Annotated in this window: 46 protein-coding genes and 1 tRNA gene (1 of these 47 cut by a window edge); 20 read left to right on the forward strand and 27 right to left on the reverse strand. The window is 62.1% G+C overall.

Annotated elements, in window-relative coordinates; all coding sequences use genetic code 11:
- Positions 1-381: the 5' end (the start) of an NmrA family NAD(P)-binding protein gene (locus RLEG4DRAFT_RS35105; RefSeq protein ID WP_003583969.1), read on the reverse strand. It extends 444 nt beyond the left edge of the window; 381 of the gene's 825 nt are visible here — the first part of the coding sequence; its start codon is at positions 379-381; its stop codon lies beyond the left edge, outside the window.
- A 100-nt stretch (positions 382-481) separates the two neighbouring features.
- On the opposite strand from RLEG4DRAFT_RS35105, the gene RLEG4DRAFT_RS35110 reads away from it, so the two are divergent.
- The 3 genes from RLEG4DRAFT_RS35110 to RLEG4DRAFT_RS35120 all read left to right on the forward strand — a co-directional run bounded on the left by RLEG4DRAFT_RS35110 (position 482) and on the right by RLEG4DRAFT_RS35120 (position 2890).
- Positions 482-1135 (forward strand): TetR family transcriptional regulator, encoded by a 654-nt coding sequence (locus tag RLEG4DRAFT_RS35110; protein ID WP_003583971.1) that lies wholly within the window; start codon positions 482-484, stop codon positions 1133-1135.
- A 76-nt stretch (positions 1136-1211) separates the two neighbouring features.
- Positions 1212-1901: an orotate phosphoribosyltransferase gene (locus RLEG4DRAFT_RS35115; protein WP_003583973.1), complete on the forward strand. Its 690-nt coding sequence runs from the start codon at positions 1212-1214 to the stop codon at positions 1899-1901.
- A 62-nt stretch (positions 1902-1963) separates the two neighbouring features.
- Complete coding sequence (locus RLEG4DRAFT_RS35120; protein ID WP_003583974.1) at positions 1964-2890, forward strand: carbohydrate kinase family protein; 927 nt, start codon at positions 1964-1966, stop codon at positions 2888-2890.
- 54 nt (positions 2891-2944) lie between these two features.
- Here the strand turns inward: RLEG4DRAFT_RS35120 and otsA are convergent, their stop codons facing one another.
- The 3 genes from otsA to RLEG4DRAFT_RS35135 form a co-directional block, all read right to left on the reverse strand.
- Entirely contained in the window at positions 2945-4336 is a 1392-nt protein-coding gene (otsA, locus tag RLEG4DRAFT_RS35125) for an alpha,alpha-trehalose-phosphate synthase (UDP-forming) (RefSeq protein ID WP_003583976.1), read from the reverse strand.
- Between the two features lie 690 nt (positions 4337-5026).
- On the reverse strand, positions 5027-6652 hold the full coding sequence (gene pgi, locus RLEG4DRAFT_RS35130) for a glucose-6-phosphate isomerase (protein ID WP_003583978.1): 1626 nt from the start codon (positions 6650-6652) through the stop codon (positions 5027-5029).
- A gap of 137 nt (positions 6653-6789) precedes the next feature.
- Positions 6790-8490, reverse strand: a complete 1701-nt coding sequence (locus tag RLEG4DRAFT_RS35135) for a long-chain fatty acid--CoA ligase (RefSeq protein WP_003583980.1) — start codon at positions 8488-8490, stop codon at positions 6790-6792.
- Positions 8491-8739: 249 nt separating this feature from the next.
- On the opposite strand from RLEG4DRAFT_RS35135, the gene RLEG4DRAFT_RS35140 reads away from it, so the two are divergent.
- On the forward strand, positions 8740-9132 hold the full coding sequence (locus RLEG4DRAFT_RS35140) for a PRC-barrel domain-containing protein (protein ID WP_003583982.1): 393 nt from the start codon (positions 8740-8742) through the stop codon (positions 9130-9132).
- 267 nt (positions 9133-9399) lie between these two features.
- Here the strand turns inward: RLEG4DRAFT_RS35140 and RLEG4DRAFT_RS35145 are convergent, their stop codons facing one another.
- From RLEG4DRAFT_RS35145 to osmF, 6 genes are all read right to left on the reverse strand, one after another.
- Positions 9400-11853 (reverse strand): glycoside hydrolase family 2 protein, encoded by a 2454-nt coding sequence (locus RLEG4DRAFT_RS35145; protein ID WP_003583983.1) that lies wholly within the window; start codon positions 11851-11853, stop codon positions 9400-9402.
- 64 nt (positions 11854-11917) lie between these two features.
- Positions 11918-12313: a VOC family protein gene (locus RLEG4DRAFT_RS35150; protein ID WP_003583984.1), complete on the reverse strand. Its 396-nt coding sequence runs from the start codon at positions 12311-12313 to the stop codon at positions 11918-11920.
- Positions 12314-12456: 143 nt separating this feature from the next.
- Positions 12457-13206 (reverse strand): ABC transporter permease, encoded by a 750-nt coding sequence (locus RLEG4DRAFT_RS35155; protein WP_003583986.1) that lies wholly within the window; start codon positions 13204-13206, stop codon positions 12457-12459.
- Positions 13203-14147: an ABC transporter ATP-binding protein gene (locus RLEG4DRAFT_RS35160; protein ID WP_003583988.1), complete on the reverse strand. Its 945-nt coding sequence runs from the start codon at positions 14145-14147 to the stop codon at positions 13203-13205. The genes RLEG4DRAFT_RS35155 and RLEG4DRAFT_RS35160 overlap by 4 nt, the downstream gene beginning before the upstream one ends.
- Positions 14144-15310 (reverse strand): ABC transporter permease, encoded by a 1167-nt coding sequence (locus tag RLEG4DRAFT_RS35165; protein WP_003583990.1) that lies wholly within the window; start codon positions 15308-15310, stop codon positions 14144-14146. The genes RLEG4DRAFT_RS35160 and RLEG4DRAFT_RS35165 overlap by 4 nt, the downstream gene beginning before the upstream one ends.
- 70 nt (positions 15311-15380) lie before the next feature.
- A complete protein-coding gene (gene osmF, locus RLEG4DRAFT_RS35170; RefSeq protein WP_003583992.1) occupies positions 15381-16289 on the reverse strand; it encodes a glycine betaine ABC transporter substrate-binding protein OsmF in 909 nt (302 codons plus the stop codon).
- 446 nt (positions 16290-16735) lie between these two features.
- On the opposite strand from osmF, the gene RLEG4DRAFT_RS35175 reads away from it, so the two are divergent.
- From RLEG4DRAFT_RS35175 to RLEG4DRAFT_RS35185, 3 genes are all read left to right on the forward strand, one after another.
- The gene (locus RLEG4DRAFT_RS35175) at positions 16736-17971 is read left to right on the forward strand and encodes a LysR family transcriptional regulator (RefSeq protein WP_003583994.1); all 1236 of its coding nucleotides are present in this window, start codon (positions 16736-16738) and stop codon (positions 17969-17971) included.
- Positions 17968-18696, forward strand: a complete 729-nt coding sequence (locus tag RLEG4DRAFT_RS35180; RefSeq protein WP_003583995.1) for a copper homeostasis protein CutC — start codon at positions 17968-17970, stop codon at positions 18694-18696. Before RLEG4DRAFT_RS35175 ends, RLEG4DRAFT_RS35180 begins: the two co-directional genes overlap by 4 nt.
- A gap of 301 nt (positions 18697-18997) precedes the next feature.
- Positions 18998-19282 (forward strand): GIY-YIG nuclease family protein, encoded by a 285-nt coding sequence (locus tag RLEG4DRAFT_RS35185; protein ID WP_003583996.1) that lies wholly within the window; start codon positions 18998-19000, stop codon positions 19280-19282.
- 287 nt (positions 19283-19569) lie between these two features.
- On the opposite strand, the gene RLEG4DRAFT_RS35190 is transcribed toward RLEG4DRAFT_RS35185, so the two are convergent.
- The 7 genes from RLEG4DRAFT_RS35190 to RLEG4DRAFT_RS35220 form a co-directional block, all read right to left on the reverse strand.
- Positions 19570-20589 (reverse strand): zinc-binding alcohol dehydrogenase family protein, encoded by a 1020-nt coding sequence (locus RLEG4DRAFT_RS35190; protein ID WP_003583997.1) that lies wholly within the window; start codon positions 20587-20589, stop codon positions 19570-19572.
- A 64-nt stretch (positions 20590-20653) separates the two neighbouring features.
- A complete protein-coding gene (locus RLEG4DRAFT_RS35195; protein ID WP_003583999.1) occupies positions 20654-21628 on the reverse strand; it encodes an ABC transporter permease in 975 nt (324 codons plus the stop codon).
- A 123-nt stretch (positions 21629-21751) separates the two neighbouring features.
- The gene (locus RLEG4DRAFT_RS35200; RefSeq protein ID WP_003584000.1) at positions 21752-23305 is read right to left on the reverse strand and encodes a sugar ABC transporter ATP-binding protein; all 1554 of its coding nucleotides are present in this window, start codon (positions 23303-23305) and stop codon (positions 21752-21754) included.
- Between the two features lie 130 nt (positions 23306-23435).
- Entirely contained in the window at positions 23436-24425 is a 990-nt protein-coding gene (locus tag RLEG4DRAFT_RS35205; RefSeq protein ID WP_003584002.1) for an ABC transporter substrate-binding protein, read from the reverse strand.
- Between the two features lie 208 nt (positions 24426-24633).
- Positions 24634-25080, reverse strand: coding sequence for an RbsD/FucU family protein (locus RLEG4DRAFT_RS35210; RefSeq protein ID WP_003584004.1), 447 nt, complete (start codon positions 25078-25080; stop codon positions 24634-24636).
- Positions 25081-25089: 9 nt separating this feature from the next.
- Entirely contained in the window at positions 25090-26109 is a 1020-nt protein-coding gene (locus RLEG4DRAFT_RS35215) for an aldo/keto reductase (protein WP_003584006.1), read from the reverse strand.
- 82 nt (positions 26110-26191) lie between these two features.
- Positions 26192-27694, reverse strand: coding sequence for a UxaA family hydrolase (locus RLEG4DRAFT_RS35220; RefSeq protein WP_003584008.1), 1503 nt, complete (start codon positions 27692-27694; stop codon positions 26192-26194).
- Between the two features lie 226 nt (positions 27695-27920).
- On the opposite strand from RLEG4DRAFT_RS35220, the gene RLEG4DRAFT_RS35225 reads away from it, so the two are divergent.
- The gene (locus tag RLEG4DRAFT_RS35225) at positions 27921-28820 is read left to right on the forward strand and encodes a GntR family transcriptional regulator (protein WP_003584010.1); all 900 of its coding nucleotides are present in this window, start codon (positions 27921-27923) and stop codon (positions 28818-28820) included.
- An 85-nt stretch (positions 28821-28905) separates the two neighbouring features.
- On the opposite strand, the gene RLEG4DRAFT_RS35230 is transcribed toward RLEG4DRAFT_RS35225, so the two are convergent.
- From RLEG4DRAFT_RS35230 to RLEG4DRAFT_RS35240, 3 genes are all read right to left on the reverse strand, one after another.
- On the reverse strand, positions 28906-29574 hold the full coding sequence (locus RLEG4DRAFT_RS35230) for a VOC family protein (protein ID WP_003584011.1): 669 nt from the start codon (positions 29572-29574) through the stop codon (positions 28906-28908).
- Between the two features lie 116 nt (positions 29575-29690).
- Positions 29691-31028 carry an epoxide hydrolase family protein gene (locus RLEG4DRAFT_RS35235; protein ID WP_003584013.1) on the reverse strand — a complete coding sequence of 446 codons (1338 nt, stop codon included), beginning with the start codon at positions 31026-31028 and terminating at the stop codon, positions 29691-29693.
- Positions 31029-31070: 42 nt separating this feature from the next.
- Entirely contained in the window at positions 31071-31697 is a 627-nt protein-coding gene (locus RLEG4DRAFT_RS35240) for an isochorismatase family cysteine hydrolase (RefSeq protein ID WP_003584015.1), read from the reverse strand.
- A gap of 85 nt (positions 31698-31782) precedes the next feature.
- On the opposite strand from RLEG4DRAFT_RS35240, the gene RLEG4DRAFT_RS35245 reads away from it, so the two are divergent.
- The 3 genes from RLEG4DRAFT_RS35245 (at position 31783) to RLEG4DRAFT_RS39575 (ending at position 34835) form a co-directional block, all read left to right on the forward strand.
- Complete coding sequence (locus tag RLEG4DRAFT_RS35245) at positions 31783-32301, forward strand: winged helix-turn-helix transcriptional regulator (RefSeq protein WP_003584017.1); 519 nt, start codon at positions 31783-31785, stop codon at positions 32299-32301.
- A gap of 130 nt (positions 32302-32431) precedes the next feature.
- Entirely contained in the window at positions 32432-34438 is a 2007-nt protein-coding gene (locus tag RLEG4DRAFT_RS35250; protein WP_037095017.1) for an ABC transporter ATP-binding protein/permease, read from the forward strand.
- A 175-nt stretch (positions 34439-34613) separates the two neighbouring features.
- A complete protein-coding gene (locus RLEG4DRAFT_RS39575) occupies positions 34614-34835 on the forward strand; it encodes a hypothetical protein (protein ID WP_245278004.1) in 222 nt (73 codons plus the stop codon).
- Positions 34836-34855: 20 nt separating this feature from the next.
- On the opposite strand, the gene RLEG4DRAFT_RS35255 is transcribed toward RLEG4DRAFT_RS39575, so the two are convergent.
- The 5 genes from RLEG4DRAFT_RS35255 to RLEG4DRAFT_RS35275 all read right to left on the reverse strand — a co-directional run bounded on the left by RLEG4DRAFT_RS35255 (position 34856) and on the right by RLEG4DRAFT_RS35275 (position 38427).
- Complete coding sequence (locus RLEG4DRAFT_RS35255) at positions 34856-35356, reverse strand: AAA family ATPase (protein WP_003584021.1); 501 nt, start codon at positions 35354-35356, stop codon at positions 34856-34858.
- A gap of 49 nt (positions 35357-35405) precedes the next feature.
- Positions 35406-36896: an MDR family MFS transporter gene (locus RLEG4DRAFT_RS35260; RefSeq protein WP_003584023.1), complete on the reverse strand. Its 1491-nt coding sequence runs from the start codon at positions 36894-36896 to the stop codon at positions 35406-35408.
- Between the two features lie 233 nt (positions 36897-37129).
- Positions 37130-37495: a hypothetical protein gene (locus RLEG4DRAFT_RS35265; protein WP_037094531.1), complete on the reverse strand. Its 366-nt coding sequence runs from the start codon at positions 37493-37495 to the stop codon at positions 37130-37132.
- A 184-nt stretch (positions 37496-37679) separates the two neighbouring features.
- Positions 37680-38153: a hypothetical protein gene (locus RLEG4DRAFT_RS35270; protein ID WP_003584027.1), complete on the reverse strand. Its 474-nt coding sequence runs from the start codon at positions 38151-38153 to the stop codon at positions 37680-37682.
- A 198-nt stretch (positions 38154-38351) separates the two neighbouring features.
- Positions 38352-38427 (reverse strand) — tRNA-Thr (locus RLEG4DRAFT_RS35275).
- 284 nt (positions 38428-38711) lie between these two features.
- Here RLEG4DRAFT_RS35275 and aac(6') point away from each other — a divergent pair.
- Positions 38712-39164, forward strand: coding sequence for an aminoglycoside 6'-N-acetyltransferase (gene aac(6'), locus RLEG4DRAFT_RS35280; RefSeq protein ID WP_003584029.1), 453 nt, complete (start codon positions 38712-38714; stop codon positions 39162-39164).
- 6 nt (positions 39165-39170) lie between these two features.
- On the opposite strand, the gene RLEG4DRAFT_RS35285 is transcribed toward aac(6'), so the two are convergent.
- The gene (locus tag RLEG4DRAFT_RS35285; RefSeq protein ID WP_003584031.1) at positions 39171-40130 is read right to left on the reverse strand and encodes an NAD(P)H-dependent flavin oxidoreductase; all 960 of its coding nucleotides are present in this window, start codon (positions 40128-40130) and stop codon (positions 39171-39173) included.
- A gap of 286 nt (positions 40131-40416) precedes the next feature.
- Here RLEG4DRAFT_RS35285 and RLEG4DRAFT_RS35290 point away from each other — a divergent pair, with 286 nt between their 5' ends.
- Positions 40417-41616, forward strand: a complete 1200-nt coding sequence (locus tag RLEG4DRAFT_RS35290; RefSeq protein WP_003584033.1) for a hypothetical protein — start codon at positions 40417-40419, stop codon at positions 41614-41616.
- 82 nt (positions 41617-41698) lie between these two features.
- Here RLEG4DRAFT_RS35290 and ppk2 read toward each other — a convergent pair whose 3' ends face one another.
- Positions 41699-42580, reverse strand: a complete 882-nt coding sequence (ppk2, locus tag RLEG4DRAFT_RS35295; RefSeq protein ID WP_003584035.1) for a polyphosphate kinase 2 — start codon at positions 42578-42580, stop codon at positions 41699-41701.
- A 242-nt stretch (positions 42581-42822) separates the two neighbouring features.
- On the opposite strand from ppk2, the gene phoR reads away from it, so the two are divergent.
- From phoR to phoB, 7 genes are all read left to right on the forward strand, one after another.
- Positions 42823-44046, forward strand: coding sequence for a phosphate regulon sensor histidine kinase PhoR (gene phoR, locus RLEG4DRAFT_RS35300; RefSeq protein ID WP_003584037.1), 1224 nt, complete (start codon positions 42823-42825; stop codon positions 44044-44046).
- Positions 44047-44600: 554 nt separating this feature from the next.
- A complete protein-coding gene (locus RLEG4DRAFT_RS35305; protein WP_003584038.1) occupies positions 44601-45635 on the forward strand; it encodes a substrate-binding domain-containing protein in 1035 nt (344 codons plus the stop codon).
- A gap of 168 nt (positions 45636-45803) precedes the next feature.
- A complete protein-coding gene (pstC, locus tag RLEG4DRAFT_RS35310) occupies positions 45804-47285 on the forward strand; it encodes a phosphate ABC transporter permease subunit PstC (RefSeq protein ID WP_003584039.1) in 1482 nt (493 codons plus the stop codon).
- Positions 47282-48604 carry a phosphate ABC transporter permease PstA gene (gene pstA / locus RLEG4DRAFT_RS35315; RefSeq protein WP_003584040.1) on the forward strand — a complete coding sequence of 441 codons (1323 nt, stop codon included), beginning with the start codon at positions 47282-47284 and terminating at the stop codon, positions 48602-48604. The genes pstC and pstA overlap by 4 nt, the downstream gene beginning before the upstream one ends.
- A 14-nt stretch (positions 48605-48618) precedes the next feature.
- Complete coding sequence (gene pstB / locus RLEG4DRAFT_RS35320; RefSeq protein ID WP_003584041.1) at positions 48619-49434, forward strand: phosphate ABC transporter ATP-binding protein PstB; 816 nt, start codon at positions 48619-48621, stop codon at positions 49432-49434.
- Between the two features lie 43 nt (positions 49435-49477).
- The gene (phoU, locus tag RLEG4DRAFT_RS35325) at positions 49478-50191 is read left to right on the forward strand and encodes a phosphate signaling complex protein PhoU (RefSeq protein WP_003584042.1); all 714 of its coding nucleotides are present in this window, start codon (positions 49478-49480) and stop codon (positions 50189-50191) included.
- A 136-nt stretch (positions 50192-50327) separates the two neighbouring features.
- Positions 50328-51011 carry a phosphate regulon transcriptional regulator PhoB gene (gene phoB / locus RLEG4DRAFT_RS35330; protein ID WP_003570612.1) on the forward strand — a complete coding sequence of 228 codons (684 nt, stop codon included), beginning with the start codon at positions 50328-50330 and terminating at the stop codon, positions 51009-51011.
- The last annotated feature ends 208 nt before the right edge of the window (positions 51012-51219 follow it).

Here is a 51219-nt window from a genome sequence, read left to right on the forward strand (position 1 = left end):
GTTCTGGCAGAACCACGAGGCGCGCAGAATGGTGGTGCCGATGCCGGAGGCTTTCAGCGCCGCTTCGCTCCGTAGCGCGCCTTCCTCTCCACGGCCGGAGAGCAGCACGATATGGTCAAGGCCGCATTCGACCGCGATCCTTGCAAGCACTTCGATCGCCTCGGCCGCCCAGGCGACGGAAAGATCCGGCTGGAAGGCGACATAGGCGCTCGATGCTCCCTCTAGTGCCCCGCGCCATGTCGACCTGTCCTCCCAGTCGAACGGACGGGCGCTCGAGCGCGATGCCGCGCGCACATTCAGGCCGCGCGCTTCCAGGCGTTTGAAAATGCGGCCGCCGGTCTTTCCCGATCCACCGACGAGGACGATTTCGGAATTCAGCATGTCGAAAGCTCCTTCCCTGATTAAAACAAGAGAAACTCTCTTATTTGCAAAAAGAGATAATCTCTCTTATTTTATTTGTCAACCGCCAGAGGAGAGACGCATGTCGGATCAGCCGGTCGCAACGCGCAGGCGCAATCAGCAGCATAGCGGCCAGCCGCGGCGGATCCCCAGCCAGCAGCGCGGCCGCGAGCGCTTCGAAAAGATCCTCGCTGTGGCCGCCGAGCTGATCGAAAGCCATGGCAGCGACGGCTTGAAGATGAGCGAGATCGTCGAAAAGGCTGGTCTCTCCTTCGGCGCGCTCTACCAATATTTCCCCGACAAGAGCTCGATCATCCGGACATTGGCCGAGCGCTTCAACGAGGAGGGCAGGCGCTGCGTGGAAGCGGAGCTGGCGAAGGTGACCGACGCTGCGGCGCTCACCGGCGCACTCGCCACCATTGCCGACGAATATTATGCCTTCTTCCGCCGCGAGCCTGTCATGCGCGACATCTGGCATGCGACCCATACCGACAAGCTGCTGCAGCAGATCGATGCCGAGGACATGGAATTCCATGCCCAGGCATTTCTCGCCGTGCTCCTCCGCCTGTGGCCGGATCGTGACCGCAAGGAGCTTCTGGCAATCGCCCGGCTGACGATGCAGCTGCTCGCCGCCGCGGTGCGTTATGCCGTTTCGCTGGATGCGGAGGAGGGCGATGCCGCCATTGCCCTGTTCAAGAAGATGCAGGGACCCGATATCGGTCGCTTGTTGCAGTGATAGGCCGGTCTTCTGTCTGGAAACTGCGGGCTCTTGCTGCTATTGCCGCAGAGACGCAAAGCCGAAGGAGAGCCGCATGATCCAGACCACGTTTCCCGACCGCGCCGTGATGGCCGAACTGGTGGCCAAGATGCTCTGGGAAATCAAGGCGGTGCATTTCAACGCTGCCCAGCCCTATAAGCTTGCCTCCGGCATGGCGAGCCCGGTCTATATCGATTGCCGCAAGCTGCTCTCCTTCCCGCGCATCCGCTCGACGGTGATGGATTTCGCCGCCAGCACCTTGCTGCGCGATGCCGGTTTCGAGCAGTTCGATTGCATCGCCGGCGGCGAGACTGCCGGCATCCCCTTCGCCGCCCTGCTTGCCGACCGCCTTGGCCTGCCGATGATCTATGTCCGCAAGCAGCCGAAGGGCCATGGCCGCAATGCCCAGATCGAAGGCAACATGCCGGAAGGCTCGCGTGTGCTGGTCATCGAGGATCTGACGACGGCCGGCGGCAGCATGTTCAAGTTCATCGATGCCGTCCGTGCCGCTGGCGGCATCGTCGACCACGGCATCGCGCTGTTCTTTTACGGCATCTTCGGCAACCAGCGTTTTGCCGAGGGCAAGGTCCGGCTGCACCACATCGCCACCTGGCGCAATGTGCTGGCGGTCGCCAAGGAGCAGAAGCTGTTCGACGACAAGACGCTCGCCGAGGTCGAGGCCTTCCTCGATGCGCCGCTCGCCTGGTCGGGTAGGAATGGTGGGGTCAGTGAGCTTTCGCTCTAGCCAGTTGACAAAAGCTCGCCAAATCGATTGATGAACATAGACGTCCTGTTGGGAGGAATCCGATGATTTTGTGCTGCGGCGAAGCCCTGATCGACATGCTGCCGAGGGATACGACCCTTGGCGAAAAGGGCTTTGCGCCCTATGCCGGCGGCGCGATCTTCAATACCGCCATCGCGCTCGGCCGGCTCGGCATTCCCACCGCCTTTTTCACCGGCATTGCCGATGACATGATGGGCGAAATCCTGCTGGCGACGCTGAAAGCGAGCAATGTCGATTACAGCCCATGCGCCATCACCCAGCGCCCCTCGACGATCGCCTTCGTCAAGCTGGTCAACGGCCAGGCGACCTATGCCTTCTACGACGAGGGAACGGCCGGCCGGATGATCACCGAGGCCGACCTGCCGACGCTTGGCGATGATTGCGAAGCGCTGCATTTCGGCGCCATCAGCCTGATCCCGAGCCCCTGCGGCGAAACCTACGAAGCGCTGCTCGACCGCGAAGCAGAAAAGCGTGTCATCTCGCTCGACCCGAATATTCGCCCCGGTTTCATTAAGGACAAGCAGGCGCATATGGCTCGCATCAAGCGCATGGCGGCTAAATCCGACATCGTCAAATTCTCCGACGAGGACCTCGACTGGTTCGGTCTTTCGGGCGACCATGATGCGCTCGCCGCCCACTGGCTCGCCCAAGGCGCCAAGCTCGTCGTCATCACCAAGGGCGCGGAAGGCGCCTCCGGTTATACCAGCGAGCGCAAGGTGACGGTGCCGAGCGAGCGGGTGACGGTGGTCGACACGGTCGGCGCCGGCGACACCTTCGATGCCGGCGTGCTGGCGTCGCTGAAAATGGATGGCCTGCTGACCAAGCGCCAAGTCGCCACGCTCGACGAACAGGCGGTGCGCAACGCCCTGACGCTCGGCGCCAAAGCCGCCGCCGTCACCGTATCGCGGGCCGGCGCCAACCCGCCCTGGGCGCGTGAGATCGGGCTTTAAAGCATCGCGGTAGGGGTGGCACCGATCGATCAGCAGACTGTCCGGGGAGCCACGCTACGGTCGAAGATCGGGAACGGTCACCAGATCCCACAAGAAGTTTTCGCACCAAAGCGAGACGTCGTGAGAGAGCAGGTGTTCCATCATCATGCTCCAGCGGTCGCGGCGCTCCTCAAGCGACATGGCAAGGCCCCTGGCGAGCGCATTGGCTGTGCCTTCGACATCGTAAGGATTGACAAGCAGCGCACCCTTCAACTCCCGCGCCGCGCCGGCGAAGCGTGACAGCACCAAGACGCCCGGGCGATCCGGGTTCTGGGCGGCAACATATTCCTTGGCGACGAGGTTCATGCCGTCGCGCAACGGCGTGACCAGCCCGATCGTCGCCAGGCGGTAGAGGCCGGCGAGCACGTTGCGGCTGATCGATCGGTTGACATAACGGATCGGCACCCAGTCGACCGTTCCGATGGCGCCGTTCACGCGGCCAGCCTGTTCGGCGACCATCTTTTGCATATGCTCGTATTCGGGCACTTCCGATCGCGATTTCGGCGTGACCTGAAGATAGGTGACCTTGTTCTGATAGGCAGGATTGTCGGTGAGGAAGCGTTCGAACGCCTCCAGCCGCTGAATGATCCCCTTCGAATAGTCGAGCCGGTCGACGCCGATGATCATATCCCGGCCTTCAATGCTGCGCCGGGTTTTCTGCACCATGATATTGTTTGCGGCTTTCTCGGCGAATTCGGCGAAGGCCGCGGTCTCGATCCCGATCGGATAGGCGCCGGCCTTGAAGATCCGCCCGTGGGAATCGAACAATCCGTTTCCGAGGTCGTCGCCAATGCCTTCCCTCCTGAGATAGCCGGCGAAGTTCTGCAGGTCGTAGTCCGTCTGAAAGCCGACGAGATCGTAATGGGAGAGGCCGCGCATGATTTCCTCATGGACGGGCATGGTGACGAGAATGTCGGCCGGCGGCCAGGGAATGTGAAGGAAGAAGCCGATCCGGTTCTTCAGCCCCATTTGGCGCAGTTCGGCGGCCAGCGGAATCAGGTGGTAATCATGAACCCAGATGACGTCGTCCGGCTCGATCATCGGCGCCAGACGATGCGCGAAGAAGCGGTTGACGCGGAAATAACCGGCCATTTCCTTGCGGCCATATTCGGCGAGGTCCAGGCGGTAATGGCAGATCGGCCAGAGAACGCGGTTTGCAAAGCCGCGATAATATTCCTCGACGTCGGTGTCGGTGAGATCGGTCAGCGCGTAGGTGATGTTACCCCTGAGCAGCTGCGACAGCGGGCCGGGCTCCCTGTCCCCGCTCGATTCTCCCGACCAGCCCATCCAGATGCCGCCGCGCTCTTCCAGGGCTGCCTGCAATGCCACGGCGAGTCCCCCGGCGGAGGCGCTCCCATCCTTGGCGGGAATGGGGACACGATTGGAAACGACGATAAGACGGCTCATGAACTTCCTTTGGAGACGATGGAGCGTGAAACGCTATGTGACGAGCGTCTCGGGCAATCTCCCGAATTTGACACGGACCTTGATCCGGACGCGGTAGCCCGGTGCAAGCGCCAGCGGAACAATGAAATGGAGCGCGTTCCCCGGCATGGCAAGCCATGTCGTCGGAACTACACGGAATTTGCTTGAATCTAGGGCGTTTGCCGCGAATTGAAAGAATTCATTCTAAAATATTCTATTAGAAGAACGTTCAATCCGATTTTCGCACGACGGCGATGGGCCGGGGCCGCAGATGTCACTTCGTCATTTGCTGCCGTTATGACGATGTTGGCAGCTGCCCCTCATCCGCCTGCCGGCACCTTCTCCCGGTTCTGACGGGGCGAAGGGACAAGCTGCAACGTCGCGATTCCCTCTTCTCCCCTCGGGGAGAAGGTGCCCGTAGGGCGGATGAGGGGGCCGGTAACGCCGGCCTCTCCAACGCCCAGCAGGTGTGCGTCCAGGGCGGTTGTCGGCTTAGCGGCAGAAATGAGTTAGGCAAGACTTGTGCCCCGCGGCCCCCTCATCCGCCTGCCGGCACCTTCTCCCCGAGGGGAGAAGAGATTTGGGGCGGCCGTCGCCGTTCCTCGCTCATTTTTCGCAGGGCAGTCCCCTCACGCCAACCGGTAGGGCCGGGTGAGGGGCAATCTTGAGCGCCTACTTCGCCAGCTTCGCCAGTGCCGCAACCAGGCCCTGCGTCGAGGAATCGTGGCCCGCAGCACTCTCCTTGCCTTCGACGACCGGCAGCAGGCCTGTTGCCAGTTCCTTGCCGAGTTCGACGCCCCACTGGTCGAAGGAGTTGATGCGGAAGAGCACGCCTTCGACGAAGACGCGGTGTTCGTAAAGCGCGATCAGGCGGCCGAGCGCGTAGGGGGTCAGCTTGTCGTAGACGAAGGTGATCGACGGCCGGTTGCCGGTAAAGACGCGATGTGGGGCGATGAAATCGGCCTTCTTGTCGGCCATGCCCTTATCGGTCAGCTGCTTCTTGGCTTCCGCGAAGGTACGCCCCTTCATCAGCGCTTCCGACTGGGCGAGAACGTTGGAGATCAACAGCTGGTGCTGGTGGCGCAGTTCCGGCTCGAAGGCATTGGCGGCGATCATGAATTCGGCCGGGATGATGCTCGTGCCCTGATGGATGAGCTGGTAGAAGGCGTGCTGGCCGTTGGTGCCGGGTTCGCCCCAGACGACCGGGCCGGAATTGCCCTCGACCGGGGTGCCGTCGATGGTCACACCCTTGCCGTTCGACTCCATGTCGAGCTGCTGCAGATAGGCCGGGAAGCGCGACAGGCGCTGGTCGTAGGGCAGGATGGCGCGGGTGGGATAGCCGAGCACGTTGCGGTGATAGAAGCCGATCAGGCCGAGCAGCATCGGCAGGTTCTCGGTAATCGGCGCCTTACGGAAATGATTGTCGACGGCATGGGCGCCGTCGAGGAATTTGCCGAAATTGTCCGGGCCGACCGCGATCATCAGCGGCAGGCCGATCGCCGACCAGATCGAGTAGCGGCCGCCGACCCAGTCCCAGAAGCCGAAGACGCGGGCGCTGTCGATGCCGAAGGCGGAAACCTTGTCGAGCGCCGTCGAGACGGCAGCGAAGTGGTGCTGGACGGCGGCTTCGCCGAGCGCCTTGGCGATGAACTTGCGCGCCGTCTGCGCATTGGTCATCGTCTCCACCGTCGTGAAGGTCTTCGAGGCGACGATGAACAGCGTCGTCTCCGGCTGAACCAGCTTCAGGATGTCGGCGATATGGGCGCCGTCGATGTTGGAGACGAAATGCGCGCGCGGGCCGTCATGGAAGGGGGCAAGCGCCAGCGTCGCCATCACAGGACCGAGATCCGAGCCGCCGATGCCGATATTGATGACATCGGTGATCGCCTTGCCGGTGGCGCCCTTCAGCGTGCCGGAGCGGATATCGTCGGCAAACCTACCCATGGCGGCAAGCACGGCGTTGACGTCGGGCATTACGTCCTTGCCGTCGACCAGCACCGGCGTGTTGGAGCGGTTGCGCAGCGCCGTGTGCAGCACGGCGCGGTCTTCGGTGAAATTGATCGCCTTGCCGGAGAACATCTCCTCGCGCTTCTTTTCGACACCGCCCTCTTCGGCAAGCTTGACCAGCAGCTTGAGGATCTCGTCATTCACCGCCGTCTTGGAAAAATCCATCAGCAGGTCGTCAAGCCGGACGGAAAAGCGCGCAAAGCGCTCGGAATCGGCTGCGAAAGCGGCACGGATATCGGTTGCCTTGGTGGCATCAGCGGTGCTTTTCAGCTGTTCGACGATGGCGTTCATGGGAGGCTCCTTTGGAGGCGGAAAGGTTGCGGAAACTATTCGCTTTATCGGGCGCAAATCAAGTTCAGCCGCCGTTCCAATATGAAAAAAGCCACCCGCGCGAACGGATGGCCCTCATTTTCATAAAGCTGTCAAATTCAGCCGCGCAGGTCCTTGCGCAGGATCTTACCAACAGGCGACTTCGGCAGCTCGGTGCGGAACTCGATGAAACGCGGGCGTTTGTAATTGGTGAGGTTGGCGATGCAATGAGCCTTCACCTCCGCCTCCGTCAGGTTCGGATCCTTCCTGACCACGAAGAGTTTCACCGCCTCGCCCGAATGCCCGTCCGGCACGCCGACGGCTGCGGCCTCGAGGATGCCGGCATGCATGGCGGCGACTTCCTCGATCTCGTTCGGATAGACGTTGAAGCCCGAGACCAGGATCATATCCTTCTTGCGGTCGACGATCTTGGTGTAGCCGCGCGCGTCCATGAAACCCATGTCGCCCGAGCGGAAATATCCATCGGCGGTCATCACCCGCGCCGTTTCCTCTGGTTTCTGCCAATAGCCGGCCATCACCTGCGGCCCCCGGATGCAGATCTCGCCGACATCGCCTGATGGCAGCGAATGGCCGTCCTCGTCGCGGATATCGAGATCGGTGGAGGGCATCGGCAGGCCGATCGAGCCGGTGAATTCGGGCGAATCGAAGCGGTTGGCGGTGGCAACCGGCGACGTTTCGGAAAGCCCGTAGCCCTCCGTTACCGCAGTGCCCGTAATCTTCAGCCAGCGTTCGGCGACCGGGCGCTGCACCGCCATGCCGCCGCCGAGCGACATGATCAGCGAGGAGAAGTCGAGCTTGGCGAAATCGGCATTGTTCATCAGCGCATTGAACAGCGTGTTGAGGCCGGGGAAGATATGCACATCGGACTTGCCGAATTCCTTGACGAGGCCGGGAATGTCGCGCGGATTGGCGATCAGGATGTTGCGGGCGCCGAGCGACATGCCCATCAGCGAATTCACCGTCAGCGCGAAGATGTGGTAGAGCGGCAGGGCGCAGAGGAAATTCAGCACCTCCGGCTGCTTCTTGCGCTCGAAGGCAGATCGGAGCCAGAGCGACAGCTGCAGCTTGTTGGCAAGCAGGTTTGCATGCGTCAGCACCGCACCCTTGGCAACGCCTGTGGTGCCGCCGGTATATTGCAGGAAGGCGATATCGCTGCCGGCAAGCGTCACCGGCTGCAGCGGCTTTTTCGCCCCCTCGCGCAGCACCTGGCTGAAGCTCTTATGCTGGGGGATCGACCAGGATGGAACGAGCTTCTTCACCTTGCGCACGAGCAAATTGACGATCAGTCCCTTCGGTCCCAGCATTTCGCCGAGCGAGGTGACGACGACGTGGCGGATGTCGGTCTTGTTCAGAACCTGCTCGACGGTGCGGGCGAAATTCTCCAGCACGAAGATGGCCTTGGCGCCGGAATCGCGCAGCTGATGTTCCAGCTCGCGCGGCGTATAGAGCGGGTTGACGTTGACGACGATGAGGCCGGCCCTGAGGATGGCGTAGGTCGCGACCGGGTTCTGCAAGACGTTCGGCATCATCACTGCGACGCGATCGCCCTTTTCAAGCCCGGTGCTCTGCAGCCAGGCGGCGACCTTGCGCGTCTGGCTTTCCAGCTCGCGGTAGCTCATTGCCTTGCCCATGCTGGAAAAGGCGGTACGGTCGGCATAACGGGCGCAGGATTTTTCCAGCAGTTCCGCAAGCGAGGCGTGTTCCAGCGGTGGAAGCTCGGCCGGAACCATTTCCGGATAGGCGGCAAGCCAGGGCTTCTCGGGCTTGGCGCCATTCGGATGGACGGAAATGCTGTTCATCTTATCCTCTCTCCCTTGCGGCCGCCGTGCCGGCATTGCGCCGGGAATCGACTGAAGGATCCTCCATCTTCCAGTCCGGCAGCTTATGCCATTGCCTGAACGGTTCAAGCCGAGATTGAAGCTATACTAACCTTGACGTAAACGTCAATAATCGCCGGTGGCGCAATCGTGCCGAAGACGGAACTTTGAGTCCGCCATGACGTTGATCTTGCATCCCCAAACCGAGGAAACACCAAAAGGAGGTGCACAATGTTGAATCAGGAGACCGACGCCAACCGCCGCGACCCGAATAAAACAAGCACGCATTCACTGATCGCCAGTGACCGGGTCGAAGGCACCCGCGTTTATGGCCCCGACGGCAGGCACATCGGCTCGATCGAACGCCTGATCATCGGCAAGCTTGACGGCCGCGTTGCCTATGCCGTGTTGAGCTTCGGCGGCTTCCTGGGCATCGGCCACGATCACTATCCGCTGCCCTGGGAAAAGCTGAACTACGACACCCAGCTGGATGGCTATCGCATCGACCTGACCAAGGAACAGATCGAAGGCGCCCCGAGCTATTCGGACGATGACGACACCTGGTACAACGATAATGGCCGCCGGGTCTACGACTACTATGGCGTGCCGCCCTACTGGATGTAACGTCGTTCGATAGGCCGAACTGGAAGGGCCCCGCGGGATGCGGGGCCTTTTGGTGTCTAGTGAAGGCTTTCATATTGGCCTCTTGGCATGACGAGGGCCCATTGGTTCCCTCAGTCCTGTGCTCGTCACAGGAATCCAATCCGCCCAAGTCTTGGGCGCGAGAAACCCTTTGCCGTTACATGAGTCATTCACCGCGCGGACGCGCGGTGGCTGGATTCCTGTGACGAGCACAGGAATGAGGGAGGTAGAGACCGGATGCGCGACCTCTTACTCCCCCGCAACAAGGTCATTGACCGAGCGCAACACCGTACCGATCATGATATCCGCTGCCCTAATCGTCCTCGCCGTCCTCACCTCAAACACGTGGCTCTCGCCCGGCAGCAGCGTCACCAGCATCGTGTCGACGACGGCATCCGGGTCGAGCCGATCCGCCATCAGGCAGAGATCTTTGAGGAAATTCTGAGCGGTCACCCTGACCGCATAACCGCCCTCGATCTGCGTGACATCGACCGCCAGCCGTGGTGCTGCCAGGTTGAGTTCGATATCCTCGACGAAATAATGAAAGGCCCGCCTGTCGAGCATCTCGACGACAACCACCTCGTCCTTCGGTAAGCCGGGGCTGACGAGGTCGCTCGGCAGCGGAAATTCCTTGGCTTCGAAGCGGTCGCAGAGCAGGCGCCAGAATTCGAATTCGGTAAGCACGGTGCCGTCGAGCTTCAAACGTTTGCCGGCAATCCTGGCCCGCCAGAACAGCGTGCGTTCGTTGACCGCGACTGCCGCAAGGCGATCACCGCGTGGCTGGATCGTCAGCAGCCTCGGATCATAGGCGGCTTTGAGCGCATACCAGAGCGGCTTGCGGCGCCCGGCCGAATCGAGTGCCGCCCAGGAGGTCACCGGCCAGCAGTCGTTGAACTGCCAGACCACTGCACCCTTGCAGATATCCCGGTGCGACCGCATGTGCTCGATGGCGAAGCGGATGGCGCGGGCCTGGTTGAGCTGGGTGGCGAAGTGCCAGTCGTCCATCATTTTGGGTTCCGGCAAGTGGCCGGCAAGGCCGCGGATCAGCTTGTCATTGCCCCCCGTTGCCTTCTGGTGATGGAAGACGCCGTTCGATTGCGGCGTCAGCGGCTGATCGTGCACGCTCTCTTCGATCGTTGCCCAGGCCGCCGGCGCCTGCCAGCCGAATTCGGAGCAGAAGCGCGGGATATGATTGCGGTAGACCTCGTAGCCGACATCGTTCCAGACGTCCCAGATGTGTTTGCAGCCATGTCCGTCGGTATTGGGTTCGATCTCCATCGAGCCGGAATAGGGGCTGCCGGGATAATAGGGCCGGTCGGGATCGAGTTCGCCGCAGAGTTTCGGCAGCAAGTCGAGATAATAACCGAGCCCCCAGCTTTCGTCGGCCTTGATGATCGGCCGCCAGCCCCATTCGTCGAAGCCCCAGATATTCTCATTGTTGCCGTTCCAGAGGATCAGGCTGGCATGCGGCATCAGCCGCACGACATTGTCGCGCACCTCTGCCTCGACTTCGCTCTTCAGCGGCTCCTCCTCCGGATAGGCGGCGCAGGCAAACAGGAAATCCTGCCAGACCAGCATGTCCATGCGGTCGCAGGCCTCGTAGAATTCGTCGCGCTCGAAGATGCCGCCGCCCCAGACGCGCAGCATGTGGATATTGGCGCTCTTTGCCTCCTCGATCCGCGCGGCATAGCGCTCGGCCGTCACCCGTGAGGGAAAACAATCGTCCGGAATCCAGTTCGCGCCTGCGATGAACAGCGGCACGTCGTTGATGACTAAGGTGAAGGCTGAGCCATGCTCGTCGGCTGATGTATCGAGCCTGAGCGAGCGGAAACCGAGCTGCCGTTCATGAGCATCGAGCCGATCGCCGCTGGCATCGTCGATCAGCTCAAGCGTCAGCGGATAGAGCGGCTGCGCGCCGAGATGGTGCGGCCACCAGAGCTGCGGCGAGGGCACGGCAAGCTCGAAGGCAACCTCGTCTTCCCCAGGGGCGATCGTCACCGTCGTCGTCACGCCGCCGATTGCCGCGATAAGCCGGCACGGAGCGTCATTGCCCTGCCGCGCCAGCCGGGCATGGATCTTCACCAGCCCGTCGCCGCCGGCAAGGCTTGCCGATATCCGTGTCTCGGCAAGTCGCGCCCGCTGCCAGCTTTCCAGCCGCACCGGCTTCCAGAGGCCTGAAGTCACCAGCGTCGGCCCCCAGTCCCAGCCGAAATTGCAGGCCATCTTGCGCATCAGATTGCCAGGGCCCGGATAGTTGTTGGGACGGTAGCCGTAATGTTTCTCCATCTCGGCGCCATAGGCATAGGCGGAGTGGAAGGTGACGGTGAGCTCGTTGGCGCCGGGTTTCAGCAGCTTGGAAATATCGAAACGGTAGGTGCGGTGCATGTTGAAGCTGCGGCCGATCTCTTCGCCGTTGAGCACGATGACCGCGACCGTATCCAGCCCGTCGAAGACCAGCTCCCGCACCCTGCCATCATCAGCCGTCGCCTCGAAGCTGCAGCGATAGGTCCAGTCGGTTTTGCCGATCCAGTCGTTGGTGATCTCGTTGACGTCGATATAGGGATCGGGGATCAGCCGGCTGGCGAGAAGGTCGAGATGCACACATCCCGGCACCGTCGCGGGGATTGCGTCAGGCAGGCTGGACCTTGCTGTATCGTTACAGGTCTGCGTCCAGCCGGAATTGAGCTCGGTCTTCTCGATCATGCGGGCTCCTGGTTCATGCCGCTGGAAGCTGTGGGATGATGTGTGGGTTGGAAGGGTGGCGCTGTCAGAGAAACCGGCCGTGGCGCTGCAGCACTTCGATCTTGTAGCCATCGGGATCGCTGATGAAGAAGAACAGGCCGAAGAGCTTGCCATCGCGGTTGAGCTCCACCAGTTCGCCCGGCTTGAGCCCCAGTTTCGCCAGCCGTTGGCGCTCGATGGCGACCTCGTCGACGGAGATGGCGAGATGGCCATAGGCATTGCCGAGATCGTAGGGTTCGGTCCGGCCCTTGTTGACCGTCAGCTCCAGCTCGAAGCCGGTCTCGGCATTGCTCAGATAGATCAGCGTGAAGGTTTCGAAATCGACGCGGTCGGCGACCGAAAACCCGAATGCCCTACTGTAGAATTCGACCGAACGCGCCTCGTTGAGAACGCGGATCATCGAGTGGATCATCTTCGCCAATTCTGCCTCCCATTGCACGACAGCGCCGCGCGTCTTTTTAGACGCGCAAAGGACGCTGTAGCACTTTGAATTACTGCATAATTCCTTAGATCGGAATCGATTTAAGGAATTATGCAGTAGGCACCGCAGTGGTAGCGGTCCTCTTACGCCGTGCGCAAGCCGATTCTTCGGGTAATCGCCGCTTCGACAAGGCCCATGGCGTCATAGATCAGCACCGCCATCAGGCCGACGATCAGCCCGCCCTGCAGGATGAAGGCGGTATTGTCGGAGATCAGCCCGGCGATGATCACCTCGCCGAGGCCCTTGGCCGCAACCGTCGAGCCGATCGTTGCCGTGCCGATATTGATGACGGTCGCGACCTTCAGCCCTTCGAGGATCAGCGGCAGGGCGAGCGGCAGCTCGACGCGCAAGAGCCGCTGCGTCGCGTTCATGCCCATGCCGTCGGCGGCATCGAGCACCTGCGGCGACACCTGCTTCAGCCCGGCGACGGTGTTTTCGAAGATCGGCAGCAGGCCGTAGAGAAACAGCGCAATTAGCGTCGGCATGGCGCCGAAGCCGGTGGCGGGCACGGCGAGCGCAAGCACCGCGACCGGCGGAAAAGTCTGTCCTGCATTGGCGATGGCGCGCGACAGCGGCAGGAAATCAGCCCCGCTTTGCCGCGTCACGAAGATGCCGCCGCAGACTGCGAGAACGGCGCTGCAGACGATCGATCCCACAACCAGCTGCAGATGGCCGGCGGCAAGCGAGGCAAGGCTGTTCTGGGTGTAGACGGCAGGCGCATTGTTGTTGGTCAGCGGCACGAACAGGAAGGAAAGCCATTCGGTCCTGAACAGCAGGATCAACAGCAAGGCGAGCGCCGCCAGGCGGAAGAGATTGGCGACGACGAGCTTCATGCCTTGCGGCCCAGTTCGAGCAGCCGCGTCATCGAGATCGATCCGACAGGCGCTTTCTCGCCATCCTGCACCGCCGCCTCATCGACCCCCTGCCAGATCATTTCGGCGAGCGCATCACGCAGGCTGAGCGATTGCGGCAGGGCATAGGCGAGGCCGCTCTTGGCCGGCTCCATGCTCTCCTTCAGCGGCAGCAGCGACATCAGCTTCAGCGCCCGGTCGGAGGTGCCAGTCAATTGCTGCACGAAGGGATCGGCCGGTTCGGTCAGGATTTTTTCCGGCGTCGAGCATTGCAGCAATCGGCCCTCGCTCATGACAGCGATCTGGTTGCCGAGATGGAAGGCCTCGTCCATATCGTGGGTGACGAGAATGACGGTCGTGCCGAACTGCTTCTGGATCGCCAGCAGGTCGTCCTGCGCCTTGCCGCGGATGACCGGATCGAGCGCACCGAACGGTTCGTCCATCAACAGCAATTCCGGTTCGGCCGCCAGCGCCCGGGCGACGCCGACGCGCTGCTGCTGGCCGCCGGACAGCTGGTGCGGATATTTGTCGGCAAATGTTGCCGGATCGAGGTTGAAAAGCCCGAGCAGCTCCTCGACCCGGCGGGTGATGCGGGCGGAATCCCAATCGAGAAGCTGCGGCACGGTGGCGATATTCTGCGCCACGGTCCTGTGCGGAAACAGACCGTGCCCCTGGATGGCATAGCCGATCTTGCGGCGAAGCTCCGTCACCTCAACGCCGGTGACATTCTGCCCGTTGACGAAGATCTCACCCTCGGTGATCGGCACCAGCCGGTTGATCATCCGCATCAGCGTCGATTTGCCGGAGCCCGAGGTGCCGACGATGACGGTGATCTCGCCCTTCTCGACGCGCATCGAGACATTATCGACGACGGTGGCCGCGCCATAACGCTTGGTGACGTTCCTGATCTCGATCATGCTCATGCGGCGGGTCCCCGGATGCTGTCGATGACCGCATCGAGGATGACGGCCGATGAGAAGGCGAAGAAGACGGTCGGCACGGCGCCGAGCAGGACGAGATCCATCGCCGTCTGGCCGAGCCCCTGGAAGATGAAGATGCCGAAGCCGCCGCCGCCGATCAGTGCTGCGATCGTCACCATGCCGATTGCCTGCACCAGCACGATGCGGATGCCGGTGAGGATGACCGGAAAGGCGAGCGGCATGTCGATGCCGGTGAGGATCTGCCGGCGCGTTAGCCCCATGCCGGCGGCGGCATCGCGCACCGAAGGGTCGACGCCCTCAAGGCCGACGACGGTGTTGGCGACGATCGGCAGCAGCGAATAGAGCACGAGTGCGATCAAGGCAGGCGCCGTGCCGATGCCGCGGATGCCGATGGCAGCCGCCAGCGGCACATGGGTGGCGAGATAACCGAGCGGCAGCATCAGCAAGCCGAAGAGCGCCAGGCTCGGGATCGTCTGGATCAGGCTGAGGCCCTGCAGAACGATCGCCCGCAGCCTCGGCACCCAGAAGCAGAGGATGCCGAGCGGCAGGCCGAGAATGATGGCGATGGCTAGCGAGCCGAAGGCGAGCAGCAGATGCGAAATCGCTTCGGTCTCGAACTGCGGCGCCCGTGTCGAAAATTCCTTCATGATCGAAAGGCTGTCGAGCAGGCCGGAAGCGAGGCAGATGAACAGCAGCGCGGCATAGGCGACAAGGGCCGCGACCCGCATCCAGGGCGCCAGCTTGATTTTGACAAGTGCATCCGAGATGACGAGGCCGATCACCGCGAAGAGAACCCAGAAGCCGCCGCCGGGCGTCATCCGCGCCACCGTGCTGCCGGGCGGCGTCGCCGCGGCCGAGACGAGGCCGATCGCAACGATCAGCGCCGCCAGGCAGAGTGTGGCGATGGCAAGCCGGGCGAGCGCATTGCGCAGCAACAGCGTGGCGAAAGCGGTGAGGATGAGAAGGATGGTGAGGATGATGACGGAGGGCTGGGGAAGAAGCTGTGTCAGCAGCATCGGCTTGCCGGCGGCGATGCGGTTCGCCTTGACGTAGATGAAGGGCATCAGTGCCGTCGCTGCGATGCCGCCGGCCACCAGAACCACGCCGAGCCGGTCCAGCCTGCGGACCGCTGAGGTTTCTTCCATCAATCGAACCCTGTCCGGTAATCCTCTGGGGAGGGAGGCTCCGCCCGCAACCGGGCGGAGCGAGCGATGATTACTTCAGGAAGCCTTTTTCCTTGAGATAGGCTTCGGCGACGGATTTTGCCGGCTCGCCGTCAACCTGAATCTTGGCGTTCAGCTTGCGCAACTCGTCGGCGGTCAGGCTCTTGAAGATCGGCGAGAGCACTTCCTCGATCTTCGGGTTGGCCTTCAGCACCTCTTCGCGGATGATCGGCGTCGGGGCATAGACCTGCTGCACGTTCTTGTCGTCTTCGAGAACGGTGAGCTCGGCCGCTTCGATCGCGCCATCGGTGCCGTAGACCATGGCAGTGTTGACGCCATTGGTCTGGTCGGCGGCCGCCTTGATCGTCGCCGCCGTGTCGCCGCCGGAGAGAACGACCATCTGGTCGGGTTTCAGCTGGAAGCCGTAGGTCGTCTGGAAGGCGGGAAGCGCACCGGCCGAATTGACGAATTCGGCCGAGGCGGCAAGCTTGGCGGCACCGCCGCCGGCAACCCATTTGCCGAAGTCCGTGAGGCTCTTCAGCTTGTTCGGGCCGGCAACATCGCTGCGCACGGCGAGCGCCCAGGTGTTATTCGCCGGCGACGGCGTCAGCCAGACGATCTTGTTGGCGTCGTAATCGAGCTTCTTTGCCAGCTCATAACCCTGGTCGATGTTCTTCCAGGCGGCGTCATCGGCCTTGTTGAAGAAGAAGCCGGCATTGCCGGTATATTCCGGGTAGATGTCGATTTCGCCGGCGGTGATCGCCTTGCGCACGACCGGCGTCGCACCCAGCGCGATGCGGTCCTGCGTCTTGATGCCATTGGCTTCGAGCGCAAGCGCGATGACGTTGCCGAGCAGCGTGCCTTCCGTGTCGATCTTCGACGAGACGACGACGTCTGCGGCCTGAACCGCGCCCGCCGCGAAGGCGGAGAGCGAGACGGCAAGTGCGAGTTTCTTCAGCATGGAAAGTCCCCTTGGTTTGACATCGTTAGCACTTTGAATTGCTGCATTATGCAGATGCGCAAGCCCCGGGCGGGAGGTCTGCGCACAGGGAGTCTGCCGGCGAGGGCAGTGAGGCCGCCATCATGCCGGAATTGCGTGCGTCATGGAAATAGCGTGCCCGTCCGAAAAATCGATGCAAGCCCCCTCCAGTTTTTACGGTCGCGCCGCGATTATGGCGGCGAATGCACCTCCGCGCGCGGAAACGCATTCCCTTTTCCAGGGTCGGCGCGATTTGTTTTTGTCCCCTTGCGTGTTTCCACGGCGTTCCGGTGCTTCTCTCGCGGTTTGCCGCCGCCCGGATTTCTTTATGACGGAAACGATAGCCCGCCTCTTTCGAGGCAGGGATATCTTTTTTCGTGAACACATCATATCGTCCGGTTTTTCCAGCGCTTTCCGGAGCCGGCCATTTGCATCTCGGTGCCCTGTTCATCGCCCACCAAGTCCTTGGCTCCGGTTCGGTGCGCCAGACCGCGCGGCGTTTCCAGCTGTCGCCGTCGACTGTCTCGGCGGCCATCCACCATCTCGAGACCGAACTGGCGATGAAGCTGACCGAGCGCGCCTCCGGCGAACTGGTGACGCTGATTGCCAGCGGCAGGGTGTTTCAAGGCATGGTACCGATTACGGCGGCGATCGGCGAACTCGGCCAGTTGGCCGGTCACGGCGATGCCGACACAGACGAGGCCTGGGCATCCCGCATTCCCATCAAGATCGTCACCATCGAGCGGTTTCTCGAAGTGGCCGATCAGGGCAGCATCAACCGCGCCGCTCGCCGCCTTCGCCTGGGTCAGCCGCAGCTTTCGCTGCAGCTTGCCAATCTTGAGACATTCCTGGGTGCTCGCCTGTTCGAGCGGCAGGCGCAGGGTTCGGTGCTGACGGAGGAGGGCAGGCGCGCCTACCAGATTTTCACGACGATCAGCCAGGCCTGGAACGATCTGAAATCGCAGGCCGACGAGCGTTATCGGCGCACCGCCCGATCGCTGCGCATCGGCTCGATCATCCCGACCGGCTCGGAAAGCTGGGTGGCGCGCTGCCTGGGCGTGCTGGTCTCCGAATGGAATCTCGGCCGCAACAACAATGCGATCTCACTGGTGTCGATGACCGCCGACGATCTGCGCGAGGCGCTGAAGAGCGGCCGCATCGATGTGGCGATCCTGGATTCGGTCTTCGGGCTGGAAAGCTTCCGGCATCGCGAATTGCTGCAGACCGACATGGTGGTGATCGCCCCGCCCGATAGCACCGGGGCAAACGTCGCCGATCTCGTCGCCGCCCACCCGATCTGCATGCCGAGCCCGCGCACCGGCCTCGGCCACGCCGCCATGGCCTTCAGCGACGGACGTGCGCCCAACCGGCGGCTGCGCAGCCGGGATATCACCGCAGCGGATTCGCTGCCCGTCATCGTCGACCTCGTCGCCCATCACGGCTACGTTTCCTTCCTCGGCCGCGTCAGCGCCATGCCGATCGCCGATAAGGTGCGCATCGTCGATCTCGACGAACATCTGCCGATGTCCTATCACGTCGCCTTCAACCATCGCAAAGCCGCCGCCGATGCCTGTGCCGTCATCATCGAGGCGGCGGCCAGAATTACGTCGGAACCTGTCGCGCAGACCATGGCGCGCGACAAAGCCAGGGAGAATGCAGCGTGACCGTCCTGCTGGAAGTGTGCGTAGACAGCGCCGAGGGACTGGCTGCCGCGATCGAAGGCGGCGCCGGCCGCATCGAACTCTGCTCGGCGCTGGAACTCGGCGGCCTGACGCCGCTGCCGAGCCTGATGCGGATCGCCGCCAGGGCGCCGATTCCGGTCTACGCCATGATCCGCCCGCACGCCGGCCCGTTCATCTTCGACCGCCTCGACGAGGAAGCGATGATGCTCGATATCGATGCGGCGCGCGCCGCAGGCCTCGCCGGCGTCGTCATCGGCGCCAACCGGCCGGATGGCACGCTCGACCTGCCGCTGATCCACCGGCTGAAGGCGCATGCCGCCGGCTTGGGATCGACGCTGCACCGCGCTTTCGACCTGGTGCCGGATGCCGATCAGGCGCTGGAACAGGCGGTCGAGCTCGGCGTTGAGCGCATCCTCACCTCCGGCTGCGCGCTGAAGGCGGCCGACGGTCTCGACACGCTGAAACGCCTCTCGGCGAAGGCGGCGGGGCGTATCTCGATCATGCCCGGCAGCGGCATCCGCCCCGCCAATGTCGGCGAAATCCTGCGGGCGACCGGGGCCAGTGAAGTCCACGGTTCCTGCAGCTCACCGGTCGAAAGCGCCGATCCGCGCGCCGTGGCTTTTGGTTTCGAGGCGAAGAACAAGAACAAGACGGATAGTGCTGTGGTTAGGGAGATGTGCAGGGCGATTGCGTCAATGGAGCGTTAGCGGTCTCGCAATTCCGGACGGAAAGTGTTTTGCGCTTTTGAAACGCGAATGCAGTGCTTGCCGCATGGGTCCTCGGGTCAAGCCCGAGGACGACGGAGAGTGGGGGAGTCTATACGGCAAGAACCGTAAATGCAGTGGTTCTGCTGGAATTGGCGCCTTTCGTTTTACGCAATTTCCCACAAATCCGCTCGCTCAGTTGGGCCGGAATCCGCCGGACGTCTCGCTTCTTGCCAATCGCATCTCCCACCCTCCGTCCTGCTCGGGCTTGACCCGAGCATCCACAACCAAGCACTCTGCGCGCATGGCGGGATATGTTTACATCGTCACCAACCAGAAAAACGGCACTCTCTATATCGGCGTGACCTCCGATCTGGAGCGCCGCATCTATGAGCATCGCGAAGGGCTGACGCCGGGCTTTGCCTGGAAATACGGATGCACACGTCTCGTCAGGTACGAGGAGCATTGGGATATCGGCGCTGCGATCCAGCGGGAGAAGTCATTGAAGCGATGGTATCGGCAATGGAAGATCGATCTGGTCGAGGCGATGAATCCCGACTGGAATGACCTTTATTTGACGCTGTGGTGACGCGAATGCAGTGCTTGCCGCATGGGTCCTCGGGTCAAGCCCGAGGACGACGGAGTGTGGTGTGGGCACTGCGGCAAGTAAGCGTCGTAGACACCAAACGACAAGCAAATTGGGACCGCGGGTTCTCCCCATTTTTGCGCGGTCCCGGACATAAAAACCGGCGCCCATCTTTGATGGAATTGCTCCAAGCGTCCCGGCTCTTGCCGGTCGTTGCCCCCACCCTCCGTCACACTCGGGCTTGACCCGAGTATCCACGCCGAGCACTCCACGCAGCTGTTGTGCGTCGACTACCCCCCAACCCGGATCACTGCCTTGATCAACCCGCTCTTCTCATGCGCCCAGCGCGGGAGGTCGCGCGGTGCGTCGGCAAGCGTCGTGCGGTGGGTAATCAGCTTGTCCACCGGCACCAGGCCTTTGGCGATCGAATCGGCCACGTGCTCGAAATCGGCGCGGGTGGCGTTGCGGCTGCCGATCAGCATCATTTCGCGTTTGTGGAATTCGGGGTCGGAGAAGCGGATATCGTCCTTGACGACGCTGACCAGCACCAATGCGCCGCCATGGGCGACGAAGGAGAAGGCCTTTTCCATCGACGGGCCGTAACCGGTGGCGTCGAAGACCACGTCGAAACCGTCGCCATTGGTTTTTTCGCGCACGGCGTCCGCGGTTGCCTCGTTGGCGACGATGCCTGACGTAAAGCCGAAACGCTCGGCGGCCATCTGCAGCCGCTCGGTGCTGGTATCGAGCAGCGTCACCTGATGGCCCGCGATGCGCGAGAAGATCGCCGCGCCGAGCCCGATCGGCCCGGCGCCGATGATGAGCGCCCGGGCGCCGGCGGCGGTCAGCGAGCGGCGCACCGCATGGGCGCCGATGGCCAGAAACTCGACAGTCGCAGCCGCCTCGAGGCTGAGGCCCTTGGCGGGGTAGAGATTGCCTGACGGAACCGAGATCTCCTCGCAGAAAGCGCCGTCCGTATGGACGCCGAGCACCTTGATGTTGGTGCAGCAATTGGGTTTGCCCTTGATGCAGGCGACGCATTGGCCGCAGGAGAGATAGGGATTGACGATGACGGGCGTGCCGACGGCCATGGCAACGCCATCGCCCGCTTCCAGCACCGTTGCCGACACCTCATGCCCCATCACCCGGGGATATTCGAGAAAAGGATGTTTGCCCTCGAAGATGTGGTAATCGGTGCCGCAGATGCCGACATGGCTGACGGCAAGGCGCACCCAGCCGGGCGCCGGTGCGGCGGGCGATGGGCGCTCTACCAGGTCGAGCACGCCGGGCTCCCGGCAAACAACTGCTTTCATGACGGGTCTCGCATTCTTGGGAAATGGAAGAAGCCGGCTGTTCCGACCGGCTTCTCTTTATCGTTCAATTGCTCCGGCGGCGGCGCAGCTGGTCGAAGAAGACGATCACGATGATCAACAGACCGGTGATGATGCGCTGCCAGAAGGAGTTGACGTTCAGAAGGTTGGCGCCGTTGTTGATGGTGGCGAGAATGAAGGCGCCGATCAGCGGGCCGTGCACGGAACCGACGGCGCCGAACAGGCTGGTGCCGCCGATGACCGAGGAGGCGATCGCCTGCAATTCCCAGCCGTCGGCCTGCGTCGCATTGCCGATCGCGATGCGCGAGGCGAGCAGCACGCCGACGAAGGCGGCAAAGCCGGCCGAGAGGATATAGGCGAGATAGATCATGCCCTTGACGTTGACGCCGGAAAGGCGCGCGGCTTCCGCATTCGAACCGACCGCGAAGAGATAGCGGCCCCAGCGGCTGAGATGCAGGAAGACGAAGGAGGGCACCGCCACCAGGATGACCATCCAGAAGAGGCTCGGAATGCTGAGAAAATCGGCGCGGGCAAAATTGCTGAAACTCTCGTCGGTAATGCTGATCGTCGAGCCGTTGGTGATCAACAGGCCGATGCCGCGCAGCGACGTCAGCGTCGCCAGCGTGATGATGAACGGCGGCAGGCCCATATGTACGATGCCGAACCCATGGAAGGCGCCGATCGCCACGCCGACGAGCAGCGTCAGCACGATCGCGCCCCAGAGCGGCACGCCGGCCTGCAACAGCCAGGCGATGATGACGGTGCAGAAGCCGACGATGGCGCCGACCGACAAGTCGATGCCGGCTGTGATGATGACGAAGGTCTGGCCGAGCGCCAGGATCGCCGTCATCGCGCCCTGACGGAGCAGGTTGGAGATGTTGAGCGGCGTCCAGAAGCTGGCTGTGGCAAAGGCGAGCAGGATCCAGAGGAAGAGCAGCAGGCCGATCAGCGTCAGGCCGAACAGGATGTTCATTTTCCGGCGCGGCGGCGGCGCGACGATCTCGGTGGGGGTGGCGGTCATGAATTTTTCTCCCTCTTAGAGCATTTCCGTTTTTCTCCAATCACGGAAATTCTCTATCTCTTTGTTTTCACGCAATTTCCGAGCGCAAAACCGCGACGTACTTTTGCTGGAATTGCCTTACGCTCAGACGCCGATCGCTTCGCTGAGCACTTCTTCATGCGTCGCTGCGTGGTAATCATGGCTGGCGACGATCTTGCCGCCGCGAAAGACGTGCAGCCGGTCGGCCAGTTCGTAGACCTCGGGCAGGTAGGAGGAGATCAGGATAATGCCGGCACCCTCCTTCAGAAGCTTGGCGAACAGCCGGTAGATTTCCGCCTTGGTGCCGACGTCGACGCCGACGGTCGGTTCGTCGAAGATGAAAAGCCTGGCGCCATGGCTCAGCCACTTGCCGATGACAACCTTCTGCTGGTTTCCGCCCGACATGCTGGAGACGGGAACGCGCCGGCTCGGCGTCTTGATGCTGAGATCGCGGATCTGCTTGTCGGCATTCGCCGACTCGCGCGTGTGGTTGATAACAGGCCCCTGGCTGAGGCGTCCGAACACCGGCAGGTTGATGTTGAGGCCGATCGACTGATTGAGGCAGAGCCCCTGGTCGCGCCGGCTTTCCGGCGCCAGAGCAATGCCGAGCTCCATCGCGGTGCGTTCGTTCCGGATGTCGACGCGCTTGCCCATCCAGTGGATTTCGCCGGCGTTTGTCGGCTGGCGCCCATAGAGCCCGAGCGCGAATTCGCTGCGTCCGGCGCCGATCAGGCCATAGAGGCCGACGATCTGCCCGGCCTTGACGCTCAGCGACACGTCCTCGAAGCCCGGGCCGGAAAGGCCGCGGACGTCGACGATCGTTTGGCCGATGGCAATCTCTTCCTTGTGGTAGATCTGTTCGATCGAGCGGTTGATCATCAGCGCGATCAGCTCGGCATCGTTGGTCTCGCCGATCAGGCGCGTGCCGACATGGGTGCCGTCGCGCAGCACCGAGACCCGGTCGGCAAGCTCGAACACTTCCTCCATGCGGTGGCTGATATAGACGATGGTGACGCCTTCACCCTGCAGGCGGCGGATCAGCTTGAAGAGCTGCGCCGATTCCTGGCGTGTGAGATAGGCTGTCGGTTCATCGAAGATCAGGAACTGGGTGCCTCGCATGGCGGCGCGCGCGGTCGCCACCAGCTGCTGCTGGCCGATCGTCAGCGAGCTCAGCAGTGCGCCTGCCGGCAGTCCGAAGCCGAGATCGTCGAGCACGGCCTGGCCCATCTTTTCCATCTGCTTCTTGCGCATCAGGCCGTAGCGGTTGACCTCGTCGCCGAGAAAGAGATTGGCGGCGACCGTCAGATGCCGGCAGAGGACGACTTCCTGGTGGACGGCGTTGATGCCGCGGGCGATCGCCTCGTTCGGCGTCGACAGCCCCACCGGATGGCCGCACCACAGCACCTCGCCCGCGGTGCGGGTGATGACGCCGGTCAGCAATTTGATCAGGGTGGATTTGCCGGCGCCATTTTCGCCGACGATGGCGTGGATTTCACCGGCGAGAAAGGTCAGCGTCGCCGGCTTCAGCGCCTGGACAAGACCGTAGTTCTTCTGCAGGCCTTTGAGTTCGAGGATAGGCGATCCGGCGGGAATTCGATTGGCTTCCTTCAGCGTCGCGCTGTCATCATGGCGATGACTGACCTCTTCCAGTCCGATCATGGACCTCTCCTCCTTCTTGTCGCCTTTGCTCTCCATCCCCTGGTAACCATAGCATGGCCCCTGGTAACCATAACATGGATGGAAAAAGCCGCGCCGGTTTTTGAAGCCGGCGCGGCTTGGTCTTATTGCTTTACTTGATCTTCGGGTTCAGCAGCGCGTCGATCTTGGGATCGGCCATATTCGCCTTGGTGACGAGGTTGGCGCCGGTGTCGACATTGGCTTCGACCTTCTCGCCCTTGGAGACGGCAAGCGCGGTCTTGATGCCGTCATAACCCATGCGATAGGGGTCCTGAACGACGAGGCCGGCAATGGCGCCGTCCTTGAGGAAGCCGACCGTCTTGTCGTCGCTGTCGAAGCCGATGACCTTGATCTTGTCGCCGAGCTTGTTTTCGGCGATTGCCTGGCCGACGCCCTGCGCCAGGATCAGGTTCGAGGCGAAGACGCCGACAAGTTTCGGGTTAGCCGTGATCAGGTCGGTCATCATGTTGAGGCCGGTGGTTGCCTGGCCGTCGCCGTACTTGTCGGCAATGACCTTCAGACCGGGATGTTTGGTCTTGATCTGATCCAGGAAGCCTTCGCGGCGCTGTTCCAGCGAGCCGACGCCGGGAAGGTTGGTGAGGATAACGATTTCACCCTCTTCCTTGCCCGTCATCTCCTTAATGGCGGCGGCCAGGCCGTCGGCGGCGATACGACCGCCCTGAACGTTGTCGGTCGTCAGGAACGACTTGAACGCCTTGGAGTCGGCGCCGGAGTCGATGCCGATGATCGGAACGGACTTGGCAGCTTCATCGATCGGCTTGCCGAGCGCCTTGAATTCGGTCGGCGAAATGACGATGGCAGCCGGCTTGCCGGCAACAGCGTTTTCCAGAATGCTGATCTGGCCGTTGACGTCGGATTCTGCCTGGGCGCCGAGTTCCGGCACGTTGACGCCGAGATCCTTGCCGGCCTTGCGGGCGCCGGCCAGAACGATCTGCCAGTAGAAGGACGTCGTGTCCTTGACGATGATCGGGATCGTCACGTCGGCGGCAAAGGACGTAACCGGCATCGCCGTGGCGATGACCGCGGCACCTGCGAGCGCGGTAAAGGCGCGGCGCGACAGAAGGGATTTCACAATAGTCATAAGGGTTCTCCTCTCAGGGTGCGTTCTCCTCCAATAAACCGGACCGCTGAACGCTGGCGGAGGGTTTTTATCGATAAAAAACATTTGCAGGGAGAAGCTAGCTGAGGCGCAATCAAATTGCAAGAGCGCCGATCCGGCTTTTTTGCTTTGGTAAATTCCTCCCAAGCAACTGATTTTATTTCAATACAACGATACTCTAAAATAGGTATCAGCCGATGTCGACCTCATGCGGATGCACGACGCCCTTTTTCAAAATCAGGTTGCCATACAAGCGGAATTCCGTCGTCGCGACGATGTAGGCAGCCTTGCGGGCCATCGCATAGAAGGCGAAGCGCTCCACCGGCACGATCCGGAAGTCGCCGGCGCGTCTGGCAACGATCTCCTGGAATTCGGCGCACACCTCCGGCACCGCTTGCGGGTCGCCGACCACCTCCATGCGCCAGGCCGTTTCCGGCACGAAGGTGTCGAGCGGCATGTGGGCGAGGATCGCCTCGGCCATCGCAGTGGCGCTGACGCCGTCGGCGCGAATGACCGGCGGGCCCATCGAGCCCGAGGGAAAATTGGCGTCCGAGATGACGATGTCGTCGCCATGGCCCATGGTCTTCAACGCATGGAGCAAATCGGGGCCGAGCAGCGGATGAATACCCTTGAGCATACTGTCTCCTCAGACTCGGACGGCTTCGGCGCCGAGCGGCGGCGCGGTGAGCGTATAGGGTTCGAATTCGGCGTAGATCTCGTCGGCCAGCCGCGGCTCGACGGTCTCCATGTTGCGCGTCAGGCTCGAGGGCTTGGCCGTGCCGATCAGCACCGAGGCGACGATCGGTTCGCGCAGCGGAAACTGCATGGCGGCAGCTGCGAGCGGCGCGCCGTGGCGTTTGGCGATCGCCTCCATGGCGCCGACCTTGGCAAGCACGTCCGCATCTGCCGGCATATAATCGAAATGCGATCCCGGCACCGGGCCGGTGGCGAGAATGCCGGAGTTGAAGACGCCGCCGATCACTAGCGACGTGCCCTTCTGCCGGCAGAGCGGCAGCAGTTCGGCGGCAGCCGAGCGATCAAGCAGCGTGTAGCGGCCGGCCAGCAGGATGCAGTCGAGATCGGCGTTGCGCATGACGTCGAGGCAGACCGGCACCTCGTTGACGCCGAGGCCGAAGGCGGAGATCGCGCCGGAGGAGCGCAGTTCTTCGAGCGCCTTGATGCCGGAATCGAGAAGCTGCTTCTGGTAGACCGCGTTCTTCGCCGCGCCATGCGTATAGACGCCGATATCGTGCACATAGAGGATGTCGATGCGGTTGAGGCCGAGGCGGGCATAGCTGAACTCGACCGAGCGCATGATGCCGTCATAGGAATAGTCGTAATCGGCATCGAAGGAGAGTGGATTGACGTAGCTATAGTCGGGAACGGTGCCGGTCGGCACCGGGCGCAGCAGCCGGCCGATCTTGGTGGAAAGAACGTAGGCGCCATCAGGCTGGTCGCGCAGGAAATCGCCGACCCGCCGTTCGGCCAGGCCGAGCCCGTACCAGGGCGCCACGTCGAAATAGCGGATGCCGCTGTCCCAGGCGGCCTGCAGCGTTTCCATCGCCTGATCGCGCGGGCAATCGCGGTAGAGACCGCCGAGCGGCGCCGCGCCGTAGCTGATTTCGGTCACCTCAAGCTTGGTCTTGCCGATCCGTCTCGTCTTCATCATGCCTCCTCGCCAAGAACGTGAAGCAATTCCAGGAAAAGTGTGAAGCGGTTTTCCGTCCGGAATTGCGTAAAACAAAGACTCAAAGCGTCGCGCCCAAATGCCAGGGCACGAATTCATTATCGCCGTAGCCGAACAGTTCGCTCTTGGTCTTCTTGCCCGAGGCGGTGTCGACGATGAGCTCGAAGATCTCGCGGCCCTTTCCGCTGATCGTCGCGTCACCGGTGGCGATGGTGCCGCAATCGATGTCCATGTCCTCTTCCATCGAGGCATAGAGTGCGGAATTGCTGGAAAGCTTCAGCGATGGCGCCGGCCGGCAGCCGAAGCAGCTGCCGCGGCCGGTGGTAAAGGCGATCATATTCGCCCCGCCCGCCACCTGGCCGGTCGCCGAGACCGGGTCGTAGCCGGGCGTGTCCATGAAGACCAGGCCGGGGGCGGTGACCCGCTCGGCATAACCATAGACCGCCGTCAGCGGCGAGCGGCCGCCCTTGGCAACCGCGCCGAGCGATTTTTCCAGGATGGTGGTGAGACCGCCGCGCTTGTTGCCGGGCGAGGGGTTGTTGTCGAGTGAGGCGCCGTGCAGGGCAACATAATCCTCCCACCAGGCGATCTTCTCGTCGAGCTTCTTTGCGACCTCGTCACTGACGGCGCGGCTGCGCAGCAGATGTTCGGCGCCATAGATTTCCGAGGTTTCCGACAGGATCGCCGTGCCGCCGGCCGCTGCCAAGAGATCGGCGGCGACACCGAGCGCTGGATTGGCGGTAATGCCGGAAAAGCCGTCCGAGCCGCCGCATTGCAGGCCGATGATGATCTCACCGACCGACATCGGCACGCGTTTTTCCCTGCCGACATCGGCGGCAATCTCGCGCAGCATGCCCATGGCGCGCTCGACCGCGCGGCGTGAGCCGCCGGCATCCTGGATGTTGAAATGCCGCTTCGAGGCGCCGGCACCACTCTGGCCGTAGAGTGTCAGCTGGTTGACCTCGCAGCCGAGGCCGATCATCAGCACGCCGCCGAAATTGACATGTCTTGTATAGCCGGCAAGGGTCCGGTGCAGCACGTTCATGCCGTCGCCGGTCGAACTCATGCCGCAGCCCTGGTCGTGCACGATCGGCACGAACCCGTCGATGCCGTCATAATGCGGCAGGATCGTCCGGTTCGCCTCGTCGGCGATCGCCCGGCAGACCGTGGTGGAACAGTTCACGCTGGCAATGATGCCGATATAGTTGCGCGTCGCTGCCCGCCCGTCGGCGCGGCGATAGCCCATGAAGGTCCGCGCCTTGTCTTCGCTCGTCGCCGCCTCGGGCGCCGAATTGGCGGTCGCCGCCAGCCGGTCGTTTTCGAAATGCAGGTTGTGGCTGTGCACGTGGTCACCGGCCTTGACGTCGGCCGTGGTGCGGCCGATCGCCTGTCCGTATTTCACCACCGGGGAGCCAAGCGGAATATCGGCGATCGCCACCTTGTGGCCGGGGTCGATTTTTTCACGGGTCTCGATGCCGGCAACCGTCGAACCCTGGGGGATGGCCGCCGTCGCGACAGCGACATTGTCGCCGGCCGACAGGATGATCCAAGGCAGTTTGTCCAAGTTTCTATCTCCCTGACAAAACGCTCGCTGCATCGGCGAATGCGCATTGATTTTGTTTTTTATCTACAATAAACATTTTCAAGTCAACGGGAATATTGATCCTGTGGACGAGGGAGGCAATGAGCCGCAGGCGACCGAAAACAAGCTAAAGGTCGTTTGAACAAGCCCCGGTCCGTTTGCCCTGCTTTGCAGCGGGCGGTGGAAAAAAGGGGGAAAGCGGGGTCTGGTGGCAAGGCAGAATACGGTCTTCAAGGAAGCCTACAACAGGTATGCTGCGGCCCTGCGCACCAATACGGCATTGCCCTCGGAGCCGGAGATCGCCGCCCAGCTCGGCGTCAGCCGCTCGACTGCACGCGCCATCCTGACGCGGCTTAGCGAAGAAGGCATCATCCGCTGGAACAAACGCCAGAAAACCGTGCTGCGCCAACCCACAGACCGCGACCTTTTTCCCTCCGAAGAAACCGACTCCCTGCACGACATCATCGAGCGCAGCTTCATGCAGCGCATCCTGGCCGATGATGCCGCCCCCGGCATGCAGATCAACGAGCTGGAGCTTGCCCGCGAGATCGGCACGGGCACGACAAGCGTGCGCGAATTCCTGATCCGCTTCTCCCGCTTCGGGCTGATCGAGAAGCGGCCGAACAGCCACTGGACGCTGAAGGGTTTTACCCGCGAATTCGCCCTTGAACTTGCCGACGTGCGCGAAATGTTCGAGCTGCATTCCGCCGCCGAATTCGGCCGGCTGCCCGAGGATCATCAGGCCTGGACCGATCTTGCCGCCATCCGCGACGAACATCACACCATGCTTGGCGACATCAACCAGCGCTTCAGGGATTTCTCCGTCCTCGACGAACGCTTCCACCTGTTGATCCACCGCGCCTCGAAGAACCGCTTCATCGCCGATTTCTACGACGCGATCGCCATCGTCTTCCATTATCACTACCAGTGGAACAAGACCGCGGCGCGCGAGCGCAACGAGCGCGCCATCCACGAACATCTGGATTATATCGCCGCCCTCGAATCCCGCGACCAGGCGGCCATCGAAACCGCCTGCCGCGTCCACCTGCGCTCCGCCCGCCAGACCCTGCTGCAGTCCCTGCCGCAACTGGCGACAGAGACTGCTTGAGCGGACGAGCGCAATTTCAGAAACTGTGGTCCAGAGCTGCAGGTCGGCGCACGGAGCAATTCTGCAGCCCATTGAGCTGCCGCGGTCATGACGGCAGCGGTTTGCCGGACTGCTCATTGATTATATATTCGGCGTACCAACTGGGCCACTCGGCATCTCGCTGGCCAGTTCGCTTCTCATGCTCGGCATGGGCGGCCTCGGCGCGGCGAAAGGCGCTCGCCAGTTCGTCCGGGGAGGCGAAGGTCGTCTGCTCTGCGGCTACACGGCCGGGCAGCCGCGCCGTAACCTCCTGCAGCAGCCAGCCGTTACCATCCGGATCGCTGAACGAGGCGTAGGAGCGGTAGCTGCCGCGCGCGGGATCGGCGGCGCGCACCCGAAGCCGGCCGAACAGATAGGGTTCGTCCGGACCGGCATGCACGTCGCCGCCGCCGTGAAATATCTCGCTGACCGCGACGCCATGCTCGAGCAGCTCGTTGCGGGCGGCTTCGATGTCGGAAACGATCAGATAGAGGCCCTGGGCGGAGCCGGGTGCCGCTGCCGTAAGATTCCGGCCGAAGATGACCGAGGCGCCGGAGCCCGGCGGCGTAAACTGGATGGCGCGATAGTCGTCGGGGCCGGCGAAATCGGCGTCGAGCCTCCAGCCAAGGCCGGTGTAAAAGGCCTTGGCACGGTCGACGTCGGAAACGGGGACGACGATGACCTCGAGCTTCATGTCGATGGTCTGCTCTCTTGTGGTTTCAATTGCGTTTGTCATGGCTTTCTCCTTTGCTCGCTGGAGCATGATGCCGAAACGGGTGATTGGTCTTCGCACGTCATCATGCTCTATCTGTTTGATTTTTATTAGGATTCATGCAGGCCGATCGCCTGACATCATCCGGACCTCCGCACCGATCTGAAGGCCGCCCTAAGTTCCCGGGCGAAGATTATCGGTTGTTCCCAGGCTGCGTAGTGGCCGCCCTTGTCCACCTTGTTGTAATAGATGAGGTTGGGGTAGGCGCGTTCCGTCCAGCTCCTCGGCGCCTGATATTGTTCGCTGGGGAAGACCGTCACGGCGACTGGAATGGAGACGCCCTTGGCGTTGAAGAAGCCGCCCCGGTATTCCCAGTAGAGACGCGAGGCGGAGACGCCGGTGTTCGTCAGCCAGTAGAGCGTGATGTCGTCGAGAATTTCGTCACGCGTCAGTTCGCCTGTCGAACTCGTCGTGCGGTTCAGACCCGCGGTCACCGCGGCCGCCGGCTGTGCGTCGGCATCATTATGGTCGAGAAGCCAGGCGGCCAGGCCGACGGGTGAATCGGCAATGCCATACAAGGTCTGCGGGCGCGACGCCATGAACCTGGCGTAGTCGACCTGCTTGAAGGTTCTCACAAGTTGCTCATAGGCGCGCCGTTCCTCGCCAGAGAGATCCGATGGAGGCGGGCTGCCGGCCTGCAGGGCCTTGTCGACGTCTGCCGGCACGGTGGCGGGCATGTTGCTGTGGATCGCCAGCAGTCCGGCCGGATGCTGCAGGCCCATCTGGTCGACGACAAAGGCACCCCAGTCGCCGCCCTGGGCAACGTAGTTGGTATAGCCGAGACGCTTCATCAGTTCCGCCCAGGCGCGCGCCATGCGCTCGGGCCCCCAGCCGGTGGTCGCAGGCTTGCCGGAGAAGCCGTAGCCCGCCATCGACGGGATCACGATATGAAAGGCATCCGAGGCGCTGCCGCCGTGCGCCGTCGGGTTGGTCAGCGGCTCGATGATCTTCAACTGCTCGAAGACGGAGCCCGGCCATCCATGCGTGACGATCAGCGGCAGGGCATTCTCATGCCTAGAGCGGACGTGAATGAAGTGAATGTCCAGCCCGTCGATCTCGGTGATGAACTGGGGAAAGGCGTTGAGTTTGGCCTCGCCCTTGCGCCAGTCATAATCCGTCGCCCAGTAACGCGCGAGCGTCTGCATCGTCGCCAGCTGCATGCCCTGTGACTGATCCGCGACGGTTTCCTTCTCCGGCCAGCGTGTTGCCAGAATGCGCTGGCGCATATCGGCGATTTGCTCGTCCGGGATATTGACCCGGAAGGGGCGGATTGCGTCGGCCGCCGCTGCCGCCCGCAATGTCCGGGGAAGCAGGCTGGTGGCTGCGATGGCGGCCGTTGCGGTCAACAGCTGACGCCGTGTCGGCGATGGCAACGTCGCTGCGACGGCGCTGCTGTGGTGTGTTGATATCTCTCTCATTGTCGTTTCCTTTCGGGTTCGGTACGGAGGAGCTTGCGGGCATTACGCCTCGGGCAAGGCTTCGATCAGTTCGGCTGTTGTCAGGATTTCGTGGGCGAAGGTCGGGCCGTTCAGCTCGTGCGCGGCATGCATCATCTCGTGTGAGAAGGCAGCGGTCGCGTCACGCACCAGGGTCACGTGGTAACCGAGCTCCATGGCGAAGCGGGCGGTGGATTCGATGCAGGTATTGGCGAGCAGTCCGACAACGATCACATGGGTGATGCCCTTTTGCCTCAACTGCATATCGAGGTCGGTATTGGCAAAGCCGCTCTGGCCCCAATGCTCCTTGACGACGATATCGCCGGGTTTCGGCGCGAAGTCGGGATGCCATTCGCCGCCCCATTCGCCGCGGGCGAAGCTGTGGCGCTGCATGATCAGTCGCTGGGTGGGGTTGGGATGGTCCCAATCCTCGTAATCGCCCGGCTCCCATCGCCGGTGCGGGACGATCATCACCTGGATGCCCGCCGCCCGCCCAGTGCGGTCCAGCCGGCGAAGGTTACCCAGAAGATCCACCTCATCGGCGATCGGCTTGATGTTGGGATAGACCTTCCCGCCCTCGGACAGGAAGTCGTTATAGGGATCGACGAGCAGGAATGCGGTCCTCTCGCGGGGATAGCTAACGTCAACCATTGGTCATCTCCTTCGGGTCTGACGCGGTCAGTTGAATTTCCTTCAACGAGACTCTTGGCTATGAAAATCATAGCTACAAGACCCTATGAAAAAGAAAGTTACTATGACCCAGATCGAAGCCGAACCCGAAACCCTTTGCCCCGTCGCCCGCGCCGAGACTGTCGTCGGCGACCGCTGGACGGTGCTGATCCTGCGAGAATTGACGATGCACAGTCATCGCTTCGAAGAGATCCAGGCGCAGACAGGCGCCACGCCGCAAATGATCGCGGCGCGCTTGAAGAAGCTAGAGGCGGATGGGCTGGTCGAGCGGCATGCCTATAGCCAGCGGCCGTTGCGGCATGAATATCGCCTGACGGAGAAGGGCGATGCCTTCTATCCCGTCCTGCTCGCGCTGCGCGCTTGGGGCGAGACATGGTGCAAATCGCCGCAAGAAGGCCGCGCCATCAGCTATACCCACCGGCTCTGCGGCAAGCCGGCAGGCCTTGGCCCAGTCTGCGAGTCCTGCAGCGAACCATTGCGCCGCGAGGACCTCATCGCCGAACAAAATCCTGCATACCGGGCCGAACGCGAAAGACGGTATGAGGCGTTTAAAGCCAACCGGTAACCGGGGAGCCGGAATTTACGGGCACGGCGCCAACGATGGTATCGCGCTGCCGTCTCGATCCTGATGCCACACGTCGGCTCCCCGACAAGGCCTCATGAAACCTTCTGATCACCAAACCGTTATGGTGCTCATGACGGGCGCTAAACTCAATCCGAGATCGGTCGACGGCTTCGAACCGCAAGGTTCCCAAACGTCGTTCGAGGAGAAGGCTACGCCTGTCGAGCCCGTGCCGCCGCCGGAGGTTGACGAACCCAGCCCGGAACTCACGCCCGAGGAGGCCGAGCAGGCGCGCAAGAAATATCTGCTCAAGCGGTTCTGGATCAGCGCGCGCCATTATTGGGGCCGCGGTGGCGACAAGCTCGCCTGGCCGTGCACGCTCGGCCTATTGGCGCTGATCGGCATCAATGTCGCCTTCCAGTACGGAATCAACCTCTGGAACCGAGCAATTTTCGACGCCATCGAGCGACACGATGCCGGCACCGTCTATTTCCTCAGCGCCGTCTTTTTGCCGCTGGTGCTCGGAACCGTCGCCGTTGTCACCACACAGGTCGCCCTGCGCATGATGATCCAGCGCCGCTGGCGTTCCTGGCTGACGACCGCAGTCATCGGGCGTTGGCTGGCAAACGGCCGCTATTATCAGCTGAACCTCATCGGCGGTGACCACAAGAACCCCGAAGCGCGCATTTCGGAGGATTTGCGCATTGCCACCGAAGCCCCTGTCGATTTCATCGCCGGTGTCATATCGGCATTTCTGTCGGCCTCGACCTTTATCGTCGTGCTCTGGACGATCGGCGGGGCGTTGACGCTGCCGATCGCGGGTATGACTGTCACCATTCCCGGCTTTCTCGTCGTCACGGCGGTGCTCTACGCCGCCATCACCTCCAGCTCGATGGCAGTCATCGGCCGCCATTTCATCCAGGTCTCCGAGGCCAAAAATCAAACGGAAGCCGAATTTCGCTATACGCTGACGCATGTCAGGGAAAACGGCGAAAGCATCGCATTGCTCGGCGGTGAAGAGGAGGAGCGCAACGACCTCGACAAGACCTTCACCAAGGTGCTCGGGCAATGGGCGCTCCTTGCCCGCCAGCACATGCGCACAACGCTTGTGTCGCATGGATCGATGCTGATTGCGCCTGTTGTGCCGGTCTTGCTGTGTGCGCCGAAGTTTCTCGAAGGCAGTATGAGCCTGGGACAGGTGATGCAGGCAGCCTCTGCTTTCGCCATCGTTCAGGGCGCGTTCGGATGGCTGGTCGACAACTATCCCCGTCTTGCCGATTGGAACGCCTGCGCACGGCGCATTGCCTCGCTGATGATGTCGCTCGACGGCCTCGAACGCGCCGAACAGAGCGACGCGCTCGGCCGCATCAAGCGCGGCGAAACCGAAGGCGAGGCGATGCTCAGCCTGAACGATCTCTCCGTGTCGCTGGATGACGGCACCGCCGTGGTCAAGGAAACCCAGGTGGCGATCGAACCCGGCGAGCGGGTGCTGGTGGCCGGCGAATCCGGTTCGGGCAAGAGCACCTTGGTGCGGGCGATCGCCGGTCTTTGGCCGTGGGGTGACGGCAGCGTCAATTTCCACGTCGACCGGCGATTGTTCATGCTGCCGCAGCGGCCCTATATCCCTTCCGGCACGCTTCGCCGTGCCGTCGCCTATCCGGGCGCCGCCGATAGCTGGACCTTGGATCAGATCAAGGCGGCCATGGACAAGGTCGGCCTGGATTATCTGAACGCCAAGATCGAAGAAGAGGCGCCGTGGGACCAGACCTTGTCGGGCGGCGAAAAGCAGCGGCTCGCCTTTGCCCGCCTGCTGCTGCACACGCCCGATATCATCGTGCTGGACGAAGCAACCTCGGCACTCGATGAAAAGAGCCAGGACCGGATGATGCAGATGGTGATCGAGGAATTGCCTGAGGTGACGATCATCAGCGTCGCCCATCGCGCCGAGCTTGAAGTCTTCCATAGCCGCAAGATCACCCTGGAGCGGCGTCGGGGCGGCGCCAAGCTCGTCAGTGATGTCGATCTCATCAAGCGCAAGAGAAAACCGAACTTGCTGTCCCGCGTTTTGGAAAACCGCCGCGCCCCGCCAAAGGCGAGCACGGCCTCGAACAAGGACGCGCAGCCCCGGAATGGAAGCTGACGACTGCTTGGTGACGGACATCAATCGCCCAACGAAGGTTCCGGGATCGCCATCTTTGCACTAACCTGCCAGGGGCATTTTCCTCGCGACAGCGGACAAGGCAAGCGCTCTTGGTGTGAAGAAATTCAATATTATATTCAGAACATCGAGATGTTTCAGAAGGTTGCTTTGCGCCGTGACGCAAGAAAAACCAACACTTATTCGCCGCTTGATCTCATTGGTCAAAATCGTGTGGACCGTTTCGATCGTCATTATAGCTGCAGCCGTAGGCGCCAGCTACGGTTGGCAAACTCACGGCTTAGCCGGAGCGTTGGCGCTTGGTTTTGTCGGCCTTGTAGCCGGAGGCTTCCTCAGTTCACCGTCGTTTCTTTTGGAAGCGCTGGCGGCGCTGATTTAACCTTCTTTCGACCTTGAGCTTCAACCTCTGCATTTCGAGAGAATCTCATCGACAACGACGGCGAGCGGACGAGTGGCGTCGATGACCGCACCACAGTTCGGAATGTCTTCTTTCGTTGCATGCAGCCGCACAATCAGCTCCCGTTCGGCAGGTCTTCCGCCAAACTCGTCTTCCGGTCTGCCGGCAAGCCGCCGGTTCAACGTGTCGACATCGACATCGAGAACGAAAACCCCGTCGAGCAAGTCGATAAAGCCGGAAAAGTTTCTGGAACCGCCGCAGAAGAAGGAGATCGCCTTACCTTGATCGGCGATTACGGATCTGACTTTCTCGACATCCCAGATGTGATGCGCTTGCTTCCATTCGAGACTGTCGGCCACGCTGTCGTCGGCAGACAACGGTTCCCCGGTATCGGGATCGCCGACATAAGCCAACTCCCTGTCGCCGTGGATGACGTGGTAACCGCGCCGCTGCAATTCCTCAGCCACCGTTGTTTTGCCGGTGCCGGAAACGCCTTCGATCAAATAGTTTTGACGCCCACTCGTCGATCCCCCTCATCGTCCAGCCAACCGCCTAATGCGACGTCGCCTCGCTGGCGACGGCCGCGCCCTCTTGGCTCCGGCCAGGCCCGACCGGGATCAGCCAGGTGGTGAAGAAGGTCAGCAGGGCGACGACGACCACGCCCCAAAAACTCCAATGCAGGGCCGCATTGAAGACGGGGCGGATCGCCGGGTCGGCGGCGAGTGCTGAAAGCCCGGTCGGCTGGTTCAGCGCCTCGTGCAGGCCGGCCGCCGCCTCGCCGTCCGCATAATGGTTGATGCCGGCATTGAGGATGGCGCCGAGCACGGTGGCGCCGAGCGTATTGCCGAGGCTGCGGGCAAAGATGATCGAGGCGGTGGCGCTGCCGCGCATCGACCATTCGACACTGTCCTGCACCAGCACGATGCTGGTGAGGCTGATCAGCCCCATGCCGAACCCCATGAAGAAGGACCCGGCCCCGGCAAGCGCCGGCGAGCTTTCGGGCGTCAGGAACAGCAGGAAACAGGCGCCGAACGGAAACAGCAGGCTGCCGACACGCAGCGTGCGGCGGATGCCGAACGCCTTGTAGAAGCGGCTGGAAAGCATCACCGCCAGCGGCCAGCCGACGACCAGCATGGTGAGGGTGAAGCCGGCGACGATCGGCGACCGGCCGAGCACGCCCTGCACATAGATCGGCAGGATTGTCGAAAGCCCGATCAGCGCCATGCCGGCCAGCAGGGTTGCCGCATTGCTGGTGGCTATCAGCCTTCGACTCCAGAGCGGGATCGAAATGATCGGCTCCGGCGCCCGCTTCTCCTGGGCGAGGAAGAGAAGCCCGGCGACCACGAAGACGGCAAAGAGCGATATCAGAATCCAGGCGCTGGCATCGGTTTCGGTCAGCATCACCAGCAGCGCCACGATCGAGATCGAAAACAGCGCCGCACCGAGATAGTCGATCTTTGCCTGCTTGTGGGCCACGTCCTCCTTCAGGAAGATCATGAAGGCGATGATCGAGATGATGCCGATCGGCAGGTTGATCCAGAAGATCCAGGCCCAGGAAATATTGTCGACGATGATGCCGCCGGCAAGCGGCCCGACGACGGCCGATGTCGCCCAGACGGTCGCCATCGCGCCCTGCACGCGGCCGCGCTCCTCGAGCTTGAAGAGATCGCCGATGATCGTCATCGTCACCGGTTGGATCGCGCCGGCACCCAACCCCTGCAGCAGCCGGAACAGCACCAGCGACATCATCGACCAGGCAAAACCGCAGAGCAAAGAGCCGACAAGAAAGATCAGGATGCCGCCGATCAGCACCGGCTTGCGCCCGAAAATGTCGGAAAGCTTGCCGTAAATGACCGTCGTTGTCGACTGCGCCAGCAGGAAGGCCGAAAACACCCAGCTGTAATAGGAAAAACCGCCGAGCTGTCCGACGATGCGCGGCATCGCCGTTGCCACGATCGTCGCCTCGATCGCCACCATGAAGGTCGCGAACATAATGGTCGCGACGACAATCACGCGGTTCGAGCGTTGCGCTGCATTCGACATGACGATCCTCTTCGGGTGCTCCGCATGGCCGGAATACGGCAGGCTGGCGGGGTGTGGGACGATGCGCCATATGCGGAGTGACGGGTAGTTTTACGTCCGCGACGGCGAGTCGTAAAGCCGTTCTCGCGGCAGCCGTCATTTTCGTCCTCGCTGCCACCGAAGCGAAGGCCCCGGCGCCTCTCGGCCCAGGGCCTTCATTCTGTCAGCAGGTCAGGCGGCCATCCGCCCTATCCTCACTGCGGGCAGGCCTCGCTGCCCGAGCCGGTATCGGCCGAACCGGCGGTGCAACCCGGCGTCGGCTGGAGATCAGGATTGACCCCACCGGGATTGATCGTACTGCGGTCGCTGTTGAGTTCGACGCCGCCATTGCCGCTCGTGCTGCCGGTGGTGCCGGGATCGGTGCCGACAGAACCGGTGCCCGCCGAGCCCGTGCCGGCGGAGCCGGTACCAGCCGAACCCGCCCCGGAACTGCCCGACCCGCCGATAACAGGCGCCACCGAAAGCCGCCCGCTGGAATTCGCACCGCCGGCCGTCTGCGCCAGCGCCGAGCCGGCAAGGCCGATCGAAAGGAGGGATATTGCGATGAGTTTACAGGACATGATTTTCTCCATCCTTGTTGCCTCAAGGGGAGAAACCTGTTCGGCGGCGGCATGTTCCTGTCGGGGGCTGCGTTTTCACGGTCGTTTGACAGCGGGCGCTGGCCGGGCCCCCTGAATCATTCCTGCCCCCTGCCGGCCAATGCCCGCATCGCGAGTTTGTTGGCGATGTTACACAGCCATCCTCTCATTCGTCATCCATCAAATGAAACTCCCGCGCGGCCTGTGGGCAGAGAAGCCTGAACTGCTCGATCAGCGGCGGCATCCCCGAAGCGCACGATACGTCTGAATTCTCCGGTAATGGGAAAGTGACATGCAGCGGTTTTCCGGCAGAAGGTTCGAAGGATAGGGTGCCTTCGCTGCAATTGGCGGTCGAACGGAAAGTGTCTTTCCCATTCTCTTTTGTGTACATCGCCACGCACTGCTTGACGGTAAGTTTGCCGCCATGGGCTGTGGTCTCCCATCCCGGGTCTCGCTTGCAATATTCCTGGAAGTCGGCCCGAGTGAGCTTGCCTTCCATAACTGCAGTGCTTGAATCGGTGCCGGTCTTACTGACGAGCGTTCCGTTCCATCCAGCACATGAGGCGAGAGGGAACTCCGCTGCCTGCGCAGCGGACAAGCTAAATGTGAAAAGCGCGATGCCTAAAAGCGATGTCCTCATAGATCCTCCTAATCGCTAACCGCCTCTCGTTCGATCGATAACGGTCGCGCATATATAGATGAACGGCAGCCCAGCCCCTTGAGTAAGTAGCTCTCACTGTTGGAGTTTGCCTGCCGCGTGGCGAAAGGGAGACTATAAGGTGGATGCAGAATTTTAAGCGAGGCTTAAAATGATTTTCAGCACACGATTGAAGAAAACTGGTGCCGCTTGCAGGACTCGAACCTGCGACCCCATCATTACGAATGATGTGCTCTACCACCTGAGCTAAAGCGGCATCTTGCGGCCGAACCATGCCGCCCGCGATTTGCATGGCGCTGATACAGCCATTGTCTGAAGATTTCAAGCGCCCTGTCATGCCTTTGGCAAAAAAGAGGGCAGGGCGGGAGCTAGCCCTCGAAATGTGGAATCCAAGGAGATACTGGTGCCGAATCCCCTTGTGGCATGGGCGTTTGGGGCGATTTATCTTGCTGGAAATATCTTCGTGAAGCCGTCTGCGCACTCGCCTCGCAAAACTGTCGCTTAAATTGGGATTTTTTCCGACAAGCAGGGAACCGCAATATGGAAGCGATTATTGAGATCGGGACTGTAAAAGATATTGAGCCATGGGCGCAGCTTCGCATGGCGCTATGGCCGCATCACTCGCTTGACGATCATCGCGCTGAGTTGAGCCAGGCGGTTCTTTCACAGAATGGGGAAGCCGTCGCGTTCATCGCGCGCGATGCCGCGAATGAAGCCGTCGGGTTTGCTGAGGCCACCTTGCGACATGATTATGTGAATGGATGCAGCAGCTCGCCCGTTCTATTCCTCGAAGGGATTTACGTCCGGCCCGTCGACCGGCGAAAGGGTGTCGCACGATTGCTTTGCAATGCCGTTGCCGATTGGGGCAAGCTGCTTGGGTGTATTGAGTTTGGCTCTGACACGCTGCTTGAGAATTCAGCCAGCCATGCGCTGCATACCGCTTTAGGGTTTGAGGAGACACAGCGCGTCGTGTTCTTCCGAAAGCCGCTGTAGGTCGGTTTAAAGGCTAAGCCGGGCGCGGGCGGCCTTGTATTCGGCCTCCAGCCGGTCGACGAGTTTTTCCACCGGCTCGACGGCCTTGATGGCGCTGATGCCCTGGCCGCTGCCCCAGATGTCCTTCCAGGCCTTGGCGCCGCCGACCGCCTGCTCGAAATCCATCTTCGAGACATCGGCTGCTGGCAGGTTGTCGGGGTCCATGCCGGCAGCGACGATCGAGGGCTTCAGATAGTTGCCGTGCACGCCGGTGAAATAGTTGGAATAGACGATATCGGCAGCCACCCCTTCGACGATCGCCTGCTTGTAGGCCTCGGTGGCGCGCGCCTCTTCGGTCGCGATGAAGGGCGAGCCGATATAGGCCATGTCGGCGCCCATCGCTTGCGCGGCGAGGATGGCGCCGCCGGTGGAGATGGCGCCGGCAAGCAGCAGCGGCCCGTCGAACCATTCGCGGATTTCCTGGATCAGCGCAAAGGGTGAAAGCGTGCCTGCATGCCCGCCGGCGCCTGATGCCACCGCAATCAGCCCGTCCGCACCCTTGCGGATGGCCGAATGGGCGTGGCGGTTGTTGATAATGTCGTGCAGCACGATGCCGCCATAGGAATGCACGGCGGCATTGACCTCGGGCACGGCGCCGAGCGAGGAGATCACAACCGGCACCTTGTATTTGACGCAAAGCGAGAGGTCGTGCTCAAGCCGCTTGTTGGACATATGGACGATCTGGTTGACGGCAAAGGGAGCGGCCGGCCTTTCCGGATGGGTGGCGTCGTGGCGGGCGAGTTCTTCGGTGATCTCGGCCAGCCATTCGTCGAGCTGGCTTTCCGGCCGGGCGTTCAGCGCCGGAAACGCCCCGATGACGCCTGCCTTGCATTGCGCCAGTGTCAGCTTCGGATGCGAGATGATGAACAGCGGCGAGCCGATAACCGGCAGTCTCAATCTGTCTTTGAGGATCGGGGGCAGGGCCATGGTTCATCACATCCATTGACGTTTACGAAAACGTCAATCTCTTAACAGAGAAGAAAACGCGATAAAAGAGCGGCTGCCATGCCTTCGCCGATTTCAGCCAGAATACAGAAGCCCGTGAAGGCTGATAGTATAAGGTCGGTGAGCGCCGAAAGCGGCCGATTATCCCTGCCGATCAGCCGAGCCGGGGCTGCGAGACTTGCGATTTGCCGCACTTGCAGATACCGAATTTTGAGAGAGAACGGCGGGGATTGCAGTCCGATGCCGAATTCAAGGTGAAGGACTTGAAGTGAGCGGATTAGAAACGGCCATCAGAACAGCGCTCGACAATTCCGATCGCGACAATCCGGAGGTTCGAGCGAGGATCTATCAGTCGGCCCGCCAGGCGCTTGAAGCCGGCCTCCGTAAGCAGGATATCACCGACACCGAGGTCGTTGCCCATCACCGCCATCGCCTGGAAAGCACCATCCACGCCATCGAAGGCGAGGAGCGCGACCGCCTTCACCCGCGCCAGAGGCCGCCGGAGGTGCCGGTGCCGCCCGTCGTCGAAATGCCGGCGCCGCCGGTTCACCGGGGTGATGTGGCCGATATCGACAACCTCATCGACAGCCCCGTGCCTGCAGGCGAGACCCGCGGCGCCCCCGAGGTCGCCATGCACCGCGGCGACGATTCGAACCTCGATGGCGTGCATGCCGGCCATGCGGATCACCTCGCGGCCGCCCCTGTCGGCGAGGAACGCCTGACGCGCGGCCAACGCGCCACCAACATGGATTTCCGCCCGGAGCGGGCGGCAGGCCGCCGCAAGCCGCGCAAATTCTTTTCGCGGCTGCTCGTCTGGTGCGTGCTGCTCGCCTTCATCGGCATCGGCGCCTGGTGGGCGCATACATCGGGCCTGCTTTTGACGGCGGCCGAGCGCGACACCAGCGTTGCCAATCCGCCGGCCAGCACCCAGCCGGAGGATTTCACCGGCAATGACGACAGCGCCGGAAACGCAGCTCCCCAAGATCAGCCGGTGACCATCGATCCGCAGAACAGTTTTTCGGCCGATTGGATCCCCGTCTTCAAGCCCGACGACGCCGACAAGATCAAAAGCGGTCCGCAGGCCCGCACCGAAAAGATCACCGAGAATGACGGCCCGGCCATCCGCCTGATTTCTGAGAGCGGCGCAGCCGACGGCAATATCGCAATCAGCGTTCCCGCCGCAGTGCTGCAGCAGCTTGCCGGCAAATCCTCGACGATCGCGCTGACGCTGCAATCCACCACCGACGAGCCGACGCAAGTCACCGTCGAGTGCAATTTCCAGTCACTCGGCAATTGCGCCCGCCATCGTTTCAACGTCACCCGGGAAAAGTCGGATGCGCTGCTGCAGGTGAAGTTCGACCGCTCGCTGGCGCCGAATGCGCCGGGCACGCTGACGATCAACAGCGATCTCGACGGCAAGGCGCGCGGCATCAACCTCTTTGCCATCCGCATCCTGCCGGGGCAATAACTCCGCCCCGGCGCAGCCGGTGGCCCAACCCCGGCGCAGCCGGTGGTGCCAGCCCCGGCCGCCGCTGGTCTTTTCAGAAAGCCTATTTCAAGAATCCCGGTCCCGAACCGATAATCTCCTCGTCGACCGTGCCGAGCACCTTCTTGTCCTTGCCGTCATAATCCATCCGGTTCAGCATGTGACGGATGAGTTCGAGGCGCGTCCGCCGCTTGTCGTTGGCGCGGAGCACCGTCCAGGGCGCGAAATCCGTATGGGTTTCCTTCAGCATCCGGTCGCGTTTGTCGCTGTAATCGCCCCATTTCGTCAGCGCGGCGATGTCCATCGATGACAGTTTCCAGACTTTCAGCGGATCGTGCCTGCGGTCGTGGAAGCGCTTCAGCTGCATTTCGCGGCCGATATCGAGGTAGAATTTGAAGAAGAAGATGCCCTCATGGGCGATGATCTTTTCGAGCTGCGGCGCCTGTTTGAGAAAATCCTCATATTGCTGCGGCGTGCAGAAGCCCATGACCGGTTCGACGCCGGCGCGGTTGTACCAGGAGCGGTCGAACAGCACGAATTCGCCTGCGGTCGGGAACTGCGCGACATAACGCTGGAAATACCATTGTCCCTGTTCGCGCTCGGTCGGCTTGGTCAGCGCCACGACGCGCGCGAGGCGGGGGTTCATATTCTCCGAGGAGGCCGAGATCGCGCCGCCCTTGCCGGCCGCATCCCGCCCTTCGAACAGCGCCATCACCCGCTTGCCGGTCGCCTGCAGCCAGAACTGCACCTTGACGAGTTCTACCTGAAGCTTTTCCAGTTGCTCCACATAGTCCTCTTCTTTCAGCTTCTTCTTGTGGGGGAAATCGCCGGATTCAAGCGCGTGTTCCTCCACCCAGTCCGGCAGAACGGGATCGTCGACATCGAAGATGCGCTTCTTTCCGCGGATATCCAGCTCGACCGCCCTGCTTTCGACGTCCTCGGCCATGTGATCCTCCTGCCTCTGATCATTTCTCTCGGAGCAGGCGAACATATTTACCGTTGAAAATCAAATCTTTCGCATTCGGCCGATCATTTTTCGCGGGTTTCGGCTGCGGCCTTTCGCATCGGAGGGCACAGCCCGAAAACTTCTGTCATGAATTGCCGCTATCAGGCAGAGTTCAAATAAAGAAAAACGAATCGACGCCGCGAGGGCACTTGCTAGACGAAACTCCATGGAGAAAAAGCCTGTTGGCGCGCATCCGGCGCGAACGGCCGGTGCTGCTGGCGGCGATCCTCAGCGCCCTTGCCGCGCTTGCCGCCGGCATGAACAAGTGGGTTGTGCTTGGTCTCCTGCTGATCATGATCGTCACCGCGCTTTTCAATGAGGCGCCGGTCATCAAGGATGAACCCGCCGAGCCGGTGGAGATTGCGCCGGAGGCGCCGCCGAGCCGCCTGCCTGAAGTGTCCGCCACGCTCTCGGGCCTCGATATCCCGGTCATGGTGCTGTCGGACGACGCCTCGGTGCTCTTCCAGAACCGGGCTGCCGAGAAGGCCTTCGGCGAGGTGGCGCTCGGCGCCCATATATCGGCCCGCCTGCGCTCGCCGGGTGTGCTCGACATGGTGCGCGAAACCATCGCCACCAACGCCCCGAACCAGATCGAGCATGCCGAGCGGCTGCCTTCCGAGCGCGTCTATATCGTCCGCAGCGCGCCGGTCGAATTTTCGGCCGGAGAGGGCGCGCGCGAGCGTTATTTCATCCTCTCCTTCCGCGATATTTCAGAGGTCCGCCGCATCGACCGCATGCGCTCGGATTTCGTCGCCAATGCCAGCCACGAGCTGCGCACGCCGCTGGCGTCGCTGCGCGGCTTCATCGAGACCATCCAGGGGCCGGCGAAGAACGATCTGAAGGCGCAGGCGCGGTTCCTCGCCATCATGTTCGATCAGACGACGCGCATGAGCCGGCTGGTCGACGACCTGCTGTCGCTCTCGCGGCTGGAACTGAAATCGCATATCGCCCCGGATGAGAAGATCGACCTGGTGCCGCTGCTCGGCCATGTAAGAGATGCGCTGGTGCCGCTGGCTAGCGATGTCGGCGTCGACATCAACTTGCACCTGCCGGAAGGCAAGGTCGAGGTGCTCGGAGACCGCGACGAGCTTGTCCAGGTCTTCGAGAACCTGATGGAAAATGCCTGCAAATACGGCCAGGAGGGCAAGACCGTCGACGTCTGGCTGAAGAACGGCGCCGGCCATCCGGTCGAGGTCAGCATCGTCGACAAGGGTCCGGGCATTCCGGCCGAGCACGTGCCGCGGCTGACCGAGCGCTTCTATCGCGTCAGCATCGAAGACAGCCGCTCGAAAAAAGGCACCGGCCTCGGCCTCGCCATCGTCAAACACATCCTCACCCGCCACCGCGCCCGCCTGATCGTCAAATCGGAAGTCGGCAAGGGTACCGATTTTACGGTGCGTTTCTGACTGGCCGATGGACCGAATGCCTGGAAACGACCGAATTGCGGGTCTTTCTGGTTGCGCGGGATTAATGGCGTGCCGTGTGATATGCCCCTCACCCTAACCCTCTCCCCGCTCGCGGGGCGAGGGGACGTGCCCTGCGAGAGGTTGGCGAGGGACGGAGAGGTTGCGGCATATCCCCTTCGCCCCGCAGGCGGGGGTCCGAAGGACGGGTCGAGACCCGTGGCTCGACCCCGGTCGGTGCCGGCAGGCGGATGAGGGGCAAATTCCACGGAACGAGTTTGATGAAGGGCGCCCTACAACCGGTCGACCATTTCTGACCGTTTTTGCAATGCTAGGTAGATTAACGATCAAGCTCCGCTGCTTTTCGACACGTTCGACCGATGTCATCAGAATTTTACATTTAATATCAAACACATAAACTGTCACAAATGTTTCACCGATTTGACATAAAAGGACGAGGCTTAAAGCGTTAAGAGAGTCCCGCCGATGAAAAAAGGCACTGCGAGGGCCTCTCTAAAGGCCGCACTCACACAAGCCCAAATGCCGGGAGATTTCTAATGAACACCTTCAAGCTCACCGTTGCCGCGCTCGCTGCAACTGCTGCTTTCGCTGGCGCTGCCGTCGCCCGCGACCAAATTCAGGTTGCTGGTTCGTCCACCGTCCTGCCTTACGCAAAGATCGTTGCCGAGTCCTTCGGCGAAACCTTCACCAACTTCAAGACGCCGGTCGTTGAATCCGGCGGCACGGGCGCTGGTCTGAAGGAATTCTGCAAGGGCGTCGGCGAAGACACCATCGACGTTGCAAACGCTTCGCGTCCGATCAACAAGAACGAAGCCGAAGCCTGCAAGGCTGCCGGCGTGACCGACATCCAGGAAGTCAAGATCGGTTATGACGGCATCGTCTTCGCAACCGACGCTTCCAACCCGGATGTTGCCTACGTTCCTGCAGACATCTACAAGGCCCTCGCAGCCCAGGTCGTCGTCGACGGCAAGCTCGTTGCCAACCCTTACAAGAAGTGGTCGGAAGTCAACCCGAAGCTTCCCGCTGTTGATATCGCTGCCTATATCCCGGGCGAAAAGCACGGCACCCGCGAAGTCTTCGAACAGAACGTTCTCGCCGCCGGCTGCAAGGCTTCTGGTGCTGTCGACGTCATCGCCAAGGAAATCTCCGACAAGGCTGCCCAGGGCAAGGCTTGCGTCGCAGTTCGCAAGGACGGCGCTGCAGTCGACATCGACGGCGACTATCCGGAAACCCTCGCACGCATCGCCGCCAACAAGACCGGCGTCGGCGTATTCGGCCTTTCCTTCTATGAAAACAACGCCGACAAGCTCAAGGTTGCCAGCGTCAACGGCATCGTTCCGTCGACCGAAACCATCGCCAACGGCACCTACCCCGTTTCCCGCCCGCTGTTCTTCTACGTCAAGAAGGCGCATCTCGGCGCCGTTCCGGGCCTGAAGGAATACGTCAACTTCTTCGTATCCGACCAGATGATCGGCCCTGACGGCCCGCTCGCTGAGTACGGCCTGGTTGCCGCTCCGGATGCCGAACGCGACGCGATCCGCAAGGACGTCGAAGCCGGTAAGTCCATGTAATGACTTTGCCGGCGCGGTGTTTCAAAACCCGCGCCGGCATTGCCTTATCCCCTAGCGCGCCGGCCTTTCCGCTGCCGCAGGGTTGAATTCATTCCGCATGATTGGAAGCCGAAGGCAGGCTGATGAAGCTGCTGGGCTTTGGGGGCTACGGGCCTGGGGACGTAACGAATGAGCACATCCATCATACTTTTGTGCCTTGTGGTGATCGGTGCCGCCGCCTATCTGGTCGCGCGCAGCCGGGCCACGGCCCTTGCCGGCGGCAGATCCTCGGCATTGCATTCACGGCCGGCCTATTACGGCGCCTATGCGGCGATCTGGGCAGTTCTTCCCGCCCTCATCGTCCTCTGCGTCTGGCTCTCGGTCAGCCCCGGCATCATCCAGTCCTCGGTTCGCAGCGCTTTCCCCGCCGACGTCAAGGCGCAAGCCGCCGTCGAACAGGATCTCGGCTATTCCATGGTGGCAACGGTTGCCCGCGGCCTGACGATGCTGACATCAGATGAAACCGCAGCGGTCGCCGGCGATCCGGCGGCACTCCAGGCCAAGCTCAGCGAAAAGGGCGTGCCGCTTGCCGGCCAACCCCAGCCTTACATGCTCGACGCCGCCAAGAAGCTTAACACCATGAGCATGACGAGCCGCCTTGCCATGACGGCGGTCGTCTTCATTCTCGCCGTTGCCGGCGCCTTCTACGCGCTGCGCGCCATCGCGCCCCGCTTCCGCGCCCGCAATCGCGTCGAACGCGTCATGCTCTGTGGCCTGCTGCTCGCCTCGTCGATCGCCATCCTGACGACGATCGGCATCGTACTGTCGATGCTGTCGGAGGCCGCGCGCTTCTTTGCCGCCGTTCCCGCCGCCGACTTCTTCTTCGGCACCGTCTGGGATCCGCGTTTTGCCGGCGCCGGCAGCTCGTCGTTCGGCCAGTTCGGCCTCATCCCGCTGTTGCTCGGCACGCTCTATATCGGTCTGGTCGCCATGCTGGTCGCCGTGCCGGTCGGGCTCTTCGCCGCCATCTACATGGCCGAATACGCCTCGCCGAAGGTGCGCGGGGTCGCCAAGCCGCTGCTCGAAGTGCTCGCCGGCATTCCGACGATCGTCTACGGCTTCTTCGCGCTCGTCACCGTCGGCCCGTTCCTGCGCGATTTCTCCGCGCAGATCAGCGGCCTGCTCTCCGGCAACTACACCAACTTCATTCAGGCGCAGAGCGTTCTGACCGCCGGTATCGTTATGGGCATCATGCTGATCCCCTACGTCTCCTCGCTGTCGGACGACATCATCACCGCCGTGCCGCGGGCGCTGCGTGACGGTTCGCTCGGTCTTGGCGCCACGCGCTCCGAAACCATCAAGAAGGTGGTCTTGCCGGCAGCCCTTCCCGGCATCGTCGGCGCATTGTTGATGACGGCCTCGCGCGCCATCGGCGAAACCATGATCGTCGTGCTGGCCGCCGGTGTCGCCGCGCGCATCCAGATCAATCCCTTCGAGCCGATGACGACGGTGACCGTCAAGATCGTCAACCAGCTGACCGGCGACCTCGAGTTCACCTCGCCGCAGACGCTGGTTGCCTTCGCCCTTGGCATCACGCTGTTCTGCATCACGCTTTGCCTCAACATCTATGCGCTCTACATCGTGCGCAAATACCGGGAGCAGTACGAATGACGGATATTGTTTCTCCCACAACAGGCGTCACCGTCTCCAAGGCGCCAGCGCGCCGCGATATCGGCATCAAGCGTCGCTACGCCGCCGAGCGCCGGTTCCAGGCCTATGGCATCGCTGCCATCACCTTCGGTCTCGTCTTCCTGTTCATCCTGCTGTGGACGGTGATCGGCAAAGGCTACACCGCCTTCCAGCAGACGGCGATCACCCTGCCGATCGAATTTACCGAGAAGACGATCGACCCTAACAATAAGCGTGCGACCGACCCTTCGGTGCTGATTGCCGCCAACTATCCGGTCCTGCTGCGCGACGCGATCGTCAAGCAGCTGAACATCAATGCTTCAAGCCGTCCCGACGTGCGTGATGCATCCGCCATGCTCTCCAAGGGTGCGCCGGTCCAGCTGCGCGACATGGTCGTCGCCGATCCGTCGATCATCGGCAAGACGGTCAACGTCACCGTGCTCGCCGACGCCAACGTCGATAGCGCCAACAAGGGCCAGATCGACCTTTCGGCCGATGAGAAGAACCGCAAGGTCAACGACAAGCAGGTCGGCTGGATGAACGAGCTGAAGGCGAGCGGCGCTCTCAGCAAGCAGTTCAACACCGGCCTCTTCGTCAACGGCAACTCCAGCCGTCCGGAAGCTGCGGGCCTTGGCGTTGCCCTCATCGGCTCGCTCTACCTGATGCTGATCGTGCTGGTGCTCGCTCTGCCGATCGGCGTGGCCGCCTCGATCTATCTCGAGGAGTTTGCGCCGAAGAACAAGCTGACGGACCTGATCGAGGTCAACATCAACAACCTCGCCGCGGTGCCTTCGATCGTCTACGGTCTGCTCGGCCTTTCCGTCTTCATCAACTTCATCGGCTTGCCGCGTTCGGCTTCGCTGGTCGGCGGCCTGGTGCTGACGCTGATGACCCTGCCGACGATCATCATCGCCACCCGCGCCGCCCTGCGCGCCGTGCCGCCGTCGATCCGCGCCGCAGCCCTCGGCCTCGGCGCCTCGAAGATGCAGATGGTCTTCCACCATGTTCTGCCGCTTGCCATGCCCGGCATCCTCACCGGCACGATCATCGGCCTGGCGCACGCGCTCGGCGAAACCGCGCCGCTACTCCTGATCGGCATGGTCGCCTTCGTCGCCAATGCGCCGACGACGCCGCTCGATCCCTCGACGGCTCTGCCCGTGCAGGTCTATATGTGGGCGAACGAGGCGGAACGCGCCTTCGTCGAGCGTACTTCGGGTGCCATCATCGTCCTGCTCCTGTTCCTGATCGTCATGAACATGGGCGCCATCCTCTTGCGTCGTCGCTTCGAGCGCCGCTGGTAAACGGAGTTAAGATCATGAACATGTTGACCGAAGCTGCAGTTGAAAAGGCGCTGGATCAGAAGATGAGCACCGTCCCTTATAAGATGATCGGCCAGGACGTCTCGGTTTACTACGGCGAAAAGCGCGCGCTTTTCGACGTGAACCTGAACATCCGCGAAAACACCGTCACCGCATTGATCGGCCCGTCCGGCTGCGGCAAGTCGACCTTCCTGCGGAGCCTCAACCGCATGAACGACACGATCGACGGCTGCCGCGTCACCGGCAAGATCACCCTTGATACCGACGATATCTATGATCCCGATATCGACGTCGTCGAACTTCGTGCCCGCGTCGGCATGGTCTTCCAGAAGCCGAACCCGTTCCCGAAGACGATCTATGAAAACGTCTCCTACGGCCCGCGCATCCATGGTCTGGCCAAGTCGAAGGCCGATCTCGACCAGATCGTCGAGACCAGCCTGCAGCGCGCCGGCCTCTGGAACGAGGTCAAGGACCGCGTGCATGAATCCGGCACCGGCCTGTCGGGCGGTCAGCAGCAGCGCCTCTGCATTGCGCGCGCCGTCGCCGTCAGCCCCGAAGTTATCCTGATGGACGAGCCCTGCTCGGCGCTCGACCCGATCGCCACCGCCAAGGTCGAGGAACTGATCCACGAACTGCGCGAGAACTACACGATCGTCATCGTCACCCACTCCATGCAGCAGGCGGCGCGCGTCTCGCAGCGCACCGCCATGTTCCACCTCGGCAATCTGGTCGAGGAGAACGACACCGACAAGATGTTCACCAATCCCGACGATCCGCGCACCCAGGACTACATCATGGGTCGCTTCGGCTGATTTTGGCGACACCAAGCCTTCCCGTTATTCGAGGACAAAGCCCATGGCATCGACACATATTTTTTCTGCCTATGATGATGATCTGAAATTCCTGTCCAGGCGGATTTCCGAAATGGGCGGCCTGGCCGAGCAGATGGTCAGCGAGGCCGTCCGGGCGCTCGTCAATGGCGATACCGCGCTGGCGCAGAAGGTCATATCAGACGATGTGATACTCGATCACGCGGAGCGCGAAATCGGCGACAAGGCGATCGTCACCATCGCCCGCCGTCAGCCGATGGCCTCGGACCTGCGTGAAATCATGGGTTCGATCCGTATTGCCGCCGACCTCGAACGCGTCGGCGACCTCGGCAAGAACACCGCCAAGCGCGTCATCGCCGTGCAGAGCACCGGCGTTCCCCGCAAGCTCGCCCGCGGTCTCGAGCATCTGTCCGAGCTGGCGCTTGTCCAGCTCAAGGAAGTGCTCGACGTCTACACGACGCGCGCCGCCGACAAGGCCAATGCGATCCGTGAACGCGACAACGAGATCGACGCGATGTACACCTCGCTGTTCCGCGAGCTCTTGACCTACATGATGGAAGATCCGCGCAACATCACCAGCTGCACGCATCTTCTGTTCTGCGCCAAGAACATCGAGCGCATCGGCGACCACGCCACCAACATCGCCGAGACGATCTATTACATGGCAACCGGCGCACAGCCGGAAGGCGACCGTCCGAAGGACGATAGCGCCAACACCGTCGGCGCGGTGACCGAATAACCGCCCGGACCCGTCAATTGCGTGCGCGCCCGTCCGGGGCGCGCAAAGAGGTCGCAGCCAATTTTCTGATTTTGCGCAGGATGCATTGCTTAAATCACCCCTGGTTTAAGGATCATGCGCGAGGAGACCGACACGCATGATCCCGAGAGTTGCAGTTGTTGAAGACGAGGAGGCGCTCAGCGTGCTTCTTCGCTACAATCTCGAAGCGGAAGGCTTCGAGGTCGATACCATCCTTCGTGGCGACGAAGCCGAAATCAGGCTTCAGGAACGCACGCCCGACCTTCTCATCCTCGATTGGATGCTGCCCGGCGTCTCCGGCATCGAGCTTTGCCGGCGCCTGCGCATGCGGCCGGAAACCGAGCGCCTGCCGATCATCATGCTGACGGCGCGGGGCGAAGAGAGCGAACGGGTCCGTGGGCTTTCCACAGGGGCCGACGATTATGTCGTCAAGCCGTTCTCGACCCCGGAACTCGTCGCCCGCGTCAAGGCGATGCTGCGCCGCGCCCGCCCCGAGGTACTGTCGACCGTGCTGAAATGCGGCGATATCGAACTCGACCGCGAAACCCATCGCGTCCACCGCAAGAGCCGCGAAGTCCGCCTCGGCCCCACCGAATTCCGCCTGCTGGAATTCCTGATGTCGTCGCCGGGCCGGGTCTTCTCCCGCTCGCAGCTCTTGGATGGCGTCTGGGGCCACGACATCTATGTCGACGAACGCACCGTCGACGTCCATGTCGGCCGCCTGCGCAAGGCGCTGAACTTCTCCAACATGCAAGACGTCATCCGCACCGTCCGTGGCGCCGGTTATTCGATGGAAGCCTGAGGGGTTTCTGCGGAAGCGTCGCGAGCGCGGATGGCTGCCCCTTGCATGTTCAATTCGCACTAATTGTTGGATGATTGGTGTGCGCTCCGGCGGATGGCCATCCGCCGGAGCGCGGACGGCCGGGACCGCAAGCCCCTTGGCTAGAACCGGGGATGAGATTGGTCCGGCCGTCCTCGCGTTTGTCCTGAACAGATGATGGGGAGCAAGT

It is taken from the genome of Rhizobium leguminosarum bv. trifolii WSM2297, from assembly GCF_000271845.1.

What these genes read in the sequence shown, in the direction of transcription:
- RLEG4DRAFT_RS35110 (WP_003583971.1), top strand. Translation starts at nt 482, where the DNA reads ATGTCGGATCAGCCGGTCGCAACGCGCAGGCGCAATCAGCAGCATAGC.
- RLEG4DRAFT_RS35115 (WP_003583973.1), top strand. Translation starts at nt 1,212, where the DNA reads ATGATCCAGACCACGTTTCCCGACCGCGCCGTGATGGCCGAACTGGTG.
- RLEG4DRAFT_RS35120 (WP_003583974.1), top strand. Translation starts at nt 1,964, where the DNA reads ATGATTTTGTGCTGCGGCGAAGCCCTGATCGACATGCTGCCGAGGGAT.
- otsA (WP_003583976.1), bottom strand. Translation starts at nt 4,336, where the DNA reads ATGAGCCGTCTTATCGTCGTTTCCAATCGTGTCCCCATTCCCGCCAAG.
- pgi (WP_003583978.1), bottom strand. Translation starts at nt 6,652, where the DNA reads ATGAACGCCATCGTCGAACAGCTGAAAAGCACCGCTGATGCCACCAAG.
- RLEG4DRAFT_RS35135 (WP_003583980.1), bottom strand. Translation starts at nt 8,490, where the DNA reads ATGAACAGCATTTCCGTCCATCCGAATGGCGCCAAGCCCGAGAAGCCC.
- RLEG4DRAFT_RS35140 (WP_003583982.1), top strand. Translation starts at nt 8,740, where the DNA reads ATGTTGAATCAGGAGACCGACGCCAACCGCCGCGACCCGAATAAAACA.
- RLEG4DRAFT_RS35145 (WP_003583983.1), bottom strand. Translation starts at nt 11,853, where the DNA reads ATGATCGAGAAGACCGAGCTCAATTCCGGCTGGACGCAGACCTGTAAC.
- RLEG4DRAFT_RS35155 (WP_003583986.1), bottom strand. Translation starts at nt 13,206, where the DNA reads ATGAAGCTCGTCGTCGCCAATCTCTTCCGCCTGGCGGCGCTCGCCTTG.
- RLEG4DRAFT_RS35160 (WP_003583988.1), bottom strand. Translation starts at nt 14,147, where the DNA reads ATGAGCATGATCGAGATCAGGAACGTCACCAAGCGTTATGGCGCGGCC.
- RLEG4DRAFT_RS35165 (WP_003583990.1), bottom strand. Translation starts at nt 15,310, where the DNA reads ATGGAAGAAACCTCAGCGGTCCGCAGGCTGGACCGGCTCGGCGTGGTT.
- osmF (WP_003583992.1), bottom strand. Translation starts at nt 16,289, where the DNA reads ATGCTGAAGAAACTCGCACTTGCCGTCTCGCTCTCCGCCTTCGCGGCG.
- RLEG4DRAFT_RS35185 (WP_003583996.1), top strand. Translation starts at nt 18,998, where the DNA reads ATGGCGGGATATGTTTACATCGTCACCAACCAGAAAAACGGCACTCTC.
- RLEG4DRAFT_RS35190 (WP_003583997.1), bottom strand. Translation starts at nt 20,589, where the DNA reads ATGAAAGCAGTTGTTTGCCGGGAGCCCGGCGTGCTCGACCTGGTAGAG.
- RLEG4DRAFT_RS35195 (WP_003583999.1), bottom strand. Translation starts at nt 21,628, where the DNA reads ATGACCGCCACCCCCACCGAGATCGTCGCGCCGCCGCCGCGCCGGAAA.
- RLEG4DRAFT_RS35200 (WP_003584000.1), bottom strand. Translation starts at nt 23,305, where the DNA reads ATGATCGGACTGGAAGAGGTCAGTCATCGCCATGATGACAGCGCGACG.
- RLEG4DRAFT_RS35205 (WP_003584002.1), bottom strand. Translation starts at nt 24,425, where the DNA reads ATGACTATTGTGAAATCCCTTCTGTCGCGCCGCGCCTTTACCGCGCTC.
- RLEG4DRAFT_RS35210 (WP_003584004.1), bottom strand. Translation starts at nt 25,080, where the DNA reads ATGCTCAAGGGTATTCATCCGCTGCTCGGCCCCGATTTGCTCCATGCG.
- RLEG4DRAFT_RS35215 (WP_003584006.1), bottom strand. Translation starts at nt 26,109, where the DNA reads ATGAAGACGAGACGGATCGGCAAGACCAAGCTTGAGGTGACCGAAATC.
- RLEG4DRAFT_RS35230 (WP_003584011.1), bottom strand. Translation starts at nt 29,574, where the DNA reads ATGACAAACGCAATTGAAACCACAAGAGAGCAGACCATCGACATGAAG.
- RLEG4DRAFT_RS35235 (WP_003584013.1), bottom strand. Translation starts at nt 31,028, where the DNA reads ATGAGAGAGATATCAACACACCACAGCAGCGCCGTCGCAGCGACGTTG.
- RLEG4DRAFT_RS35240 (WP_003584015.1), bottom strand. Translation starts at nt 31,697, where the DNA reads ATGGTTGACGTTAGCTATCCCCGCGAGAGGACCGCATTCCTGCTCGTC.
- RLEG4DRAFT_RS35245 (WP_003584017.1), top strand. Translation starts at nt 31,783, where the DNA reads ATGAAAAAGAAAGTTACTATGACCCAGATCGAAGCCGAACCCGAAACC.
- RLEG4DRAFT_RS35250 (WP_037095017.1), top strand. Translation starts at nt 32,432, where the DNA reads ATGACGGGCGCTAAACTCAATCCGAGATCGGTCGACGGCTTCGAACCG.
- RLEG4DRAFT_RS35260 (WP_003584023.1), bottom strand. Translation starts at nt 36,896, where the DNA reads ATGTCGAATGCAGCGCAACGCTCGAACCGCGTGATTGTCGTCGCGACC.
- RLEG4DRAFT_RS35265 (WP_037094531.1), bottom strand. Translation starts at nt 37,495, where the DNA reads ATGTCCTGTAAACTCATCGCAATATCCCTCCTTTCGATCGGCCTTGCC.
- RLEG4DRAFT_RS35270 (WP_003584027.1), bottom strand. Translation starts at nt 38,153, where the DNA reads ATGAGGACATCGCTTTTAGGCATCGCGCTTTTCACATTTAGCTTGTCC.
- RLEG4DRAFT_RS35285 (WP_003584031.1), bottom strand. Translation starts at nt 40,130, where the DNA reads ATGGCCCTGCCCCCGATCCTCAAAGACAGATTGAGACTGCCGGTTATC.
- ppk2 (WP_003584035.1), bottom strand. Translation starts at nt 42,580, where the DNA reads ATGGCCGAGGACGTCGAAAGCAGGGCGGTCGAGCTGGATATCCGCGGA.
- RLEG4DRAFT_RS35305 (WP_003584038.1), top strand. Translation starts at nt 44,601, where the DNA reads ATGAACACCTTCAAGCTCACCGTTGCCGCGCTCGCTGCAACTGCTGCT.
- pstC (WP_003584039.1), top strand. Translation starts at nt 45,804, where the DNA reads ATGAGCACATCCATCATACTTTTGTGCCTTGTGGTGATCGGTGCCGCC.
- pstA (WP_003584040.1), top strand. Translation starts at nt 47,282, where the DNA reads ATGACGGATATTGTTTCTCCCACAACAGGCGTCACCGTCTCCAAGGCG.
- pstB (WP_003584041.1), top strand. Translation starts at nt 48,619, where the DNA reads ATGAACATGTTGACCGAAGCTGCAGTTGAAAAGGCGCTGGATCAGAAG.
- phoU (WP_003584042.1), top strand. Translation starts at nt 49,478, where the DNA reads ATGGCATCGACACATATTTTTTCTGCCTATGATGATGATCTGAAATTC.
- phoB (WP_003570612.1), top strand. Translation starts at nt 50,328, where the DNA reads ATGATCCCGAGAGTTGCAGTTGTTGAAGACGAGGAGGCGCTCAGCGTG.